The sequence below is a fragment of the Tsukamurella sp. 1534 genome (assembly GCF_000312385.1).
Lineage (GTDB): Bacteria > Actinomycetota > Actinomycetes > Mycobacteriales > Mycobacteriaceae > Tsukamurella.
Genome location: NZ_HE997628.1, coordinates 140,368 through 192,616 on the forward strand (window position 1 = coordinate 140,368; position 52,249 = coordinate 192,616).

Sequence of the window (52,249 nt, forward strand, 5' to 3'; positions counted from 1 at the left end):
CGATGAGGTCTGTCCCGAGCGACTTGGCCTCCTCGACACCCGCGCGGAGCGCGACGGGGCCCTCGGAGGTGCCGGGCACGGCGACGATGATGCTCATGAATGGTCTCCTTGGGGCTCAGCGGAAGTCGCCGGCGGCGAAGGACTCCTCGAGTTCCTCCAGCGAACGGCCGCTCGTATTGGGCAGGGTCTTGTAGATCAGGAACGCGAACAGCGCGCACACCACGAAGAAGAAGCCGTACGTCCCTACGATGCCGCCGACCTTGATCAGCGTGGGGAAGGCCTGGCCCACAGCGGCGTTGGTGAGCCAGAGGATGAGCACGGACAGGCCCATGCCGAAGCCGCGCAGCCGCAGCGGGAACAACTCGGACAGGCATACCCAGACGGGCACGTTGAGGGCCGTCTGCATGGCGAGCACGAACAGGGCGACGAACACGAGGACGGCGTACGCCTGGATCTTGCCCGGGGGGAGGAAGGTCGCGGAGAGCACCGTGAGCCCGTGGCAGACGGTGACCCCGACCATGCCCATCAGGATGAGCTTGCGTCGCGGGATCCGGTCGATGAGGAGGAACAGGCAGATCGAGCTGCCGACCACTGCGGCGACGCCCATGAAGATGTTCGCGATCGGCGCCGCGCTGCTGCTGAACCCCGCGGTCTTGAGCATCTCGGTGCCGTAGTACATGACCGAGTTGATGCCGGTGAGTTGCTGGGCGACCGCCAGGATGATCGCGGCCAGCATGATCCTGCGCACCCACGGGATCGCGAGGTCGGCGAATCCGCCGGTCTGCGACGCCTCCTCCTCCTGGGCCAGTTCTTCGACCTCGGCCATCTCCGCTCGCGCCCGGTCCTCGGTGCGGACCTGCATCAGCACGGCGAGCGCCTCGTCGTCGCGGCCCTTGGAGATGTACCAGCGCGGGGACTCCGGCATCTTCAGCATGCCGAGGAACAGGCAGACCGCGGGGATCGCGCAGATCGCGAGCATGATCCGCCACACGCCGGAATGCCCGTCGGGATTGTCGGCGGTGAGCGGGGGCCACACGGAAGCGATGATCGCGTTGACCACGAAGGCGGCGAGCTGGCCCACCACGATGGCGAGCTCGTTCCGGCCGCCCAGCGTGCCGCGTCGTTCGGTCGGCGCGAGCTCGGAGAGGTAGACGGGGACGACGACCGACGCACCGCCCACCGCGAGGCCGAGCACGAACCGGGCGGGCAACATCATCGTCAGGCCGGGCGCCACCACGGCGCCGAGCGTCCCGACGAAGAAGATGATCGACAGGATGATCATGGTCTTCCGGCGGCCGATCGCATCGGCGAGCCGCCCGCACACGAGCGAGCCGATCGCCGCACCGATCAGCAGCGTGCTGACGACCAGGCCCTCGGTGGTGGTGTTCAGTCCGAGGTCGTGCTTCATCGGCTCCAGCGCGCCGTTGAGCACGCCGGTGTCGTAGCCGAAGAGCAGGCCACCGAACGTCGCCACGACGGCGACGAGGTCCATGCGGCGCTGGTGGGGGCCGGGTCTGAGGGCCGGCAGTCTGGTGCCGCCCTCCGCGGCGCTGGCGTGTGACACGGGTACTCCTTCGAGGCGGATCGGGGGCCGGACCGAGGTTCGGCTAGTGGATAGGATGGCAGTGATCCACGACACAATCAAGAGGTTTCGGCAAGTTTGTTCATACATTAAGACGAGAAGTCACAAATCTCGCGATCGGTTCGTCCGTGACGACCGGTGGATGCGTCTGTACCGGCGTCGATGTCCCGAGGAAGATTTGTATTTACATCAGGTCATGTGATCCGTATCGTCCTCGCCATGACGAATGATCTGCAGCCGGTACGCGTCGCGGTGATCGGGATGGGGTGGATGGGCCGCGTGCACGCGCAGGCCTATGTCCGTGTGCCCCACCACTATCCCGAGGGGCCCGCGCTTCCCGAGCTCGTGGCGGTGGCCGACGACGTGCCCGGCCGCGCCGAGACCTTCGCCGCGCGATTCGGCGCCCGCACCGCCGCGACGGACTGGCGCGCGGTCCTGGACGACCCGTCGGTCGACGCGGTGTCCGTGACGGTGCCGAACTTCCTGCACCGCGAGATCGGCAGCGCCGTGCTCGATGCGGGGAAGCATCTGTGGATCGAGAAGCCCGTGGGCCTCACCGAAGCGGATGCCGTCGCGGTCGCGGAGGCGGCGGCCCGCAACGACCGGCGCACCGCGGTCGGCTTCAACTACCGCAACGCCCCGGCGGTGCAGGCGGCGCGCGCCCTCGTCGCGGACGGCCGGATCGGCGACGTGACCCACGCCCGGTTCCGGTTCTTCAGCGATTACGCCGCGCATCCGGACGGGGCACTCACCTGGCGGTACCGGGCCGACCGGGGTGGCAACGGGGTGCTGGGCGATCTGGGCTCGCACGGTGTGGACCTCATCCGCTACCTGCTCGGTGACATCGACTCCCTCGTCGCCGACACCGCGATCTTCATCCCCGAGCGGTCCGAGCCGGCGGGTGCGACATCGGGACACCAGCTCGCCACCGGCGGCCGGCGCGGCGCGGTGGAGAACGACGACTTCCTCTCCGCGCAGCTGCGCCTCGCGTCGGGCGCCCGGTGCGTACTCGAGGCGAGCAGAGTGGCCGTGGGGGAACAGAACTCGTACGGCTTCGAGATCCACGGCACCGAGGGAATGCTGCGGTGGGACTACCGGCGCATGGGGGAACTGGAGACCTCCCTCGGCGAGTCGTACCAGGATCAGCCCTCCACCACGCTGTTCGTCGGCCCGGGCAGTGGGGACTACGCGGCCTTCCAGCCGGGCGCCGCCAATCCGATGGGTTACGACGACCTCAAGGTGATCGAGGCGCAGCACTTCCTCCGGTCGATCGTGACCGGCGAACCGGAGGGCGCCACCGTGGCCGATGCGGTCTTCAGCGCCCGCGCCCTCGACGCGATGACCACCTCCGTCGCGGACGGACGGTGGGTCCCGCTGCGGTCGTGAACCGGAGGCGCGGGCGCGCAAACCCCTCAGCCCGGTGAGTCGGCGAGCGCGCGGTCGGCGGCCTTGAGCACCTCGGCCGCCGCCGCGACGCCCTCGACGGGGCCGAGCTCGGTGTCCTCGTGCTCGATGTTGACGAGCATCCCGGGATCCACCTCGTGCAGGGCGCGCAGGAACTCGGTCCAATAGGCCGTGTCGTGGCCCTTGCCGAGCGCCACGAAGTCCCACGCCGACTCCTTCGGCCACTCGTTCGCCCACTCGTCGCCGCCCAGGTTGGTGCGCGACTCGTCGGGACGCAGCCGGCGGAAACCGTTGTCCAGCACCCCGTTCAGCGCGGCGTTCGCGGGGTTGATCCGGACGTCCTTCGCGGCGGCGTGGAACACCAGGTCGCCCAGGTGCCGCACTACCGCCACGGGATCCATCTGCTGCCAGAACAGGTGCGAGGCGTCGAGCTCCACGCCCACGTGGGTGGCCCGGGTACGTTCGATCAGCTCGTGCACCGAATCGCAGTTGAACACCACGTTCTGCGGGTGCAGCTCCAGGGCCACCTTCACCCCGTGGTCGCGGGCGAACCGGTCGGTCTCGCGCCAGAACTCGGTGACGATCTCCCACTGGTGGTCGAGCACGTCGAGGGCGGCGGAGTTCCACGCGTTGACGATCCAGTTGGTCCGGCGCGCGCCGGGCTCACCGCCGGGCAGTCCCGACATGGTGACGACCCGGTCCTGGCCCAGGCGTGCGGCGAGGCGGATGGACCGGCGCACGTCCTCCGCGTGCTTCGGTCCGATGGCCGGGTTCGGGTGCAGCGGGTTGCCGTTGCAGTTCAGGCCGGCGATCGCGACGCCGGTGCCCTCGAAGTGGCCCAGGTAGTCGTCGCGGGCGGTATCGCTGGCGAGGATGTCGTCCATGCCGGGGACGTGGACGGGCGGCAGGAATCCGCCGGTGTTGATCTCGATGCCGGTGAGGCCGACTCCGGCGATCACCTCGATGGCCTCGGGGAGCGGGCGGTCGTGCAGGATGGCGTTGTACAGGCCGAGTCTCATGTCGTACTCCGATGGTCCGGTGGGGTCAGATATGGGTGAGCGGGGCGATCAGGTCCACGGGGGCGCCGCCCCGGGCGGCGGAGCGGGCGACCGCGTCGATGAGTTCCATGTTGTGCAGCCCGTCGGCGAAATCGGCGTTGCGGGGGAGGGATTCGTCGGCGGGCAGCCCGGCGACCTCCTCAAGGAAGGCGCGTGCCTGGAACACGAATCCGTCGTTCTGGCCGACGCCGACGCCGGGCGCGTCCATCGCGAGGCCGCCGCGCCAGTACGGGTGCTCCGGGCCCAGGGTGATGGTGCGCGGGCCGGCCAGGTCGTGGTCGTCGTCGGCGAGCACGACCTCCACCTGCCCGGGCCTGCGGAAGTCGAACGAGGCCGATCCGCGCTCGCAGAACACCTCGAACTTCAGGGTGTTCGGGTGGCCGGCCGCCACCCGGGACACCTGGAGGGCGCCGGTGCCGCCGTTCTCGAAGTCCACGAAGAACCCCGCGACGTCGTCGTTCTCGACGGTCTCGCGCCGGTCGCTCACGGCGGCGTGCTCGTGCCCGACGACCCGGCCGAGCGGCGTGGGCCGGGTGCCGAACGCGGTGTGCAGGGTGGCGCCGCGCACGGTCGCGATCCGGCCGCCGAACAGCTCGGCGATGTACGTGAGGTGGCTGCCCACGTCGGCCAGTGCTCCCGAGCCCGCGGGGCCCTTGAATCGCCAGCTGATGGGTCCGTCGGGGTCGCACGCGTAATCGGTCCAGTACGCACCGTCGAAGTTGACGAGCCGCCCGAGCCTGCCGCTGCGCACCAGGTCGCCGAGCAGCGCGATGCCGGGGGAGCGGAGGTACGTCAGGCCGATCCTGCCGAAGACGCCGCGCGCCTGCGCCGAGCCGGCGGCGCCGACCATGGCCCGGGCGTCGTCGAGGCCGGCGGCCAGCGGCTTCTCGCAGAGCACGTGCTTCCCCGCGGCGAGCAGGGCCTCGACCACGGGGCGGTGCAGCGCGTTCGCGACCACGACGCTGACCACGTCGATGTCGTCGGCCGCGGCGATCGCCTCCCAGGAGGTGTCGTGCCGCGCGAAACCGAACCGGCGCGCGGTCTCCACCGCGAGTGGTGCGTGCGCGTCGGCGACCGACACCAGCCGGACGTCGGGGAGTCCGGGGCCGTAGACGGCGGTCGCCGCGCGATACCCGGCCGCGTGCGCCTTGCCCGCCATCCCGGCGCCGATCACGGCGACGCCGATGCTGTTGTGGTTCATGGGCCCTCCTTCGAGGAAAGTGGATGTGCAGCCGGTGACGGCCTAGACTGATGGTTGTTGGAGCGCTCCAACAGAATGATGCTCAATGTTCTTATGTCCTGTCAAGGGGGTACAGCGTGGCGAATCGGCCGACGATCTACGACGTCGCCCAGCGGGCGGGGGTGTCGAAATCGCTCGTGTCCCTGGTCATGCAGGGGTCCCCGCGGGTCGGAGAGTCGTCGCGCGCGGCGGTGCGGGCGGCGATCGCCGAGCTGGGATACCGGCCGAGTCGCGCCGCGGCCAGCCTCGCGGCCTCGCGCACGCGCACTGTGGGCGTGCTCATCGACGACTACACCAACCTCTGGTTCGTCGATCTGGTGCGCGGTCTGCACGCCGCCCTGGGGCCCGCGGGCTATCGCCTCGCGGTGGTCGACGTGGCGAGCGCCGGCCAGGCGGAGGACCCCGTCGAGTCCATGCTCTCGATGCGGGTCGACGGGATGGTGCTCGGCATGGACCCGCCGCAGACCCTCGTCGATCTCGACGGTGCGCCGCACGTGCCGCCGGTCGTCGTGGCGGGGACCCGGGAGGACCGGGACCTGCCGTACGACGCGGTGGCGAACGACGACGCGGAGGGCGCGCGCCTCGCCGCCCGGCACCTCGTCGGGCTGGGGCACCGCCGGCTGGGACAGCTCCCGGTCGCGGGCGGGGCCGGAACGGCCCGGAGCGCGGCCTTCGCGGCCGAGGCGGGGCGCCTCGGCGCGGTCGTGGTCGAGGCCGGACGGGCGGCGCAGGCCACGGACGACGCGGGGTTCCGCGCCGCGGCGGAGGTACTGGAACGGGATCGGTCCGTCACCGCGCTGTTCGCGGCGAACGACGTGATGGCGGTGGGCGCCATGGGGGCCGCCCGCGCGGCGGGGGTCGACGTTCCCCGCGAGCTGTCGGTGGTCGGCTACGACGACACGTCGCTCGCCGCGGCCCGCCTGATCGGGCTGACGACGGTGGACGACCGCAGCTTCGACGTGGGCCGGACGGCGGGCGAACTGCTGCTCCCGCGCATGTCCGAGGAGCGGCGTGGGCGCGCCGCGCCCGTCCGTCGGATGCTCGAACCGCGCCTCGTCGTGCGGTCGACGACGGTGTCGCCTCCGTGACCGACCGTCGCAATGTGCGTATGTCTGAACAAACCCTAGTCATTGGCTGTGATCTGTACTACATTCGGCCCAGCGGGTGAGCAGGCTCATCCGGTGAGGTCGAAGGGACACACAAATGAAGAAGACCGAGCGACGATTCCGGGGTGCGATGGCTGCGGCCGCCGCAGGCACCGCGGTCGTGCTGGCAGTGGCGGGATGCTCGAACACCGGTGGGGCGCCCCGGGACACCGGGGAGGGCGCCGGCGTGGGGTCCGCGGGGACCAAGAAGCTCACGATCGCGATGATCACCCACCAGCAGCCGGGCGACACCTTCTGGGACCTGATCCGCAAGGGCGCTGAGATGGCGGCGAAGAAGGACAACGTCACGCTCCGCTACTCGAACGATCCGCAGGCGCCGAACCAGGCCAACCTGGTGCAGACCGCGATCGACTCGAAGGTCGACGGCATCGCGCTGACGCTGGCCACGCCGAGCGCGATGGCCCCGGCGGTGGCCGCCGCGCAGCGCGCCGGGATCCCGGTCGCCGCGTTCAACGCCGGCTTCAACGAATACCAGGGCATGGGGATCACGCAGTACTTCGGCCAGGACGAGACGACCGCGGGCACCGCCGTCGGCGAGCGCCTCATGAAGGAGGGCGCCAAGAAGGCCGTCTGCATCATCCAGCAGCAGGGGCAGGTGCAGCTCGAATCGCGGTGCGCCGGAGTCAAGGCCGGATTCACGGGCGGCACCGTGGAGAACCTCAACGTCAACGGCGAGGACATGTCCGACGTGCAGTCCAAGGTGACCGCGAAGCTGCAGCAGGACCCGAGCATCGACCGGGTGGTCGCGCTCGGCGCGCCGTACGCGCTGGGCGCGGTCAAGGCGCGGGCAGGCACCTCCAGCAAGGCGGCGGTCGTCTCGTTCGACACGAACGCCGCGATGATCGACGCGATCAAGTCCGGCGACGTGGCGTGGGCCGTCGACCAGCAGCCCTACCTCCAGGGCTACCTCGCCATCGACTCCCTGTGGCTGTACCTCACCAATCGCAACGTGATCGGCGGAGGCCAGGCGGTCTCCACCGGCCCGGCGTTCATCGACAAGTCGAACGTGGACGCCGTCGCCGAGCTCGCGAAGGCGGGGACCCGCTGATGAGCACCGACGAGGCGCTGGACCTCTCCACGCACAAGCCCGTCACGGACGAGCGGGTGAAGGCTCAGAAGCCGATGCAGCGCTTGATCATCCGGCCCGAGGTGGGCGCTCTGATCGGCGCGATCGTGATCTTCGCCTTCTTCCTCGTGGTGGCGCCGCCGTTCCGCACCCCCGAGGCGTTCGCCACGGTGCTCTACGCCAGCTCCACGATCGGCATCATGTCCTGCGGCGTCGCCGTCCTCATGATCGGTGGCGAGTTCGACCTGTCGACCGGTGTCGCGGTGACCTTCGCGTCGCTCTCCGCGTCGATGCTCGCCTACAACCTCCACCTGAACACCTGGGTGGGTTCGCTACTGGCGCTGGGGCTCTCCCTCGCGGTCGGGGTGTTCAACGGGTACATGGTGATGCGCACCAGGATCCCGAGTTTCCTCATCACCCTGTCCACGTTCCTCATGATCACGGGCATCAATCTCGCGGTCACCAAGCTCGTCACGGGGCAGGTGGCGACCCCGTCGATCGCCGACATGCAGGGCTTCGAATCCGCCCGGGCGACCTTCGCATCGACGATCAGCCTCTTCGGCATCAACGTCAAGGTGACGGTGTTCTGGTGGCTGCTGTTCACGGTGGTCGCGACCTACGTCCTCACCCGCAGTCGGGTCGGCAACTGGATCTTCGCCGTCGGTGGCAACCAGGACTCGGCCCGCGCGGTCGGCGTGCCGGTCACCAAGGTCAAGATCGGCATGTTCATGTTCGTCGGCTTCTGCGCGTGGTTCGTGGGCCAGCACCTGCTGTACGCCTTCGACACCGTGCAGTCGGGCCAGGGCGTGGGCAACGAGTTCCTGTACATCATCGGCGCGGTGATCGGCGGATGCCTGCTCACCGGCGGGTACGGTACCGCCGTCGGTGCGGCGATCGGCGCCTTCATCTTCGGCATGGTCAACCAGGGGATCGTCTACGCCGGTTGGGATCCCGATTGGTTCAAGTTCTTCCTCGGCGTGATGCTGCTGTTCGCGGTCATCGCCAACAATTCCTTCCGCAACTTCGCAGCGAAGAGGTGACCGACATGACCAGCGACGACGACGCCACCGCCGCCCCCGATCACGCAACTCCCGAGGCCGCCGCCCCCGACGCTGTGACGCCGGATTCCTCCGCCGATCCCACACCGGAGGACGGCGTCGCCGCACCCCTCATCGAGCTGCGCGACGTGGGCAAGCAGTACGGGAACATCCTCGCGCTCAAGGGGATCGACCTGCGGGTGCACGCCGGTGAGGTCACCTGCGTGCTCGGCGACAACGGCGCGGGCAAGTCCACCCTGATCAAGATCATGGCCGGACTGCACCAGCAGTCCGACGGGGAGCTGCTCATCGACGGCGCCGAGACCCGGCTGGAGTCCCCCAAGGACGCCCTCAAGAAGGGCATCGCCACCGTGTACCAGGACCTCGCCGTCGTGGGACTGATGCCGGTGTGGCGCAACTTCTTCCTCGGCCAGGAGAGGCGGACCGGCCTGCTGCGATCGCTCGACGTGCAGACGATGCGCGCGACGACGAAGGAGGAGCTGTTCAAGATGGGCATCGACCTGCCCGACGTGGACGCTCCGATCAGCTCGCTCTCCGGCGGCCAGCGGCAGTGCGTCGCGATCGCCCGCGCCATCTACTTCGGCGCCCGGGTACTCATCCTCGACGAGCCCACCGCCGCGCTCGGCGTCAAACAGTCGGGCATGGTGTTGCGCTACATCACCGCCGCCAAGGAGCAGGGCTTCGGCGTCGTGTTCATCACCCACAACCCGCACCACGCGTACATGGTGGGTGACCATTTCGTGCTGCTCAACCGGGGCAGGCAGAAGATGGACTGCACGTACGACGAGATCTCGCTCGAGGACCTCACGCAGCAGATGGCGGGCGGCGACGAGCTCGAGACCCTCAGCCACGAGCTCCGCAAGTGAACCCCGGCCGGCCGCTCCCGTCAGGGGGCGGTCGGCGCGGGCCCGGTCGTGCCGCGGACCACCAGTTCCGGATCGAGTTCGACGATGCCCCGCAGCGCACCGTCCGGCGGGTCCGTGCGGAGCCGGTCCCGGACGATCCGCAGGGCCGCCTCGGCGATGGCCGCGGGGTCCTGGCGCACCGTGGTGAGATCGACGTGCGCGAGGCGCGCGATGCGGCTGTCGTCGTACCCGGTCACGCTGACCCTTCCGGGCACGTCCACGCCCGCCTCGCGCAACCCGATCAGCAGTCCCACCGCCGCCTGGTCGTTCACCGCCATCACCGCCGTGGGCAGGGGGGCTCCGGTCGCGAGCAGGGACCGTGCGGCCTCGGTCCCCGCGGCCTCGGTGTTGTCCCCGCGCACGATCACCGGGACGAGTCCGCGGCGCGCCATGGCCTCCTCGAAGCCGGCACGCCGCTCCGCGGCGCCCGACGAGGCGCCGCCGTCCACGTGCACGATGCGGCGATGGCCACGGTCGGCGAGGTGATCCACCAGGAGGGCGAATCCCCTGCGGTCGTCTGTGAACACGGCGTCGGGACCGGGGGCCTCGGGACGGCCGATCCCGATCACCGGCATCTCGGCGGGCACGCCCTCCGGCGGCTCCGTCGCGCCGATGAGGAGAAGGGCCTCGCACCGCGACGCGACGAGGGCGTCCACCGCGCGCCGCTCGTCGCGGGTGGGGACGACGGCGCTGAGCACCAGGTCGTACCCCGCGGCCTCGGCGGCGGGGTAGAGGCGTTCGACGACGTCGGCGTGGAAGGGCGCGTCGGTGCGGAAGGTCACCCCGATCAGTCCGCTCGACTTGCGGCGCAACGACTGCGCCGCGCTGTCCGGCCGGTAGCCGAGCTCCTCGGCGGCGGCGCGGACCCGCTCCCGCGAGGTTGCGCTGGGCCCGGGTGCGTCACGGATCACGAGCGAGGCGGTGGCGCGGGAGACTCCCGCCGCGCGCGCCACGTCCACCAGGGTGGGGCGCCGGGGCGCCCCGGCTGTCGAGTCGGGCATCGGATCCATCGCTTCCGCTTGACGGGGACGTGTCCTGCGTCACATACTCTAACCGTAGAACTTAGAACGTTCTAAGTCGGCCCGGAACTCCTCGGGGAGATCCGGTCGGCGCGTCTCCCGTCCGTCGGATACAGGAACGGAAAACCCATGCGAACAACACTTCTCGAGCGCCACGGGCGCCGCCTGCGGGTCGCGATGGTGGGCGGTGGGATCGGCAGCTTCATCGGCGAGACGCACGCGATCGCGCTGCGCGCCGACGGGCTGTGGGATCTCGTCGCGGGTTCGTTCTCCCGGACCCCGGAGACCAACGCCGCCACGGGCCGGGCGTGGCTGGTCCCGCCGGACCGCGTCTACGCGGACCACCGCGCACTCATCGCGGGGGAGACCGGACGCCCGGACCGGGTGGACGCGGTCGTCGTCGCGACCAGACCGTCGAGCCACGCGGACATCGCGTGCGATCTGCTCGGCGCGGGCTTCCACGTCATCTGCGAGAAGCCGCTCACCGATTCGGTTCCCGCGGCGCGCCGCGTGGCCGCAGCCGTCGCCGCGTCCGGGTGCCGGCTGATGCTCACCCACTGCTACAGCGGCTACCCGATGGTCCGGCAGGCTCGGGAGATGGTTGCGCGCGGCGATCTCGGCCGCGTCACGATGGTCGAGAGCCGGTTCGCGGGTGGGATGTACGCCGCGAGCACCCCGGAGGGGGCGTGGCGGGTGGACGGCACCGAGGGCGGCGTCACCGCCCTCATCGCGGATCTCGGGACCCACGCCCTGCACCTCGCCGAGTTCGTGTGCGGCGCGCCGGTCACCGCGGTCCGCGCGGATCTCGCGCGCATCGATCCCGCGCACGTCGCGTTCGACAACGCCTACCTCGACCTCGCGTTCGAGGGCGGCGCGGTCGGCCGGTGCTGGAGCACCTCGCAGGCCGCGGGCGCGACGCACGGCCTGGCGATCACGGTCCACGGCGACCGCGGATCCCTCTCCTGGGACCACGACAGCGCGGAGACCCTGTGGTGGAGGTCCGACGGTGAGCCCGCCCGGCTGCTCACCAAGGCCGGTCCCGGAGCCACCCCGTCCGCGACGGCGGCATCCCGCTTCACCGCGGGCCACCCCGACGGCTACGCCCTGGCCTTCGCGAATCTCTACCGGGACTTCGCACACGCCCTGCTGGCCGAGGCGCTCGGCGAGGATCCGGAGCCCTTCCTCGCCGACGTGCCGGACGCCGCCGCCGGGGTGCGCACGCTCGCGGTCGTGAACGCCGCCGTCGCGGCGCACGAATCCGGCGGCGCCGTGACCGTCGACGCCTGACCGAGCCCGTACCAGGAGGATTCCCGTGCAACGCATCGCGCTCATCGGCGCCGGATTCATGGGCGGGCAGCACGCCGCCAACCTCGCGGCGCACCCCGACGTCGACCTCGTGGCGGTGTGTGACGCCGACCCTCGCCGCGCGGACGCCGTCGCCGGCCGGTACGGCGCGCGGGCGACGACCGACGCCGCCGAGGTGGTCGCCGCCGCCCGGGTGGACGCCGTGCTCGTCGCCTCGCCGACCGACACGCACGCCGCGCACCTGCGCCGCGCCGCGGACGCCGGCGTCGCCGTGCTCTGCGAGAAGCCGATCGACCCGTCGCTCGACACCGCCGTCGACGCGGCGCGGTACGCGGCCGCCCGGAACGCTCGCGTCATGATCGGCTTCAATCGGCGCTTCGACCGTGACCACGCGGAGCTCAAGGCGATCGTCGACGGCGGGGAGATCGGCGACGTCAGCCTGATGCAGCTCACCTCCCGCGGCCCGTCCGTCCCGCCGCTCGAGTACATCGCCGTCTCCGGTGGGCAGATGCGCGACCAGGCCGTGCACTTCTTCGACCTGGCGCGGTGGATCGCCGGTGCCGAGCCCACCGAGGTGTTCGCCGCGGGCAGCGCGCTCGCCGACCCGCGCATCGCCGACCACGGTGACGTCGACACGTCCGCGATCACCCTCCGGCTGGAGACCGGCGCGCTCGTCCAGGTCGACTGCGCCCGCCGCACCGGGTACGGCTACGACGAGCGGGTGGAGGTTCTCGGCTCACACGGCATGGCCGAGTCCGGGCGGCATCGCACGTCCACCGTCGTGCGCTACGTCGACGGTGCGGGCCGCACCGCGGGGATGCACGCCGGCTGGCTCGAGCGGGTACTGCCCACGTACGCCGCGGAGCTCGATCACTTCGTCCGCGGCCTCGAGACGGAAGAGCCTTTCGGGCCCGGCCTGATCGACGGGCTGCGCGCCCAGGCGATCGCCGAGGCGGCGACCCGATCCCTCGCGAGCGGCCGCAGCGAACCGGTCGACCGCATCGACCCCTGAACTCCGACCGGAAACGAAGGACGACATGACAGAACCTCTCCGAGTGGCGCTCGTCGGCTGCGGCAACATCGCCCTGGGACATCACATCCCGGCGTATCTCGCCGTCCCCGAACGATTCCGCATCGTCGGGATCGCCGATCCGACACCCGAGCGCCTCGAACTCGGGCGCGCCGCGGCTGGCCTCGCCGCGGACCAGGTGCACGCCGACGTCGCGGAGCTGTTGGCGCGTGCCGACGTCGACGCCGTGGACGTCTGCACACCGCAGCACCTGCATCGGGACGTGGCCGTCGCCGCCGCCCGGGCGGGAAAGCACGTCCTGTGCGAGAAGCCGATCGCGGCGGTCCCCGCCGACGCGGAGGCGATGCGCGCCGCCGCCGCAGAGGCTGGCACGGTGCTCGCCGTGGTGGCGAACTACCTGTTCTTCCCGGAGATGGTCGTGCTGCGCCGGATCATCGAATCCGGTGAGCTCGGCGAGATCCGGACGGTGCGCGTGGACATGCTGGGCGTCCACGACCTGCCCGGCGCCGCCGGTTACAAGCCGGCCTGGCGGCACGATCCCGCCCAGTCCGGCGGCGGAGTCCTCGTGGACATGCTGCACGGCGTCTACCTGGCCGAGTCGCTGCTCGGCGAGCGCGCGCGCCAGGTCTCGGCGTTCGTGGACAGCGGCACCGACGGCGACGCCGTCGAGGGACTCGCCCTGTGCCGGCTGGAGGCGGAGCGCCGGGTGGCCCTGGTGAACATCGGCTGGGGCGTGGGACCCGGCGGCGTGATCGTGCACGGCGAGAGCGGCAGAGCGGTCGCTCAGTACCGGGACAACGGAACGATGCCGTGGGCTCCGTTCGAGTCGCTCACCGTCACCACCGAGCACGGGACGCGCACCGTCGATCTGCCGGCCGGCCCGGAACTGGAGCCGCTCGTCCTCGCCTCCATGCGCGACACCGTCGTCGATTTCGCCGACGCGGTCCGGGACGGTCGCGCGCCCGCGGCCGACGCCGCCGCGGCCCTGCACATCCTCGAGGTCACCGTGGCGGCCTACGCCTCCGGCGCCCTGGGGAGGACCGTGCCCCTGCCGTTCCCCGAGGACGGCGCCCTGTTCCGGCGCGGCGCCGTCGGGCTCACGGAGCTCGACGTGCCGGAGGCCGCGCTCGTGCGCCGCCGCGGACTGTTCGGCCTCGGCCCCTCGCCGGCGATCGCGGGAGGGGCCTGACATGCAGATCGGACTCCTCACCGACAGCCTCTCCGAGATGACCCGCGCGGAGGCGCTGGACACCGCGGCCGACCTGGGTGTCGCCACGGTGGAGATCGGCGTCGGCGGCGCGCACGGCGGATGGTCGCCCGCGCCGCACGCCGACCTCGCCCGGCTTCTCGGGGACGCCGGCGAGCGCACCGCGCTCGCGCGGGACGTGGCCGAGCGAGGCCTGCGGCTGGAGGCGATCAACGCCGCCGGTAATCCGCTCCACCCCGTGCACGGGGACCGCGACGCCGCCGTGCTCCGCGGTGCCCTCCGGATCGCCGAGGAGATGGGCGTCGAGACCGTGGTCGCCATGTCCGGCCTGCCGGGGTACCCCGGAGACCGCGTACCCGCGTGGATCACCACCGTCTGGCCGCCGGAGAACCTGGAACTGCTGGAGTACCAATGGGAGCGGGCCCTCGCCTGGTGGGGGCCGGTGGCGGAGGAGGCCCGCGCGCGGGGCGTGCGGATCGCCGTCGAGATGCACGCGAACCAGCTCGTCTACAGCGTGCCCGGCCTGCTGCGGCTCCGCGACGCAGTCGGCGACGTGATCGGGGCGAACTTCGACCCCAGCCACCTCATGTGGATGGGGGCCGACCCCCTTGCGGCGATCGACGCCCTGACCGGGTGCATCCATCACGTGCACGCCAAGGACACCCGCATCGAGGACCGCGTCGCGGTGCGCTCGCGGCTGGAGACGATCGACAACCCGCGCACCGGCGAGCGGGCGTGGAACTACGTCGCCGTCGGCACCGGGCACCCGGGCGGCGTCGACTTCTGGGTACGTTTCGTCGCCGCCCTGCGCCGGGCGGGGTACGACGGTCCGCTGTCCATCGAGAACGAGGACTACACGCTGGGACAGCGTGACTCCGTCGCCCTGGCGGTCGAGACGTTGCGCTCCGCGCGGGAACTGGAGGAGGTCCGTTGATCCGCATCGCCGTCCTGGGCTGTGGCCGCATCGGTCGCGTCCACGCCGAATCGGTGGCCGCGAGCCGCCGGGCCGAGCTCGCCCGGGTCTTCGATCCGATCGAGGCCGTCGCGCGGGAGGTGGGGGAGCGGCACGGCGTCGCCTGGACCACCGACGTCGATCACGCGCTCGCCGACGGGGTGGACGCCGTGATCGTCGCCTCGCCGACGCGGACCCACGTCGACCTGCTCACGCGCGCGGTCCGCTCGGGGCGGACGGTGCTGTGCGAGAAGCCGATCGATCTGGACATCGCCCGTGTGGACGCGTGTCGCGCCGACCTGGGGCCGCTCACCGACAGCGTGATGCTCGGCTTCAACCGCCGGTTCGACCCCTCCTTCGCCGAGATCCGGCGACGGGTGGCCGCCGGCGAGATCGGCGCGCTCGAGCAACTCACCGTGATCAGCCGGGATCCGGCGCCGCCGCCCTCCGAGTACGTCGCCGTCTCCGGAGGGCTCTTCCGCGACATGATGATCCACGACCTGGACATGGCTCGCTTCTTCCTCGGGCGGGTGGTCTCGGTGTCGGCGATGGGATCCAACCTCGTCTCGGAGGAGATCCGCGCGGCCGGTGACATCGACGGCGCCGTCGTCACCCTCCGCGGTGAGGGCGGACAGCTCGCCGCGATCACCAATTCCCGGCGCTGCGCCTACGGCTACGACCAGAGACTGGAGGCGTTCGGCGAGCGGGGCGCGCTCGCCGCCGCCAACCAGCACGCCACATCCGTCGCCTTCTCCGGCGAATCGGCCACCGGCGCAGCGGGCCCGGCGCTCGAGTTCTTCCTCGACCGGTACACGCCGGCGTACCGGGCCGAGCTCGACGCGTTCATCACGATGACCGAGCGGGGCGGCGCGCCGTCGCCCGGGTTCGACGACGGGCGCGCCGCGCTGGTTCTCGCGGACGCCGCCGAGGAGTCCCTCCAGACCGGAGTCGCGGTGGAGGTGGATGCATGACGGTGCGCTGGGGCATGCTCGCGACCTCGGGGATCGGGAGGGTCGCCGCGCGCGCGATCGCGGCCGCCGACGGTGCCGAGCTCGTCGCCGTCGCCGGGCGGGATCCCGCCCGGACCGCCGCCTACGCGCGGGAAGTGGGCGCGCCGTCCGCCTACGGCACCTGCGAGGATCTGCTCGCCGCGGACGACGTGGACGCCGTGTACGTGCCGCTCCCGATCGCGCTGCACACCGGGTGGAGCGTCCGCGCGCTGGAGGCGGGCAAGCACGTCCTCTGCGAGAAGCCGCTCGCCCTGGATCCGGCCGACGTGGTGGCCGCCTTCGACGCGGCGGACCGGGCCGGGCGGCTCCTCGTCGAGGGCTTCATGTGGCGCCTGCACCCGCAGACCCGGCTGGTGCGCCGCCTCCTGAACGACGGTGCGGTCGGCGATCTCGCGACCGTGCGGGCGACGCTCACCGTGAGCGCGCCCGAGGGCGACATCCGCCGCACCACCGACCTCGGCGGCGGCGCCCTCGCCGACCTCGGCAGCTACTGCGTGAGCGCGATCCGGCTGTTCGGCGGCGAACCGTCGAGCGTGCGGGCGGTGCGCGTCCTCGACCCCGCCGGCACCGGGGAGGGGCACGACCTGCGGGCCTCGGCGGTCCTCACGTTGCCCGGTGACGGCATGGGCGTCCTCGATGTGGGCCTCGACCTCGAGCGTCGGGATCAGTTGGAGATCGTCGGCACCGCCGGCCGGATCGTGGTGGACGACCCGTGGCTGTGCCGGACCGGCACCGTCCGGCTGATCCGGGGTGAGGTCGCCGAGACGCTGCCCGTGGATCCGAGCGGGTCCCACCGGCTCGCCGCGGCGGGACCGGACAACGAGGACGCGTACAGGATCGAATTCGAGGCCGCGAGTGCCGCGTTCGCCGGCGTCGTGCCGCCCGCGTTCGGCAGAGCCGACGCCGTCGCGCAGGCCCGAGCCCTCGCCGCCACCCGGCGGGCAGCCGCGTGCGGCGCCCCGGTCGCGCTCTGAGCGCGGGCCGCGTGACGGTGCGCGGTCACCGCCGGGCGGCGTGGGCGCCCGCGTCGGCGGGGAGCCGCAGCGCGCCGAGGAACGGCAGGACCAGGAGGGTCGCGAACGGGAGGAACGCGAGCCGGTACCCGAGCTCCACGTCCCCGGGCCCGGCGATCGTGGCGCCCAGCCACGCCGCTACCGCGGCGGCCGCGATCCCGAGGGCCGTGCCCATTTGCTGCAGTGTCGCCGACAGGCCGTTCGCGGAGCCGAGGAGTCCCTCGGGGACGTCGGCGAACATCACCGTGTTGTAGGCGCTGAACCCGAGGGACCGCACTGCTCCGCTGACCACCAGGAGGGCGGCGATGACGGGCGCGGGCGTGGCCGCGTCGACGCCGGCGAACGCCGCCAGGAGTACGGCGCCCGCGGCGATGGACCACAGCAGCGTGCGTCGGAAGCCGAGCCGCCGGATGATCGGCGTGGTCAGGGGTTTCACACCGAGGTTCCCGGCGAAGACGGCCGTCACCATCGCGCCCGCCGCGGCGGCACTCCACCCGAATCCGGCTTGGAACAGGAGCACCAGGAGGAACGGTGCCCCGGTGATCACGAGGCGGTAGACCGAGCCGCTCACGTTGCCCGCGCGGAACGTCCGGATGCGGAGCACGGCGGGGTCGAACAACGGGTGCGCGCGGCGCGACATGCCTCGTGCCGCGGCCGCACCCAGCAGGAGCGCCGCACCGACGAGCGCGCCGACCACCCACGGCCGGCCACCGCGCACCGCCTCGACGCCGCCCGTCAGGCACACCACCGCTCCCGCGGTGAACAGGTATCCCCAGCGGTCCAACGGGGTTCGCGCCGACTGCCCGCCGCGCGGGACCAGCAGCGCCCCGCCGACGGCCAGGGCGATGCCGAGTGGGACGTTGAGCACGAAGATCCACCGCCAGCCGAGTGCGTCCGTGATGACGCCGCCGAGGAACGGGGCGATCACCGGCGCCAGCAGCGACGGCCAGGTGAGGTACGCCATGGCCGCCAGCAGGTCTGCGGCGCGCACGGTGCGGAGGACGGCGATCCGGCCGACAGGGATCATGAGCGCCCCGGCGACCCCCTGCGCGGCGCGGAAGACGCACAACCACAGCAGGTCCGGGGCGAGTGCGCACGCCAGTGAGGCCGCGGTGAATCCGGTCACCGAGCACAGGAAGGTGCGCCGGGTGCCGAACCTGTCCGCCGCCCATCCCGCGCCCGGGATCGCGACCGCGACCGCGAGCAGATACGCGATGATCGCCGGGCTCACCCCGGCCGGTGCAAGCCCGAAGTCGCGGGCGACGGCGGGCGCGGCCGTCTGGAGCACCGTGCCGTCCAGGTTCTCCAGGAACAGCGAGCCGGCCACCAGCAGGGCGAGGGGCCGGTGGAAGGAGACGGGACCGGGGCGGAGGGCGCGGAGCACGGATCCGATGATTGCACACCCTTTGTCAGGTCAATACGTCTTTATCGGGCGGCTAGTCGTAAGCACCGGGCACCTGCTGATCCCAATCGATCACGGAGCCGGTGACCACGCCGCTGCGGTCGGAGAGCAGGAACACCACCGCGGCGGCCGCGTCGTGCGCCGAGGCCAGGCGCCCCGCCGGGAGCTCGCGGCCGGCGCGCTCCGCCCAGTCGTCGGGAGCGTCGTGGAACCGCTTCTGGATCGCCCCCTCGCCCTCGGTCTCGGTCCACCCGATGTTGAGGCCGTTGATGCGGATCCGGTCGAACCGGTGCGCATGCGCGGCATTACGGGTCAACCCGATCAGGCCGGCCTTCGCCGCGACGTACGGCGCCAGGTACGGCTGCCCGCCGTGCGCCGACATCGAGATCACGTTGACGACGGTGCCGGGCGCGCGCCGCGCCCGCATGTCCCGCACCGCCGCGGCGGTGGTGAAGAACGGCGCGCGCAGGTTCACCGCGATGTGCTGGTCGAACAATTCCGGCGTGGTCTCGGTGAGGGTGCCGCGGGTCGTGAGTCCCGCGGCGTTGCACAACGAGTCGATCCTGCCGAACGCCGCCACCACCGCCTCGACCGACGCGGTCGCCTGCGCCGGATCCGCGACGTCGGCGCGCACGAACAGCGCCTCGACGCCCTCGGCGGCGAGCTCGTCGCGGAGTGCCGTGCCCGCCTCGGCGTCCCTGCCGGAGAACGCGACCCGCGCTCCCTGGCGTGCGGCCTCGCGGACGACGGCCGCGCCGACGCCGCGGCTGCCGCCGGACACCAGGACCACCGAGCCGGCGAGGTCGCCGGTCGCGGCGCTCACGCGCGGTGCCGATCATCCAGCACGGCGAGGCGCCGCGCGAAGCCGTCGGCGTCGAGCCCCTCGGCCAGCGAACGGCGCACCGCCTCGGCCTGGGTCTCGCCGTGCATGCCGGTGAGCGGCTGGTCGAGGTCGAGGTTCGACGGGAAGGCGTACCCCTCCGCGGAGGCGGCGATCACGTTCTCCGCCTCCCGATGCGCGCCCGCGGCGATGAGCTCGCGCAGCCGCGGGTACACGGCGCGCAGGACGGCGGAGCGGTCCACGGCGTCCATCGCCCGGCCGAACGCCGAACTGATCTGCAGCAGGTTCGCCATCCGGCGGATGCCCGCGGAGCGGTTGGACCCGGCGGCGTGGAACAGGGCGGGATTGAAGAACACGGCGTCGCCCGCCCGCAGCGGCAACTGCACGTGGTGCGCCGCGAAGTACTCACGGAACTCCGGCAGGGCGAACGCGAGGTACCCGGGCTCGTAGCGCTGCGAGTACGGGAGGTACAGCGTGGGGCCGGATTCCAGCGGCATGTCGACCTGGGCCACCGCACCCTGCAGGGTGAGGGCGGGGGAGAGGAGGTGCGCGTGCCGCGGGAACCGCTTCGCGGCCTCGGGATCCATGAAGCCGAGGTGGTAGTCGCGGTGCGGCGCCTGCGCCTTCCCTCCGGGGTTCACCACGTTGATCGCTGACGTCACCTGGTACATCGGGCCCAGCCACGCGGACGAGATCAGCGCCAGCACGTCGTTGGCGTAGTACCGGGCGAAGGACGCGGGGTCGCGAAGTGCGTGCTTCTGCAGCGCGTTCCAGATCCGGTCGTTCGACCCCGGTGCGGCGAAGTGGTCGCCGCTCGCGCCGCCCCGCTCGCGCTGCTCCGCGATCATCGCGGTGAACAGGTCGGTGGCCTCGTGCAGGCCGTGCCCGTCGTCGAAGGCGCCCTCGAAGACGACGATCCCGGGCCCCGTCAGGAGTGCGCGTACCAGCTCGTCGGACAGTGCGTCGCGGCCGGCGGGCCCCGCCGCCGCGTCCCGGGCCGCGGCCCCGTAGAACAGGACGCCGCGCTCGCTCCGGGCGGCGTGCGGGTACTCCGCGACGTCGGTCTCCGGTTCGAGCCGGGCGATGAAGTCGTCGAGGCGGCAGTCGCTTTCGCTGAAGCGTGCCGCGGGCGGCGATGCGAGGGGTGACATCGTGAGCTGCTTCCTGAATCGGCGTCGTTACTGCACTCATGCTGCCAAGCTGGAGAGGTCCCCAGTACCCCGTGGATCCATCAAGAATCCCTCAGCGCGCGAGGAGGAGCGTGGCGATGCCGCACCCGTACCCGATCCGCGAGATCGCGCGCCAGGCGGGAGTCAGCGAGGCCACCGTCGACCGCGTTCTGCACGGTAGGCCGGGCGTCCGGGAGGGCACCGTCGCCCAGGTCCGCCAGGCGATCGCGGACCTGGACCGGCAGCGTTCGCAACTGCGCCTGTCGGGTGCGCGGTTCATGCTCGACGTCGTGATGGAGACGCCGAAACGCTTCTCCGGGCTGATGCGCGACGCCCTGGAGGCCGAGCTGCCCACGCTGCGTCCGGCCGTGTTCCGCGCGCGATATCACGTGCGTGAGAGCTGGCAGCTCGACGAGTTGGTCGGCGAGCTGGACCGGATCGGGCGCACGGGGAGCAACGGTGTGATCCTCAAGGCGCCGGACGCGCCGCAGGTGGCGGCGGCCATCGAACGCCTCACCGCGCGCCGGGTGCCCGTGATCACCGCCGTCACGGACGTGCCGCAGAGCACCCGGATCGCATACGTGGGCATGGACAACCACGCGGCCGGCGCGACCGCCGCCTACCTCGTCGGCCAGTGGGCGCGGGACGTCCCTGGGGTGCTCCTGGTGATCACCAGCGGCGAACGGTTCCGGGGCGAGGAGGAGCGGGAGATGGGCTTCCGCAGCGGGATCCGCCGCTACGATCCGGAGCGGCGCATCATCGAGATCACGGACACCGGCGGCATCGACGCCGCGTGCCGCCGGGCGGTGGCCCGCGTGCTGGACCGCGAACCCGAGGTGGCCGCGGTGTACTCGCCGGGCGGCGGGAACCGGGGGATCGTCGCCGCGTTCGACGATGTGGGGCGCAGCTACGGGGCGTACATCGGGCACGACCTGGCGGAGTCGAACCGGGAACTGCTGGTGGAGGGCAGGATCAGCGCGCTACTGCACCACGACCTGCGCGCGGACCTGCGCGGTGCGGCACACGCGGTGATGGCGTATCACGGGGCGATCGACGGTCCGCGGCGCCCGCGCCCGACGGCGATACAGATCGTGACACCGCCCAATCTGGCCGGCGTCGCCGGCGGAGTCAGCGGCTGAACACCGAGACGTCGAAGAAGTAGCGGGAGGCGCGGTACACGTGACGGCCGAGTTCGATCGCGGTGCCGGACTCGTTGACGGCCACGCGTTGCATGGTGAGGACGGCGACGCCGGGCTGCTCGTCGAGCAGGTCGGACTCGTCGCCCTCGGAGATACGCGCGCCGATCCGCTGCTGCGCCTGCGCGATCGTGATCCCGCGGCCGCGCAGGCACTGGTAGAGGCCCTTGCTCTGCAACTCGTCCGGCGCGGGGGCGAGCTCCGCGGGGATGTGGTTGGTGAGGATCGCGAGCGGCACGTCGTCGGCGCTGCGCAGCCGCCGGATGGAGACGACCTGCGCATCGTGCTCGATCCCCAGTTCGTCGGCGATCTCCTCGTCCGGGCGGCCGAGCCGGTAATCGAGGAGCTCGGTGGACGGGACCTGCCCCGCGGCGACGAGATCCTCGTAGAGACTGGTCAGTTCGACGGCCCGGTGCACCTCGTTGCGCACCACCTGGGTGCCGACGCCGCGCTTGCGCACCAGGAGGCCCTTGTCGACGAGCGCCTGGATGGCCTGGCGCGCGGTGGGGCGGGAGAGGTTGAGGCGCTTGGCCAGGTCGATCTCGTTCTCGATCCGGTCCCCGGGGACGAGGCGGCCGTCGAGGATCGACCGCTCCAGTGCCTGGGCCAGCTGGTAGTACAGCGGCACCGGGCTGGTGCGGTCCAATTCGACCGGGACCGGGGCAGGGGACATGCACTGCAGTGTAGGTCATCCGCACTGATATCGCCGCAGATGGCGCGGCTTTGTTCGTACAATCGCGCCTCCGCACTGCTTGTCAGCTTTGTCAGCACAATCTCGTCTCGTTGGTGCGCCCATGCCGGGGCGGTGTACGGCACCGCATGCGGGCGATCGTCGGATAATAGCAGGTAGAAAGCTCTTGATGAAACTTCTCTGGGTCTGTTAGATTGACAGGACAAATGAGCGGAAGTGATCCACGTCTCGCTCACTCGCCGAGCCCAAGGAAGGCACTCGATCATGACCCACGCCGCTCGCGACGGTGCGCCGTTCGACCTGATCACCATCGGTCGGGTGGGCGTCGACATCTACCCCCTGCAGGACGGCGTCGGCCTCGACCGCGTCGAGACCTTCGGGAAGTACCTGGGCGGCAGCGCCACCAACGTCGCGGTCGCCGCCGCACGGCACGGACTGCGCTCCGCCGTCATCACCGCCGCGGGCGCGGATCCCTTCGGCCGCTTCGTTCATCAGGAGCTCACCCGTCTCGGCGTGGACGACCGGTTCGTGGGCGAGGTGCCCGGCCTCAACACCCCGGTGACGTTCTGCGAGATCTTCCCGCCCGACGATTTCCCGCTGTACTTCTACCGCGACCCGATCGCGCCCGACCTCATGATCGACGACGCCGCGCTCGACCTCGACGCCATCCGGGCCGCGCGCATCTACTGGTCCACCGTCACCGGCCTCTCGCGTGAGCCGAGCCGGTCCGCGCACCACACCGCCTGGGCCGCACGCGGACGCGCCCCGCTCACCGTCCTCGACCTGGACTACCGCCCCATGTTCTGGGAGTCCGCCGAGGTGGCGAGCCAGGAGGTCGGGAAGGCCCTCGAACACGTCACCGTCGCGATCGGCAACAAGGAGGAGTGCGAGGTCGCCGTCGGCGAGACGGTTCCCGACCGGGCCGCCGACGCGCTGCTCGAGCGCGGCGTGGAACTGGCGATCGTCAAACAGGGCCCGAAGGGCGTCCTCGCGAAGACCCGGGACGAGCGGGTCGAGGTGGCGCCCTACTTCGTGGACGTGATCAACGGGCTCGGCGCCGGTGACGGATTCGGCGGCGCGGTGTGCAACGGCCTGCTGCAGGGCTGGCCGCTCGAACGGACCCTGCGCTTCGGCAACGTCGCAGGCGCCATCGTCGCCTCCCGCCGCGAATGCTCCACCGCCATGCCCACCACCGACGAGGTGAAGACCGTCATCGAGGAACTGGACAACGCCGATGCCTGATCAGACCGTGACCGCCCCGCTCCTCGGCGAGGCCGACTTCGAGCGCCTGCGCGAGGCGCGGTTGCAGACCCCCGACGCGATCGGCGACGTCCTCGCGGCCCGCACCCGCCGGCCCGTCGTCCGCGGCGACAAGCGGCTGATGATCGTCGCCGCAGATCACCCCGCACGCGGCGCACTGGGCGTCGGCTCGGATCCGATGGCCATGGCGGACCGGTACGACCTGCTGCAGCGTCTGGCCGTGGCCGTCACCCGCCCCGGCGTCGACGGCGTGCTCGGCACCCCCGACGTGATCGAGGACCTCGCGCTGCTCGGTCTTCTCGACGACAAGATCGTGGTGGGCTCGATGAACCGCGGCGGCCTGCGCGGCGCCGCGTTCGAGATGGACGACCGGTACACCGCCTACGACGTGCCGGCCATGCGTCGCGACGGCGTCGACTTCGGCAAGCTCCTGGTGCGCGTCGACCTGGACGACCCGGCCACGGTCGACACCCTCGAATCCACCGCGAGGGCCGTCAACGACGCCGCCGCCGCCCGGCTACCGATCATGTTGGAGCCGTTCATGAGCCGGCGCACCGACGGCCGGATCGGGAACGACCTGTCCACCGATGCCGTGATCAACTCGGTCGCCATCGCCTCGGGGCTCGGCAACACCTCGGCCTACAGCTGGCTCAAGCTGCCGGTCGTCGACGACATGGAGCGCGTCATGGCGGCGACCACGCTGCCCACGTTGCTGCTCGGCGGCGATCCGGGCGGTGATCCGGCGGGCGTCTACGCGTCCTGGTCCAAGGCGCTGGCCCTCCCCGGCGTGCACGGCCTGGTCGTCGGCCGCACTCTGCTCTACCCGCGCGACGGCGACGTGGCCGCCGCCGTCGACACCGCAGCCGGCCTCGTGCACGGCGCCTGAACCACCCACCCGCACTCCGCAGGAGGAGAACCGCATGACCACCACCGAGACCCTCACCGTCGTCCCGCACTGGATCGACGGCGCCGAATCCCCTTCCCACAGCGGCCGGACGGCCGACGTCTACGACCCCGCGCTGGGAACCGTCTCCAAGCGCGTCGCGCTGGCGGACAAGGCGGAGATCGACGCCGCCGTCGCCTCCGCCAAGGCCGCGTCCGAGGCGTGGGGCGAACTGTCCCTGGCCAAGCGCCAGGCCGTCCTGTTCAGGTTCCGCGAGCTGCTGGACGCCCGCAAGGGCGAGCTCGCCGAGATCATCACCGCCGAGCACGGCAAGGTGCTCTCCGACGCGCTCGGTGAGATCAGCCGCGGCCAGGAGGTCGTCGAGTTCGCCTGCGGCATGGCGCATCACCTCAAGGGCGAGTTCTCCGAGCAGGTGTCCACCGGGATCGACGTGTACTCCACCCGGCAGCCCCTCGGCGTGGTCGGAATCATCAGCCCGTTCAACTTCCCGGCCATGGTGCCCGCGTGGTTCTTTCCGATCGCGATCGCCGCCGGTAACGCCGTCGTGCTCAAGCCCTCGGAGAAGGACCCGTCGGCCTCGATCTGGATGGCGCGGCTGTGGGCGGAGGCCGGCCTCCCCGCCGGCGTCTTCACCGTGCTGAACGGCGACAAGGAGGCCGTGGACGGCCTGCTCGAGCACCCCGACGTGGCGGCGATCTCGTTCGTCGGCTCCACGCCGATCGCGCAGTACGTCTACGAACAGGGCGCCAAGCACGGCAAGCGGGTGCAGGCGCTGGGCGGTGCCAAGAACCACATGCTGGTGCTGCCGGACGCAGACCTCGACCTCACCGCCGACGCCGCCATCAACGCCGGCTTCGGCTCCGCGGGGGAGCGCTGCATGGCGATCTCCGTCGTGGTCGCGGTGGAGCCGGTGGCCGACGACCTCATCACGAAGATCACCGACCGGATGGCGGGGCTGCGCGTGGGCGACGGCCGCCGCGGCTGCGACATGGGCCCGCTCGTCACGCGGTCGCATCGCGACAAGGTGGCCTCCTACATCGACGTCGCGATCGAGGACGGCGCCACCGTGGTCGTCGACGGCCGCGGGGTACGGGCGGACGGCGCCGCCGACGGATTCTGGCTCGGCCCCACCCTGATCGACGCCGTGCCCACCACCTCCCGGGTGTACACCGAGGAGATCTTCGGACCCGTGCTCGCGATCGTCCGCGTCGCCTCCTACGAGGAGGGTGTGGAGCTGATCAACAACGGCGCCTTCGGGAACGGCACCGCGATCTTCACCAACGACGGCGGCGCGGCGCGGCGCTTCCAGAAGGACATCAAGGTCGGGATGATCGGCATCAACGTGCCGATCCCCGTGCCGGTGGCCACCTTCAGCTTCGGCGGTTGGAAGGCGTCGATGTTCGGCGACACCAAGGCGCACGGCGCCGAGGGCGTGAAGTTCTACACCCAGCTCAAGGCGATCACGAGCCGCTGGCTGGACCCCAGCCACGGTGGCATCAACCTGGGATTCCCGCAGAACGACTGACGGCGGTCCTCCCGCACAGCAGCATCGGTGATGAAGAGATCGAGGAAGGTACGGCCAATGGCGGCGACACCCAACGAGTGGTTCCACCCGCGCGGGGCCCTCGCGCGCGACGGCTGGCAGACGGTGGTCGACGGCTCCCTGCCCGGATGGGCGCACACCGGAATCCGGGTCGCCGAACTGTCCGGCGACGACGCGCACGAGCTGCCCGCCGGTGACGTGGAGCGCATCGTCGTGCCCCTCTCCGGTTCCTTCGCCGTGGACCACGACGGCGGCGGCACCGAACTCGCCGGTCGCGCATCGGTGTTCGACGGCCCGACCGACGTCCTGTACGTCGGCGCGGGCCGCGGCCTGACGGTGCGCGGCGCCGGCCGGGTGGCGGTGGCGGAAGCGCCGACGACCGTCGCCAAGCCGACGCGGTACGTCGCCGCGTCCGAGGTGCCGGTCGAGGTGCGCGGCGCCGGCCGCGACACCCGACAGGTGCACAACTTCGGCACCCCGGACGCGCTGGACGCCGCCGCGCTCATCGTGTGCGAGGTGATCACGCCGGGCGGCAACTGGAGCAGTCATCCCGCGCACAAGCACGACGAGCGGGTGGAGGGACACGAATCCCGGCTCGAGGAGATCTACTACTTCGAGGCCGCTCCGCGCCGTGGCCTGCCCGCCGGAACCGCTCCCGCCGACGCCGACGCGTTCGGCAGCTTCGTCACGTACTCGTCCGGCGCGGGGGAGATCGACACCAACGCGCTGGTCCGCACGGGCGACGTGGCGCTCGTGCCGTACGGCTACCACGGCCCGGCGATGGCGGCCCCCGAATACGACCTCTACTACCTCAACGTCATGGCCGGCCCGGATCCCGAGCGGGTCTGGCTGATCAGCGACGATCCCCGTCAGGCATGGCTCCGCGACACCTGGGCCGGCACCGACCCCGACCCCCGGCTGCCCTACGCGGCGGCCGGACAGAACGAAGGAGAACCGCGGTGAGCACCCGACGGATGACCGTGGGCCAGGCCCTCATCGAGTTCCTCGCCCATCAGTGGACCGTGGACGAGACGGTCGGAGCGAACGGCGATACCACGACGGTCCGCGAGCGCACCGTACCCGCGACGTTCGGCATCTTCGGCCACGGCAACGTCGCCGGGGTGGGGCAGGCACTGCTGCAGTACGCCGCCACCGACCCGGGCCTGATGCCGTACCACCAGGCGCGCAACGAGCAGGCGATGGTGCACCAGGCCGTCGGATACGCGCGGATGCACCGCCGCCGCGCCACCTACGCGTGCACCGCGTCGGTCGGCCCCGGCGCCGCCAACATGCTCACGGGCGCGGCCCTCGCGACCGCGAACCGCCTGCCTGCGCTCCTGCTCGTCTCGGACACCTTCGCCACCCGCGTCGCCGATCCCGTTCTGCAGCAGCTGGAACACCCGCACGACATCGGGATCCAGGTGTCCGACGCGTTCCGGCCGCTGTCCCGGTTCTTCGACCGCGTGCAGCGGCCGGAACAGCTCTTCTCCGTCGCGCTCGCCGCGATGCGGGTGCTCACCGACCCGTCCGAGACCGGAGCCGTGACCATCGCACTCCCCGAGGACGTGCAGGCCGAGGCGATCGACGTGCCCGAGGAGTTCCTCGCGGACCGTGAGTGGCACATCCGCCGGCCGCCGCCCGAGCGCGGCCCGCTGGCCCGCGCCGCCGAGGCCGTCCGCGGCGCGCGGCGTCCGCTCATCGTCGCAGGCGGCGGCGTCCTGTACTCGGGCGCCGAGCACGAGCTGCGCGCCCTCGCCGAGGCGACGGGGATCCCCGTCGGCACCACCCAGGCGGGCGGCGGCGTGCTCGACTGGGACCACCCCCTGAACCTGGGCGGCATCGGCGCCACCGGTACCGCCGCGGCGAACGCCGTCGCGGCGGAGGCCGACGTGGTGATCGGGATCGGTACCCGGTACAGCGATTTCACCACGGCCTCGCGCACCGCGTTCCAGGACGACGGGGTCACGTTCGTCAACGTCAACGTCGCCCCGTTCGACGCCTACAAGCACGGCTCCCAGCTGCCCGTGGTCGCCGATGCGCGGGAGGCGCTCGCCGCCCTGCGTGCCGAACTGGACGGCCACCGCGTCACCGAGGACGTCGCCCGCCGCGCCGCCGCGGTCAAGGCGGAGTGGGACGCGGCGGTCGACGCCGCACTCGCCCCGACCGGCGCCGACCTCCCCGGCCAGCCCGAGGTGATTGGCGCGGTGCACGCCGCGATGGACCCGCGCGATGTGGTGGTCCAGGCCGCGGGCTCCCTGCCCGGCGACCTGCAGAAGCTGTGGCGCGTCCGGGATCCGCTCGGCTATCACGTCGAATACGCCTTCTCCTGCATGGGGTACGAGATCGCCGGCGGACTCGGCGCCAAGCGCGGCCTGCTCGCGCTGGGCGACGACCGCGACGTGGTGGTCATGGTCGGCGACGGCTCCTACCTCATGCTCAGCAGCGAGCTGGCCACCGCCGTGGCGGAGGGCGTCAAGCTGATCGTGGTCATCGTGGAGAACCAGGGGTACGCGTCGATCGGGCACCTGTCCGAGACGGTGGGCTCCCAGCGCTTCGGCACCCGGTACCGCACCAATCCGGCCGATGTGGGGGTTCCCGCACCGGATCTGGCGCGCGGGGAGTTCCTTCCCGTGGACCTCGCGGCGAACGCGCGCAGCTACGGCGTGGAGGTGATCGACATCGCGCCCGGCCCGGGATCGATCGCCGAGCTCACCGCCGCGGTCCGCACCGCGAAGGCCGCCGACGGCCCCACGGTGATCCACATCCACAACGACCCGTTCGTGTACGCGCCGGAGGGCGACGGCTGGTGGGACGTGCCCGTCGCCGAGGTCTCCGAGGTCGAGAGCACCACCGCCGCCCGGGCCGAATACCTGGCGCAGCAGAAGGCGCAGCGACCCCTGCTGGGCTGATGTCCAGCACCCGAATCCGACCCGTCCAGAAGGGACTTCGATCATGACCGACACCTCCCACGACCGCGGCCTCCGCATCGGCACCGCGCCCGACTCCTGGGGAGTGTGGTTCCCCGACCACCCCCGGCAGACGCCGTGGGAGCGCTTCCTCGACGAGGTCGCGGAGGCCGGCTACCACTACATCGAGCTCGGCCCGTACGGCTACCTCCCCACCGACCCGGTGCGCCTCAAGGACGAGCTGGACAAGCGCGACCTGGAGATCTCCGGCGGCACCATCTTCACCGGCTTCCACAAGGGCCCCGACCAGTGGGACCGCGCCTGGCAGCAGGTCTCCGACGTGGCGACGCTGGTGCGCGCCATGGGCGCCGAGCACATCGTGGTGATCCCCGACCTGTGGCGCAGCGATCTCACCGGCGAGGCGCTGGAGTCGCGCACCCTGGACGACGAGCAGTGGAAGGCGCTGGCCGCCGGCCACGACCGGCTGGGCAGGGCGCTGGCGGAGGATTACGGGATCAAGCAGCAGTTCCACTCCCACGCCGACAGTCACGTGGGAACCACCGGCGAGGTGGAACGCCTTCTGGCTGAGACGGATCCGCGGTACGTGAACCTGTGCCTGGATACCGGGCACTTCGCCTACTACGGCGGCGACAACGTGGCGCTCATGCAGCGGCATCCCGAGCGCATCGGCTACCTGCACCTCAAGCAGATCGACCCCGCACTGATCTGGGAGGTGCTCAAGAACGACACCCCGTTCGCCGACGCCGCGTCCGCGATCATGGTCGAACCGCCGAACGGCATCCCGGATTTCGCTCCCGTCATCGAGGAGGCGCTGCGGATCGACCCGGACCTGTTCGCGATCGTCGAACAGGACATGCCGGGCTGTGACATCGACCTGCCCGCTGGGATCGCCACCCGCACCAGGCAGCACATCTTCGGCTGCCACCCCCTGACCCGTACCCGCTGACCGCCCGCGCACCGGGCACGCACGCACCACCCTCCCGAAGGAGTCCGACCATGAGCACCGACCTCCGCGTCGCCGTCGTGGGCGCCGGCATGATGGGCGCCGACCACATCAAGCGCATCCACACCACCATCGCCGGAGCCTCCGTCTCCGCCGTCGTCGAACCCGATCCCGCGCGCCGCGCCGCCGCGCTCGAACTGGCCCCCGGCGCCTCCGGATTCGGCGATCTCGACGCCGCCCTGGCGTCGGGCCTCGTCGACGCCGTCCTGATCGCGACCCCGGGCCAGTTCCACGAGGAGGCGCTGCTGAGGGTGCTCGCGGCGGGGCTCCCCATCCTCTGCGAGAAGCCGCTCACGCAGGACCCGGAGTCCTCCTGGCGGATCCTCGAGGCCGAGATCGCGGGCGGCAGGCAGCTCATCCAGGTCGGCTTCATGCGCCGCTTCGACCGGGAGTACGAGGAGCTGCGCAGGGTCGTCGAGGCGGGCACCGCCGGCGAGTTGCTCATGCTGCACGCGGTGCACCGCAACGCATCCGTGCCGGACGCCTACGTGCAGAACATGCTCATCACCGACTCTGTGGTGCACGAGTTCGACGTGGTGCCCTGGCTCGCGGGCGGCACCATCACATCGGTGGAGGTGAGGTACCCCAAGCGCAACCCACTCACCCCGGAGCGGCTCAAGGAGCCCATCCTGGTGCTCATCGAGCTCGACAACGGCGTGCTCGTCGACGTGGAGATGAACGTCTCCATCCAGTTCGGCTACCAGGTGGCCACCGAGGCCGTCTTCGCCCGGGGCGTCGCCCGGATCGGTCAGCCCTCGGGGCTGCAGCTGTGGTCCGAGAACGGCTTCGGCGTGGGCGAGCACGCGGACTTCACCACCCGCTTCCGTGAGGCCTACGACCGCCAGGTGCAGGCCTGGGTCGACGCGGCCAAGGCCGGCACGATCGCCGGCCCGTCGGCGTGGGACGGCTACAAGGTGGCGGTGGCCTGTAAAGCCGGTGTCGAGGCACTCGGCGCGCCGGGGCGAGTCGCCCTCGACCTGCCGCCCGTACCCGCCTTCTACGCCGGTACCGCGGCGGCGACGGTCTGAGGGGACGCAGCATGGTCCGCATCGCCCTCGACCCCACGCCGTACCATTCCACGCACGCCTTCGAGGACTTCTTCGACGTCGCCGCCCGGGCCGGATACGACTGGATCCAGCTCACGCCGCACCCGGACTTCATCCCCTTCTTCTCGCATCCGCGGGTCGACCGGGCGCAGATCGCGCGGGTCCGCAAGCGCGCCGCCGACGCGGGCGTCGGCATCACCTCGCTCCTGCCCGTGCAACGGATCTCGTGGCCCGACGAACCGCAGCGCGACGCGGCCGTCCGCAACTTCACGCGCATCATCGCCATCGCCGCGGAGCTCGAGGTGCCGGTGATCAACACCGAGTTCAGCGGTAGGCCCGAGCGCGCCGAGGAGTCGGAGGCGGGTTTCTACCGCTCCATGGAGGAACTGCTGCCCGTTCTCGAACGCGAGGGCGTGACGCTCAACTTCGACCCGCACCCCGACGACTTCGTCGAGGACGGGCTCGAGGCGTGGCGGATCCTGCGCGGGCTCGACAGCCCGTCCGTGGGCTTCGTGTACGTGGCGAGCCACACCTTCCACTACGGGGACCGCGCGCCGTCCCTCATCCCGCAGCTGGGGGACCGGCTGGGCGCGGTGTACGCGGCGGACACGTTCGACCACCACCGCTCGCACGGCCTGCGGTACATCACCAACCCGCCGGGCAACGCCGTGCGCGTGCACCAGCACCTCGCCATCGGCGACGGAGACGTGGACTGGGACGAGCTGTTCGAACATCTCGGCGCTTCGGGCTTCCTCGCGCGCGAGGACGCGATCATCTGCTCCAACGTCTTCGGCGAGGACGAGCGCGCCGACGAGGTCTCCGCTCTCCAGCTGGACAGGATCCGGGCACTGGTCGCGGCGCACTCGTGAGCGGGTGCGCCGCGCGCGGCGACTACCCTGGTCCCCGTGACTGAGCCTTCCACCACCCCGTCGGACACCGCCCCGTCGGCGCGCCCCATCCGGGTGCGCTTCTGCCCGTCGCCCACGGGCACCCCGCACGTGGGCATGGTGCGCACCGCCCTGTTCAACTTCGCGCAGGCGCGGCACACCGGGGGCACGTTCGTGTTCCGTATCGAGGACACCGACGCCGCCCGCGACAGCGAGGAGAGCTACGCCGCCATCCTCGAATCGCTGCGCTGGCTGGGGCTGGACTGGGACGAGGGCCCCGAGGTGGGCGGGCCGTACGGCCCGTACCGCCAGTCCGAGCGTAAGGAGCTGCACCTCGATGTGGTGCGGCGTCTGGTGGAGGCGGGACTGGCGTACGAGGCGTTCTCGACACCGGAGGAGGTCGAGGCACGGCACGTGGCGGCCGGCCGGAATCCGAAGCTGGGCTACGACAACTTCGACCGCGACCTGACGGAGGAGCAGCGGGCGGCGTTCCGCGCGGAGGGCCGCAGCCCCGTCGTGCGCCTGCGCATGCCGGACCGCGATTTCACCTGGGACGACCTGGTGCGCGGCGAGACCACCTTCGCCGCGGGCAGCGTGCCGGATTTCGCGCTCACGCGCGCGAACGGCGACCCGCTGTACACCCTCGTCAACCCCGTCGACGACGCCATGATGAAGATCTCGCACGTGCTCCGCGGCGAGGACCTGCTGAGCTCCACGCCGCGGCAGATCGCGCTGTACGGCGCGCTGCAGGAGATCGGCGTCGCGGAGTTCACCCCCGAGTTCGGCCACCTGCCGTTCGTGATGGGAGAGGGCAACAAGAAGCTCTCCAAGCGTGACCCCGAGTCGAACCTGTTCCACCACCGCGACCGCGGCTTCCTCCCCGAGGGACTGCTCAACTACCTGGCGCTGCTGGGCTGGGGCATCTCGCCCGACAATGACGTGTTCTCCCTCGACGAGATGGTGGCCGCCTTCGACGTGCGGCGGGTGAACTCCAACCCCGCCCGGTTCGACCAGAAGAAGGCCGACGCGATCAACGCCGAGCACATCCGCCTCCTCGCCCCGGAGGACTTCGCAGGACGGCTGCGGGCCTTCCTGGTCGAGCGCGGATACGTCGACGGTGCGCGGCTGGGCGCGGAGTTCGCGACCGCGGCCGATCTGGTGCAGACGCGGATCGTCGTGCTGTCCGACGCCTGGGACCTGCTGAAGTTCCTCTACACGGACGAGGACGGGTTCGCGGTCGACGAGGCCGCCGCTGCCAAGAACATCAAGGCCGATGCGGGCCCCGTCCTCGACGCGGCCTCCGAGGCGCTGGGCGGGCTGTCCGAGTGGACCACCGAGTCCATCGAGGCCGCGCTCAAGGGCCGGCTGATCGACGAGATGGAGCTCAAGCCCCGCAAGGCGTACGCGCCGATCCGCGTGGGCGTCACCGGCTCGCACATCAGCCCGCCGCTGTTCGAATCCCTCGAGCTGCTGGGGCGCGAGCGGACGCTGGGCCGGCTGGCCTCGGCGCGCGCGCTGGTACCGGCCGACGGTGCCGCGCAGCAGTAGGGGATGACCTGCTGATTTGGTGTATCCGGCTGCGCTTGGGTAGTCTGGATCGCGGCTCAAAACGAGGTCGGAGACGATTTCGGGACGTGCCGATGGCCTATGGTGTAATTGGCAACACAGCTGATTCTGGTTCAGCCATTCTAGGTTCGAGTCCTGGTAGGCCAGCGTGACAACGCTTCCGTGTACGCGGAGGCGTGTCCTAGCCCCCGTCGTCTAGCGGCCTAGGACGCCGCCCTCTCACGGCGGTAGCGTGGGTTCGAATCCCATCGGGGGTACGTTCGGTGTCGGTTGTGCTACCTTCATCGACAGTTCTAGCCCCCGTCGTCTAGCGGCCTAGGACGCCGCCCTCTCACGGCGGTAGCGTGGGTTCGAATCCCATCGGGGGTACGCGTGACGAATGCCCGGACATCGTGTCCGGGCATTCGTCGTTTCTCACACCGCGTGGACAGCGGGTAGCGCCGTGGGCTGGAGGGGTGCGCCGGCGGGGACCTCGCCCGCCTGGCCCGACGGGGCGAACGCCCCGGCGAGCCCGATGCCCAGCAGGGCGAGTACCAGGCCGGTGATCGACGCCCACATCGCGTCCGTGCCGATCCCGTACCCCTGCAGGACCGCCTGGAGGGCGCCGGTGGTCAGGTACACGCTGTTGCGCCAGCCGCTTTCGCTGTTCACCACGGCGACCACGAGGGTGATCGCAGCCAGTGTCAGGGACGTCCACGCTGCGGCCTGGTTCCCCGGGATGAGGCCGCCGGCGGCCAGGATCGTGATGAGCGGTGCGGCGGTCGTGTACAGGGCGCGCCGCACCGAGTCGGGGATCCTGCGCCGGAGGATCCGGCTCCGGATGTCGTTCATGATTCTCCTCTGTCGTTCTGTCGTCTCGTCGGTCGTCGCGCCCGCCGTCGTGTTGGGGCCGTGGCCCGGGAGTCATTGTGGGCGGGCGGCGTCCGCCTCGCGGATCACCGTCGTGCCGTCCGGCGACCAGGCCATGCGCCCGTGTTCGAAGTCCTGTTGCACACTGCCGTCCGGCAGCGCGGTCTGCGGCGATACGGGCCACCCCAGAGCGCTCTTCTCGTAGCCACCGCGGGCCCATCGGGCGCCGATCACGCCCGTCACGAAGTAGCCGGCGGCGGCATCGTTGCGGCGGTAGAGCACGCCCCGTTCGAAGGCCTCGACCTGGCCCTCCGGGAGTTCGGTGTGATCCACCACGGGGTATCCGAGCGGACCGAGCTCGCGCTGGTATCCGCCGTAGGACTCCATCAGCCGCGCGGGCACGGGGTGCGCGCCCGTGGTGGCGGTCCAGTACACGCGGCCGTTGTCGAAGTCGGCGAACCTGCCCCGGCCGTCCGGGCACGGCGCGGAGCCCGTGCGACGCCGTCCGATCCACCCGGCCGCGTGGCCCGCGCTCGCGTCGATGGCGGCGTCCGCATCGGCCTCCGGGCCCCCGGGTCCCGCGGGCCCGGCCGGGCCCGCCGCGGCGCCCACCGGTGCGGCGGCGCCCGTGAAGCGCGCGACGTCCGCCGCGAACACGTCCCAGGGGAATCCGTCCCCGACGTCGGTGTGCGAGCCGATCCCGAGTGCGCTGGTCACGTAGCGGTGGTCGCTGATCCCGTCGGCGACGCGGTAGGGCGGCGCGAGCACGTCCGTGGCGAACCCGTACTTGCGGGCGTCCGCGACGGCGAGCCACGCGGCGACGGCGAGATCGTCGCGGCGGCGGAGCCATTCGTCGCGCGACCAGCTCGCGCGGCTCCCGGCGAAGCACAGGTTGATCGTGTACGGATTCGCGTCGAGCACGCTCCACGAGGAGAAGTCGGTGTCGACCACGTCGCACACCGTGCCGTCGCGCAGCGTGTAGTGGTAGCTGGCCCCGTGCGACGGGTCGTTGCAGTAGGCGGCCAGCCGGTCCGCCGTGCTGTTCCCCTCCTCGGTGTGCAGCAGGAAGTTCCGGATGCGGGCGCCGTTGCGCGCCGAGCGCGAATCGCCCATCCGGTCGATCTCGGTGTAGGCCGGTGCGTTCATATCGGTTCCGTTCGGGTGATCGGCGACGGTCGCCGCGGCGGCGGCCGCGGGGGCGGGGGCGGGGGCGAGCCGGTCGTACAGCGCCTGAGCCTGTTCCATTCGTTCGTCGTAGCGGGTGGGGAAGGCCGACCGCTGCACCTGCTGTGCGTACCAGCCGGGCGTGTGGGCGGGGGAGTCGTAGGGCAGGGCCTTGAGCGCCGCGTAGAACAAGCGGGAACTGAGGGTGGGATCCATCCGTTCGTGCGCGCTCGAGCCCCACCAGGGCGCTCGCTGCTGCAGCGGTCCCACGCTGTTCGCGTCGGAACCGACGGCGTCGTGCGGCTCCGCGAGCGAATCCGGATCCGCGTGATTGGCGTACACCGTGAGGTTCGATTCGACGAGTCCCGTCGCGAGGCAGATCACGATCCCCCGCTCGGACACCCCCGATCGGCGCCCCTCGGCGATGAATGCGGCCGCGACCTGGTCGCGGGTGTATGCGGTCATGGTGTTACCTCCGAGATCTTCCAATTGCACACGCGGGCCAACAGATCGATGCCCGAGACCGGCCGGTTCGCGCTGTCCCGCCACATGGGCAGGCCGTACGCCGTGGTGTGTTGACCGGTGGCGAACCCGGCCAGATCCGCGGGCCAGGACCACCATCCGGGGTCGAGCCAGTGGGCGGCGTTCGCCAGGTCGGAGACCACGTCCTCGATGCCTCGGTCCAGCAGCTGCGCCACCAGGGTCTGCGGAGTGGTGAGCCCGAACGCCATGACCGGACCGGCGAAGGCGTGCAGCGGGGACACCCGGGGGCACGAGGTCATCACGTCGCGGGGGTTGGCGATCTCGTACAGCGGAGGGGCCGAGCGCTGATCGTTCGAGACGGTGCCGGTGCCGCCGCTGGAGTGGATTCCGGACAGATCCGTGGCGATCGGCAGACCGTACGAGACACCGGCGCGCCGGCTGGGGCCGGCGATGGTGCCCACGAGCAGGCAGCGCGCGGTGCCCGTGCCGCGGCGCAGCCACCGGATCGCGCCCACCGCGCCGAGCGAATAGCCGAGCACGATGTACCGGTCTCCGGGGCCGAGCGCCGAGATCCGGTCGTCCAGCCAGTGCACGATCTGGTTGGCGCTGTTGTCGCCCGACGGTGCCAGCGGGTCGCCCGCCGCGTTGTCCAGGCTGATCGAGGCGGTGTGCACCACCTGTTCGACGACGGCGCCGTGGATCCGGCGGGTGACGTTGTCGAGCATGTTCCCCGTCGTGGGTTCGCCGGTGCCGCGTGCGCAGAAGACGAAAACGGTCATGCGGTGCTCCCTTCGGCGGACCGGGCGGATCGCCCTGGGGTCGAGCCGATTCGGCGACCCGGTACCGAGTGTGGGCGCGGCACCGACGGCGGGCACGAGTAGCCGGCTACCCGAATCCGGGACCGCGGGCCCGGGGCCGGCGGGTAGGGCTGCCCCGCCGGGGGAGCCGGTGATATCCGGACGAATCCTTTACCGATTCGGGAAGATTAGTAGAGGCAATTCCGAAAGCGAATGAAAAAGGCGGCGACTGGAATTCGCCGATTCTTAATACAGCATTGAAATGCTCCCGGGGGCCTGTCGGGATTAGAATCTGAAGGCATGGCACACGTGCTGCCGGTGATCGAGAGAGACCGCGAATGCGAGTCGATTCGTGCTGCGCTGGGGACGGATTCGGGCGGCAGCGGAGTGATCCTCACGGGGGACGCGGGGGTCGGAAAGACGACGCTCGCGCGCGCCGTGGTCGCCGATATGAACATCCGCGTGCAGTGGGTCGCCGGCACGGAATCGGCCCGGAGCATCCCGCTGGGGGTGTTCGCGCACCTCGTCGGGCCGGCCACGTCGAGCGACCCCGTCACCTATCTCTCGGCCGCTCGGGAGTCGCTGCTGTCCGGCGGGCACATGGTGGTCGGTGTCGACGACGCGCACCTGCTCGACGAACTCTCCGCGACGCTGCTGCACCAGTTGGCGATCGATCGCGCCGTCCACCTCATCGCCACGGTGCGCGCCGGGGAATCGGTACCCGACGCCATCACCAATCTGTGGAAGGACGGGCACGTCCTCCGGATCGCGCTCGAGCCGTTCACGCTCGACCAGAGCGTGCAGCTCATCGAGAAGGCCGTGGGCGGCCGGCTGGAGCGGCTGTCGGCGGGGCTGATGTGGGAGGCCTCGGGCGGGAACGCCCTGTACCTCAAGCATCTCGTGCAGGGCGCGCTGGAATCGGGCGCGCTGCGCGAGCTCGGTGGGGTGTGGCAGATGCGCGGCGAGGCCGCCATCACGTCCGAGCTCGCGTCACTGCTCGAGGGCAGGATCGATCAGCTCGACGACGACGTGCTCCACGGGCTCAGGCTCCTAAGTCTGTGCGAACCGATCGATCTGGACGTGCTCGCCGACCTGTGCGGCGACGACGCGGTGGAGAAGGCGGAAGCCGAGGGGCTGATCAGGATCGCCCGCGAGGGACGCGCGCTCTCGGTGCGCTACGCGCACCCGCTGTTCGGCGATGTGATCAGGCGGCGGCTGGGGTTCGCGTCGTCCCGGCGGCTGCGCGGGCAGCTCGTGAAGGCGCTGGGGGAGCGCGACGTCTCCTCCGCATCGGACCGGATCCGGCTGGCGAGCCTCGCCCTCGACAGCGACGAGGTATTGGACCCGGGCCTCCTCCGGGACGCCGCGCGGGACGCGCTCATGCTCGCCGACGTCCCCAAGGGGGAGCGCTTCGCCCGCGGTGCGCTCGACGGCGGCGCCGGCCTGCCCGCGGCGTGCCTCCTGGCACGGGCACTGATGTGGCAGGGCCGGGCCGCCGAGTCGGACCGGGTGCTGCAGGCGTTCGACCCGGACGGGCTCGATCAGGTACAACTCCTGCTCTGGGGTGCGCAACGGATCGGGAACCTGTTCTGGGCGATGGGTGACGTGGCGGGCGCCACCGCGATCCTCGACCTCCTCGCCGACCGGATCGACGGTGCCGCGCTCACGCCGATCGTGCAGGGCATCGGTTCCGCGTGCGCCGCGCTCGCGAACGACCTGCCCCGCGCGCTGGATCTCGCCGACGGTGTCATCGGTTCGCCGGCCGCCACGCCGTGGGCCGTCGAATGGGCGGTGTTCGGCGGCGGATTCGCCCGCGCCCTGGCCGGGCGGGGCGACGAGGTCGCGGCGCTCGCGGCGCGCGGCCGCGACGCGGAGCAGCACACCGACGGCGTGCTGCGCTTCCCCGCCGGTTACGGCGAGATCCTCGGACTGACACTGACGGGGGCTTTCGACGCCGCCCGCGCCGCCGCCGCGCGCTACGTGCAGTTCCGTTCGGCCGGACAGTTCCTCGCCTGGGCGCTCTCCGGGATCCACGTGAGCGCCGTCGAACTGGCGCAGGGCAATCTGCGCGCCGTCGTGGAGCAGTCCGAGCAGACCCTGGCCACCGTCCGCGACCGGCCCGACGTGTCCTGGGTCTTCCCGGCCCGGTTCCAGCTGGTGCAGGGGTACGCCGGGCTCGGCGACGCCGAGGCCGCCGCGGCGGCGTTGCGGGACGCGGAGAGCCACTTCGCGGAGAACGTCGCGGTGTTCGGCGAGCAGCTGAGGATCGCGCGGGCATGGCAGGAGGCCGCGTCCGGCACCACGTCCCTGGCGATCGCGACCAGCCGGGCCGCGGCGGACTCCGCGGCGGCGGGCGGTCAGTTCGCGATCGAGGCCGAGGCACTGCACACCGCGGTGCGTTTCGGCGACTCCGATCCCGCGATCGCCGAGCGGCTCGAGGAGCTGACGGCGCGCCTGGACGGCGTGCTCATCGGCGTCTACGCCCGGCACGCCCGCGCGGCCGCGGCGCGGGACGGAGCGGGGCTCGATGCGTGCGCGGCCGACTTCGAGCGGATCGGGGCCGCGGTCTCCGCGGCCGACGCGGCGGCCGCCGCGTCCGTGGCGCACGACCGCGCCGGGCGGCGGTCCGCCATGTTCGCCTCGTCGGCCACCGCCTCGCGCCTGTCCGCGGCGTGCGGCGGGCTCGTGACTCCGGCGCTGATCGCCGCATCGCATCCGCTGCCGCTCACCGTGCGGGAGAGGGAGATCGCCAATCTCATCGCGGCGGGGGCGACCAACAAGCAGATCGCCGATCGGCTCTTCGTCTCCGTGCGCACCGTCGAGGGACACATCTACCGCGCGTGCGCGAAGCTGGACGTCACGGACCGGGCGGGACTGGCGGCGGCCCTCGGACGGAGCCGGTGACATGCCCGCGATTCGGGTAGTGCGCTACTCGTGCCCACGGTGTGATCGATTCCTAGCGTGTGATCATGACCGGAATTGAGACGCCCAAGGCGCTGGTCGTCTGCTGCGACGGCACGTGGCAGAAGGCCGACAACGAGTACGTGTCGAACGTCGAGAAGATCGCCCGCGCGGTGGCCCCCGTGGGCCACGCCGGCGAGCCCCAGATCGTGTACTACCAGCGGGGTGTGGGCTCGACCGGGAGCCGCATAGAACGCCTGCTGGCCGGTGCGGTCGGGATCGGCCTGGACGACAAGATCCTCGACTGCTACTACTTCCTCGCACTCAACTACCGCCCCGGGGACAGGATCTCGGTCTTCGGCTTCAGTCGCGGCGCGTACACGGCGCGGAGCCTGATCGGGATGATCTCGTACGTCGGCCTGCTCCGGCACGACGCGCTGGCGGGCGATCACCTGCGGCGCGCGAACACCGTCTATCGCGGGCGCCCTGCGCGCGATGCGAAACCCGACGCGAAGCGCGACGCCGCGCAGGAGGCGGCGCGTGCCGAGGTGCGCACGCACTGCTACGACGCCGGCGTGGTGCGATTCGACATGCTGGGGGTGTTCGACACGGTGGGGGCTCTCGGCGTGCCGGGTGTCACGCTCGCCAAATACCGGTTCCACGACGTGGATCTCAGCGATCAGGTGTCGCGGGCTCGGCAGGCGCTCGCGCTGGGCGAGCGGCGCAGGGTCTTCGAGCCGTGCCTGTGGGGCGGCGAGCACCGGGACATCCGGCAGGTGTGGTTCGACGGCGTCCACCTCGACGTGGGCGGCGGGTACGAGAACTGTTACTACTCCGACCGTTCGCTGCTCTGGATGATCGGCGAGGCCGAGCAGGCGGGGCGGCTCACGGCGTCCGCGGACGCGGCGTCCGCCGGCTCGAGGGCCGGCTTCGACGACTATCCGGGGCTGCGGTTCGACTGGTCGCAGATCGGGCCCGGGCTGTGCACGCTGGGCGTCCCGAAGCACGATTCGCTCAAGTTCGGGTACCGCGTCGCGAACGTCCTGGGACGGATCCGCGGACTGTTCCACCCCGCGCGGAGGGGCGCCGAACCGCCGTTCGTCGGCGGCTGGCGGACGCTCGCGCCCACCGTCGACACCCCGAAGTCCCCGAACGGCAGGGCGTACGACGTCCGGATCGAATCACGCGCGGGTGCTGCGGCGGCCAACCCGAACGTGCAGCGCTGGCTCGACGAGGTGAAGGGCGTGCTGGAGGCCGCGGGCGACCCCGCCGAACTGGAGCATCTCGGCAACCTGTACGTCACCGTGCCCGATGCGGCGGAGCTGTCGGCCGCTGCGAGCGGCTAGCCTCCGAGCATCACATGCGGCGCTGCAGCGCCTCGGCGGCCTGGAGGAGGTCGGCCGCCCAGCGGGCGCCGGGGCGCCGCCCCATCCGGTCGATCGGGCCCGAGACGGAGATGGCGGCGATGACCTCGCCCCGTGGATTCCGCACCGGGGCGGAGACACTGGCGACCCCGGCCTCGCGCTCGCCGGCGCTCTGCGCCCACCCGCGCTTGCGGACCTCGGCGAGAGTCCGCGTGCTGAACGCGGATTCGGGATGGGCCTCGTCCCACGCCGCGAGGACCTTCGCGCCCGATCCCGCCGTCATGGGCAGGCGGGTGCCCACGGGCACCGTGTCCCGCAGTCCCGACGGGGGCTCCGCGGCGGCGATGCAGATCCGGTGGTCGCCCTCGCGGCGGTAGAGCTGCACCGATTCCCCGGTGATCTCGCGGAGCCGGGGCAGTACCATCGCAGCGGTCTCGACGAGCGTGTCGACCGTACTGGCCGCCAGCTCCCGCAGTGCGGAGCCGGGGCGCCACAGCCCGTCACCGTCGCGGCTGAGCAGCCCGTGCACCTCGAGGCCGACCGCCAGTCGGTGCGCCGTGGCCCGCGGCAGCCCGGTGCGACTGCACAGGTCCGCGAGGGTCGCGGGTTCGGCGGAGGCGGCGCGGAGGACCGCGACGGATTTGTCGAGCACGCCGATCCCGCTCACCGGAGCGAGGGTGAGACTTTCGGCGGTCCCGAGCAGTGAGCTATCCTGTCCCATAGTTCGATACTAGGCTCTCGCATGGTGGGAATTCAACGCGCAGCCCGCGCCCACCGGCCGCAGCCCGATGACAGAGCAGATGGACAAGCAGGTGGAACACATGCAACCGCGCACACTGGCCGAGAAGGTCTGGGATCAGCACGTCGTCGTCAAGGGGGAGGGCGAGGGCGCCTCGCGTGAACCCGACCTGATCTACATCGACCTCCATCTCGTGCACGAGGTGACCAGCCCGCAGGCCTTCGACGGGCTGCGGCTCAACGGCCGTCCGGTGCGTCGCCCGGATCTCACCATCGCCACCGAGGATCACAACGTGCCGACGGACACGCTCGTGCAGCCGATCGCCGACGAGGTCTCCCGTACCCAGGTGGAGACCCTGCGCCGCAACTGCGCCGAGTTCGGGGTGCGCCTGCACTCGATGGGCGACGGGGAACAGGGCATCGTGCACGTGATGGGGCCGCAGCTGGGGCTCACGCAGCCCGGTATGACGGTGGTCTGCGGCGACAGCCACACCTCGACGCACGGCGCCTTCGGTGCCATCGCCATGGGGATCGGCACCTCCGAGGTCGAGCACGTGCTCGCGACCCAGACCCTGCCGCTGCGCCCCTTCAAGACCATGGCGATCAACGTCGACGGTGAACTGCAGCCCGGCGTGACCGCCAAGGACCTCGTCCTGGCGATCATCGCGGAGATCGGCACCGGCGGCGGTCAGGGCTACGTCCTGGAGTACCGCGGCAGCGCCATCGAGAAGCTCTCGATGGAGTCGCGGATGACCATCTGCAACATGTCGATCGAGGCCGGTGCCCGCGCGGGCATGATCGCGCCCGACCGGATCACCTACGACTACCTCCAGGGGCGTGAGCACGCCCCGCGGGGCGAGCAGTGGGACGAGGCCGTGGCCGCGTGGGACGCCCTGCGCACCGACGAGGGTGCGGTGTTCGACGCGGAGGTGCACATCGACGGCAGCGCCCTGACGCCGTTCGTCACCTGGGGCACCAACCCGGGGCAGGGGGCCCCGCTGGGCGCCTCGGTCCCGGATCCCGAGTCGTTCGGTTCGGACGGCGAGAAGGAGACCGCGGCGAAGGCGTTGCAGTACATGGACCTGAAGCCCGGTACCCCGCTGCGCGAGATCGCCGTGGACACCGTCTTCGTCGGGTCGTGCACCAACGGCAGGATCGAGGATCTGCGTGCCGTGGCCGAGATCCTGCGCGGGCGTAGGGTCGCCGACGGCGTGCGCATGTTGGTGGTCCCCGGTTCGATGCGCGTGCGCGCACAGGCCGAGGAGGAGGGGCTGGGCCGGGTGTTCGTCGACGCGGGCGCCGAGTGGCGGCAGGCCGGATGCTCGATGTGCCTGGGGATGAACCCCGATCAGCTCGCACCGGGTGAGCGCTCCGCCTCGACGTCGAACCGGAACTTCGAAGGCCGCCAGGGCAAGGGCAGCCGGACCCATCTGGTCTCGCCCGCCGTGGCGGCGGCGACGGCGGTGCGCGGCACCCTGTCCGCCCCGTCGGACCTCGAGCCGGTCGCCGAGCCCGCACCCGCCGGCGCCTGACGCCGCAGTCGTAGAAACACTTTCCGAGCAGGAGATTCCGAGATGGAAGCCATCGTCAAGCACACCGGCATCGGCGTACCGCTGCGCCGCACCAATGTGGACACCGACCAGATCATCCCCGCCGTGTACCTCAAACGCGTGACCCGCACGGGATTCGAGGACGGGCTGTTCTCCGCGTGGCGGACCGACCCGGACTTCATCCTCAACACCGCGCCCTACGACAAGGGGTCCGTCCTCGTCGCCGGTCCCGACTTCGGCACCGGCAGCTCCCGCGAGCACGCGGTCTGGGCCCTCATGGACTACGGCTTCCGCGTGGTGATCTCGTCGCGGTTCGCCGACATCTTCCGCGGCAACTCCGGCAAGGCGGGGCTCGTGGCCGCCCTCGTCGAGCAGGAGAACGTCGAGTTGCTGTGGAAGGCCCTCGAGAACGAGCCCGGCCTGGAGGTGACGGTGGACCTCGAGGACCGCACGGTGACCGCCGGAGACTTGGTAGTTCCCTTTACGATCGATGACTCCGTCAGAAATCGCCTGATGGCCGGTTTGGACGATATCGGGCTCACCCTGCAGCTGGGTGACGAAATCGCCGCCTATGAAAACCGTAGGCCCGCATACAAACCCGTGACTCTCTAGCGATTTCACGGCCTCGCGGCGGCACCGGATCGATCCGGTGCCGCCGCTTGCTTTTCCGACACACCCGGGATCAAATGTGGCGTGGCACTTGGAATGAATGCAATCCTGCGTTTACGGTGTCCATAGTTGGCTCAGCGGTGAGCCACCGACCACAGAGGAAAAGGGTTCATGAACAAGGCAGAACTGATCGAGGAGCTCACCGAGAAGCTGGGCACCGACCGTCGGACCGCCGGCGCCGCCGTCGAGGCGATCGTCGACACCATCGTCCGTGCCGTCCACTCGGGTGACTCCGTGACCATCACCGGGTTCGGCGTCTTCGAGCAGCGCAAGCGCGCGGCTCGCGTCGCCCGCAACCCCCGCACCGGCGAGACCGTCAAGGTCAAGCCCACGTCCGTCCCGGCGTTCCGTCCCGGCGCGCAGTTCAAGGCCGTGATCTCGGGTTCGGCCAAGCTGCCGTCCTCGGGCCCCGCCGTGCGCCGCAGCTCCGCGACGACCACGACCGCGGCCAAGAAGACCGCGGCCAAGAAGACCACCGCCAAGAAGGCTCCGGCCAAGGCCACCAAGGCCGCCGCGGCGAAGAAGACCGCGGCGAAGAAGGCTCCGGCGAAGGCGGCCAAGGCGACTCCGGCGAAGAAGACCGCTGCGAAGAAGGCTCCCGCGAAGGCGACGAAGGCCACCGCGACGAAGGCGACGGCCGCGAAGAAGACCACCGCGAAGAAGGCTCCGGCCAAGGCGACCAAGGCCACGACCGCGAAGAAGGCCCCGGCCAAGGCCACGAAGGCGACCAAGGCCACCAAGGCGGCCCCGGCCAAGAAGACCGTCGCGAAGAAGGCGCCGGCCAAGAAGGCCCCCGCCAAGAAGGCCCCGGCGAAGAAGGCTCCCGCGAAGAAGGCCGGGCGCAAGTAAACCCCGGATCGGCGCCGCTGCCCCTGGAAGCCTCAGTGCTCCAGGGGCAGCGGACTGTCGATGTGGTCCGCACTGAGCAGGCGGCCGTCGCGGGTGGTGAGTACCCAGACGCTGGCTTTGCGGTTCCGGGCCGCCGGTAGCCGCACGCCGTCCGCCGCGGCCCACCACGCCGTCAGATCCGGGATCACCCCGCCCTGGCTGCACACGACCGGCACCACACCGGTTCTCTCGCCCTCCAGGGCGATCTCACGGATCCTGCGGTGCGCGGCGGCGGGATCACGGGCGTAGGCCTTCTCCGAGACCGTGGGTTCCTCCGCGACAGGCAGCAGCGTCTCCTCGGCCAGCGGCGCCAGCGTCTGCAGGCAGCGCTGCGGCGGCGCCGACAGGAGTCGCCCCGGCCCGAAGGCGCTCAGGAGGTCCACCAGGGCCTCCGCCTGCGCTCTGCCGTTGCGGTCCAGGGGGCGCGCCAGATCGTCGCCCTGGTATCCCTGCTTCCGGCCGGCCTTCGCGTGCCGCACGATCACGGTCGTGGCGGTCGAATCCGGCTGCTTCCCGAACTTCCGGAGGATCCCGCGGTCCGCCGAGTAGGTGAGCAGGCGCGAGGCGGGCTTCACCGGCAGCCAGCGCAACTCGTCGGTCTCCTCGTTGGCGACGAACGCCCCGTCGCCGGCGAGCGCGGACCAGTACGTGACGCGTTTGCGTGCGGTCCGCCCTCCCGCGCCGTGCCGGCGCCGGCGGGGCACCTCGTAGGATACGTTCCCCACCGCACGGATCAGCCGCGCGGAGAAGCCGGTCTCCTCGACCACCTCGCGGAGCCCACCCACCACGGGGTGCTCGTGCGGCTCGACGTGTCCCTTCGGCAGCGACCAGTCGTCGTACCGCGGGCGATGCACCAGGGCCACTTCGGGTTCGCCCGCGCCGGGCCGCCACAGCACCCCGCCGGCCGCGTGCACCACCGTGCCCGCGGCCGCGCCGCCACCGCTCATCGCTTCCCCGCGCGGTGCGCGCGCATCAGCTCTCGCTGGTGATCCCGGACCGGATCCCCGGGCTCGGGGGAGGCGTTCCAGTTGCCGTCGGCGTCGAGGGTCCAGCACCGGGTGGCGGGGTCGAGGGCCGACTCGAACATGTCGCCCAGTTGTTGGGTCAGGCGCGGATCCTTGACCTGCGCCATGACTTCGACGCGCCGGTCCAGGTTGCGGTGCATCATGTCGGCGCTGCCGATCCAGTACTCGCCCGCGCCCGCGAAGTGGAGGATCCGCGAATGCTCCAGGAACTGGCCCAGAATCGAACGTACCGAGACGTTCTCGCTGATCCCTTCCATGCCCGGGCGGAGCGCGCAGATGCCGCGCACCACCACCTGCACGGGCACACCGGCCTGGGAGGCTCGGTACAGCGCGTCGATGACCTGCTCGTCCACCACCGCGTTGGCCTTGAGCCGGATCCCGGTCCGCACGCCCTGGTGGTGCAGTTCGATCTCCTGCTCGATCCGATCGATGATGCCCGAGCGCACGCCGTGCGGCGCGACCATCAGGTTCCGGTACTCCTCCTTGCGGGAGTATCCGGTGAGCCGGTTGAACAGGTCCGTGAGATCGGCACCGAGATCCGGGTCCGCCGTGAGCAGCCCGACGTCCTCGTACAGGCGCGCGGTCTTGGGGTTGTAGTTGCCGGTGCCGATGTGGCAGTAGCGCCGGATGTGCGAGCCCTCGCGGCGCACCACGAGACACGTCTTGCAGTGGGTCTTGAGACCGACCAGGCCGTAGACCACGTGCACGCCCGCCTGTTCCAGCTTGCGGGCCCACTTGATGTTGGCCTGCTCGTCGAACCGGGCCTTGATCTCCACCAGCGCCACGACCTGCTTGCCCGCCTCGGCGGCATCGATCAGGGCGTCGACGATCGGGGAGTCGCCGGAAGTGCGGTACAGCGTCTGCTTGATCGCCAGCACCTGCGGATCCGCCGCGGCCTGCTCGATGAACCGCTGCACGCTCGTCGAGAACGAGTCGTACGGGTGGTGCACCAGGACATCGCCCTCGCGGAGCGTCGAGAACACGCTCTTCGGGGTCTCGCGCTCGCCGAACGCGGGATGGGTGACCGGGACGAACGGCGAATCCTTCAGCGCGGGACGGTCGATCCGGTAGAGCTCGAAGATGCAGTTGAGGTCCAAGAGCCCCGGCACCGTGATCACGTCGGCCGGGTCCACGTCGAGCTCGCGCAGCAGCAGCTCCAGCATGTGCTCGGACATGTCCTCCGCCACCTCGAGCCGGACGGGCGAACCGAAACGGCGGCGCGCCAGCTCGCGCTCCAGCGCCTGCAGAAGATCCTCGTCGCGATCCTCCTCGACCTCGAAATCCGCGTTGCGCGTGATCCGGAAGACGTGGTGCTCGGCCACCGTCATCCCGGGGAACAGCACGTCCAGGTGCGCAGAGATGAGGTCCTCCATCGGCAGTACCGCGTGATCCATCCGGTCGGACCGGACCGTGATCAGCCGGTCCACGTTGTCGGGGACCTTGACGCGGGCGAAATGCTCGCCGCCCGTGGTGCTGTCGTGCACCGCGACCGCGAGGTTCAGGGACAGGCCGCTGATGTAGGGGAACGGGTGCGCCGGATCCACCGCGAGGGGAGTGAGCACGGGGAAGACCTGAGTGTGGAAGTACTGGCTGAGGCGCTCCCGCTCGTCCGGCGTCAACTCGTTCCAGCTGAGAACCGAAACCCCTTGCGCCGCCAGCTGGGGCCGGACCGCGTCGCTGAACACGAGCGCGTGCTTGCGGGACAGCTCCTGGGTGCGCTGGGAGATCAGGCGCAGTTGCTCGCGGGGCGAGAGCCCGTCGGCCGAACGGACCGAGAGGCCCATCTGATCGCGCCGCTTGAGCCCCGCCACGCGGACCATGAAGAACTCGTCGAGATTCGACGCGAAGATCGCCAGGAACTTCGCGCGCTCGAGCAGCGGCAGCGAGGCGTCCTCGGCCATCGCGAGGACGCGGGCGTTGAAATCGAGCCAGCTCAGCTCGCGGTTGAGGTACCGGTCCTCGGGCAGATCGCTCGCCGCCTCGACCGGTGCGGCCGGTGGCGCTGTCGGAATCGCGGTGGAGCGCCCGGGCGCCGGCGCGGCGCCCTCGGCCGGCGCAGCCGTGTCCGATGTGGGAGAGGTGGTGGTGGGCTCGGTCGTCACCGCTCCATTCTGGCTCATCACCCGCAGGAGTTCGATGCGATGTCGCTATCGGCCGCGCGAGCCGCGTCGTGATTCGCCCGGCCGAGCGCGGCGGCGGTGTGCCTGCCGAGCGAGCGCGCCGCGCTCAGATCGGCGGGCGTGTCGATGTCGGTCCGGAGCCCGGGCCACGGGCCCGGGTGGGGCCGCGCTCCCGAGGCGCGGTGGGCCGCGGCGGAGTCGATCCCGAACTCGGGCCGCAGTGCTCGTCCCGCGGGCGCCAACAGCGCGGCGGTACCCACGCCCGCATGGTCGGGGACGAAGGCCCGCCGGGGGCCCGCGGCGGCGAGGAACGCCGCGAGCTCGCCGGGCGTGACGCCCGGCAGATCCGGCTGCAGCGCGAGTACGGCGACGGTCCCGTCCTCGGCGAGCGCCGCGGCGGCGCCCGCCTCCAGCGCCGCGTTGAGGCCGCCTCGAACGGGCTCCGCGACCGCGCGGGCACCGGCATCGAGGGCGGCGGCGCGCACCGTCGGATCCGGGGAGACGACGTAGGCCCGGACGACCCCGGGGGTGGCGAACGCCGCGGCGAGGGTGTCCCGCAGCATGGCGAGTACCAGCCCCGGCACGGCGTCGCGGAGGTCGCCGCCGGGAGCCGCGAACCGCGACTTCGCGGCGTCGAGCGACTTCACGGCGGTGACCACGGCGACGGCGGGAGGCGCGTGCGCGCCGCGCGGTGCGGTCATGCTCACCAATCTAGGCGTGCGGAACCGAGCGTGCCGCGCGCGGCCGGGCGATAGGCTCGTCCGAGCCCGCCGAACCGGTGGGGAGTGAACGCGAGCCGAGGGGTGTGGCCGGATGGTCGACGTTGCAGTGATGGGCGCGGGGTCGTTCGGCACCGCGATGGCGAAGGTGTTCGCCGAGGCGACCCGTCCCGAGCCGCACCGCGTCACGATGTGGTGCCGGCGGCAGGAGGTCGCCGACCAGATCAACGAGACCCGGATCAACGCCCAGTACCTCCCCGAGGGCGTGCTGCCCGAGAACCTCTCCGCGACGCACGACGCGGAGGAGGCGATGCGAGGTGCCGGACTCGTGGTGCTGGCCGTGCCGTCGCAGACGCTGCGCACCAATCTCGCGGACTGGGGGCACCTCATCCCGCCGGACATCACCGTGCTCAATCTGGCCAAGGGGATCGAGATCGGGACGCTCAACCGGATGTCCGAGGTGGTCTGCGAGGCCGCGGACATCGACCGGGAGCGGATCGCCGTCCTCACCGGCCCGAACTTCGCCAAGGAGATCGCCAAGCAGCAGCCGACCCTCGCCGTGGTCGGCTCGGACAATCCGAGCCGGGCGTCGCACACCCAGTACCTGGTGCGCACCGACTACTTCCGCCCGTACACGAGCGACGACGTGGTCGGCTGTGAGATCGGCGGCGCCACCAAGAACGTCATCGCGCTGGTGTGCGGCATCGCCTCGGGCATCAACCTCGGTGAGAACTCGCGCGCCGCGATCATCACCCGCGGGCTGGCCGAGACCCTCCGGCTGGGCACCGCGCTGGGCGCGGAGCCGCTGACCCTCGCCGGCCTCGCGGGCGTCGGCGACCTCGTGGCCACGTGCAGCTCCCCGCAGTCCCGCAACTTCAGTTTCGGCGCGCGGCTGGGACAGGGCATGACCGTGGAGCAGGCCCAGGCGGCGGCGCACGGCCAGGTCGCCGAGGGCGCCAAATCGTGTATCTCGATCGCCGACCTGGCGCGCCGCGTCGGCGTGGAAATGCCGCTCACGGAGGCGGTCCGGGCGGTCTGCTACGACGGCGTCCCGGTCGCCCGCGCGATGGACGACCTGCTCAACCGCGACGTCGGCGGCGAGTGGCGCCCGCAGGACGCCTGAACGACCCCGTGGCTGCCCGCGCGGGAGACACGTAAGGTGGTCTGCCGTGACGGACTCGCGAATCAAGGTGGCAGTGGTCTTCGGCGGACGGAGCAGCGAGCACGCGGTGTCCTGCGTCTCCGCGGGCAGCATCCTCGCCCACCTCGATCCCGCGCGCTTCGAGGTGGTCCCGGTCGGCATCACCAAGTCCGGCGCCTGGGTCCTGTCCGACGGTGACGCGCAGGCCCTGCGGTTCACCGAACGGTCGCTGCCCAGCGTCCCCGACAAGCCCAACGACCTGGCGCTCCTGCCGGGCGCCGGAGGGGCGGAGCTGGTCGCGGTGGGCGCGGACGACGCGGGCGCGATGCTCGGCGGCGTCGACGTCGTGTTCCCGGTCCTGCACGGACCGTTCGGCGAGGACGGAACCCTGCAGGGGATGCTCGAGATGGCCGGCGTGCCCTACGTGGGCGCCGGCGTGCTCGCCTCCGCCGCCGGGATGGACAAGGAGTTCGCCAAGAAGCTGCTCGCCGCCGACGGCCTGCCCGTGGGGGATTTCCACGTGCTGCGCCAGCGCGACGACGAGGTGCCGCCGGAGGTGCTGCACCGGCTGGGGCTGCCCCTGTTCGTCAAGCCCGCCCGCGGTGGCTCGTCGATCGGCATCACACGCGTCACCGACCTGACGGCGCTCTCCGACGCCATCGCCGAGGCCCGCAAGTGGGACCCGAAGGTGATCATCGAGGCCGCCGTCATCGGGCGCGAGGTGGAGATCGGCGTGCTCGAGCGCCCCGACGGCACCGTCCGCGCATCGGCGATCGCCGAGATCGAGATGGCCGCCGACGCCGACCACGCGTTCTACGACTTCGAGACCAAGTACCTCGACGACCGCGCGCAGTACACCGTTCCCGCGAACCTCACCGAGGAGGAGGCCGCCGCGATCCGCGACCTCGCGGTACGCGCCTTCCACGCCTTCGACGGGCAGGGGCTCGCCCGGGTCGACTTCTTCCAGACCGCGGAGGGCCCGGTGGTCAACGAGGTCAACACGATGCCGGGGTTCACCTCGACGTCGATGTACCCGCGGATGTGGGCCGAGTCGGGCGTCGAGTACGCGGAGCTGCTCACGCTGCTCATCGACACCGCGATCGCCCGCGGCACCGGGCTGCGCTGAGCGGGGACCTACTTCCCCAGGTCCAGCGATGCGGGCTGCAGCTTCGCGGTGATCGCGTCGGACGCCGCCTGCACGGCGCTCGTGCCGGCACCGTCGGGCACCCAGAGCGTGACGTAGGGCCGGTGGTCGACCGCGGCCCAGTAGGCGCCTCCGTCGGGCGCGGGCGCCCCCGCCGGCGTGGCCTGGATCCACTGCACCCCGTTGACCACCTGCAGCTTCGCGGTCGGCGTGAGCTCGGCCGGTCGGTCGCTCCCGCAGCGCAGTTCGACGGCCCCCGATTTCTCGCTCGCCCAGCGCACGAATCCGGCCGGCTCGCGGGTGTCGTCGCGGCGGAAGTCGCCGAGCTCGGCGGGGAGTGACTCGAGCAGTGCGGAGCACGCCGGATCGGTCGAGGACGGCGCCGCGATCGACTTCAGGTGGCCGGCGTCCGCGGCGGCCCGGGCGTCCTCCTGCTTCTGCTGCGCCATCACCAGGAACACCACGAAGCACACGACCACCGCGACCGGCAGCGCCACCGCCGTGGCGAGGAAGGCCGGGCTCCGGCGGGGGCGGGACGCGCCCGCGGCGCCGGCGGCCTCGTCGTCGCGGGCCTTGTTCTCGTCTGCATCGCTCACGTTCGATACGGTAGCCGCGATGAGATCAGGTGAGCCGGACCGGGCCGTGCGAGGAGACGTGCGCACCGTCGCCGAACTGGGGGAGGACGGCGTGATCGCGCTGGCCACCAGCGCCGTCGAGCCGGACCCGCGGATCGAAATCGGCCCCGGCGACGATGCGGCCGTCGTCGTCGCCGCCGACGGCCGGGTGGTGGTCTCCTCCGACGCCCTCGTCGAGGGGCGGCACTTCCGGTTCGAGCTGACCACGCCGGAGCACGTGGGACGCAGGGCGATCGCGCAGAACGCCGCCGACATCGCGGCGATGGGCGCCGTGTGCACCGCGTTCACCGTGACGCTCGGCTGCCCGCCCGGGACCACCGAGGACGTGGTCGCGGGCATCTCCGCCGGCACGGCGCGGGGCGCACGGGACGCGGGCGGCGCGGTCGCCGGGGGCGACGTGGTGCGCACCGAGCAGGTGCTCCTCGCGGTCACCGTCCTCGGCGACCTGCAGGGCCGGCGCCCGGTGCTCATATCCGGTGCGCGCCCTGGCGATACGGTCGCGGTGTGCGGAACGCTCGGCAGGTCCGCGGCCGGCCTCGCCGCTCTCCTTGCCGGGCGCGGTGCGGACTTCCCCGCGCTCGTCGAGGTGTACCGCTGCCCCGAACCCCCGCT

The 52,249-nt window shown here is 71.4% G+C and carries 46 protein-coding genes and 3 tRNA genes (1 of these 49 cut by a window edge); 32 read left to right on the forward strand and 17 right to left on the reverse strand.

Annotated elements, in window-relative coordinates:
• Positions 1 to 97, reverse strand: the 5' end (the start) of a protein-coding gene (locus BN39_RS18755; protein WP_019203987.1) for a universal stress protein. 257 nt of this gene lie to the left of the window's left edge; the window shows 97 of its 354 coding nt (coding positions 1–97); it begins with the start codon at positions 95 to 97; the stop codon falls past the left edge of the window.
• An 18-nt stretch (positions 98 to 115) separates the two neighbouring features.
• Positions 116 to 1,564 carry a sugar porter family MFS transporter gene (locus BN39_RS18760; RefSeq protein WP_019203988.1) on the reverse strand — a complete coding sequence of 483 codons (1,449 nt, stop codon included), beginning with the start codon at positions 1,562 to 1,564 and terminating at the stop codon, positions 116 to 118.
• A 237-nt stretch (positions 1,565 to 1,801) separates the two neighbouring features.
• Between BN39_RS18760 and BN39_RS18765 the strand changes: the two genes are divergently transcribed.
• Positions 1,802 to 2,968 (forward strand): Gfo/Idh/MocA family protein, encoded by a 1,167-nt coding sequence (locus BN39_RS18765; protein WP_040768858.1) that lies wholly within the window; start codon positions 1,802 to 1,804, stop codon positions 2,966 to 2,968.
• A gap of 26 nt (positions 2,969 to 2,994) precedes the next feature.
• On the opposite strand, the gene BN39_RS18770 is transcribed toward BN39_RS18765, so the two are convergent.
• Both BN39_RS18770 and BN39_RS18775 read right to left on the reverse strand, forming a co-directional pair.
• The gene (locus BN39_RS18770; RefSeq protein WP_019203990.1) at positions 2,995 to 4,005 is read right to left on the reverse strand and encodes a sugar phosphate isomerase/epimerase; all 1,011 of its coding nucleotides are present in this window, start codon (positions 4,003 to 4,005) and stop codon (positions 2,995 to 2,997) included.
• A gap of 25 nt (positions 4,006 to 4,030) precedes the next feature.
• Positions 4,031 to 5,245 carry a Gfo/Idh/MocA family protein gene (locus BN39_RS18775; protein WP_019203991.1) on the reverse strand — a complete coding sequence of 405 codons (1,215 nt, stop codon included), beginning with the start codon at positions 5,243 to 5,245 and terminating at the stop codon, positions 4,031 to 4,033.
• Between the two features lie 116 nt (positions 5,246 to 5,361).
• Between BN39_RS18775 and BN39_RS18780 the strand changes: the two genes are divergently transcribed.
• The 4 genes from BN39_RS18780 to BN39_RS18795 all read left to right on the forward strand — a co-directional run bounded on the left by BN39_RS18780 (position 5,362) and on the right by BN39_RS18795 (position 9,440).
• Entirely contained in the window at positions 5,362 to 6,372 is a 1,011-nt protein-coding gene (locus BN39_RS18780; protein ID WP_019203992.1) for a LacI family DNA-binding transcriptional regulator, read from the forward strand.
• A 115-nt stretch (positions 6,373 to 6,487) separates the two neighbouring features.
• The gene (locus BN39_RS18785; RefSeq protein ID WP_019203993.1) at positions 6,488 to 7,498 is read left to right on the forward strand and encodes a substrate-binding domain-containing protein; all 1,011 of its coding nucleotides are present in this window, start codon (positions 6,488 to 6,490) and stop codon (positions 7,496 to 7,498) included.
• The gene (locus tag BN39_RS18790; RefSeq protein WP_019203994.1) at positions 7,498 to 8,556 is read left to right on the forward strand and encodes an ABC transporter permease; all 1,059 of its coding nucleotides are present in this window, start codon (positions 7,498 to 7,500) and stop codon (positions 8,554 to 8,556) included. The genes BN39_RS18785 and BN39_RS18790 overlap by 1 nt, the downstream gene beginning before the upstream one ends.
• 5 nt (positions 8,557 to 8,561) lie before the next feature.
• Positions 8,562 to 9,440 carry an ATP-binding cassette domain-containing protein gene (locus BN39_RS18795; protein WP_237741733.1) on the forward strand — a complete coding sequence of 293 codons (879 nt, stop codon included), beginning with the start codon at positions 8,562 to 8,564 and terminating at the stop codon, positions 9,438 to 9,440.
• 20 nt (positions 9,441 to 9,460) lie between these two features.
• On the opposite strand, the gene BN39_RS18800 is transcribed toward BN39_RS18795, so the two are convergent.
• A complete protein-coding gene (locus BN39_RS18800) occupies positions 9,461 to 10,480 on the reverse strand; it encodes a LacI family DNA-binding transcriptional regulator (protein WP_040768861.1) in 1,020 nt (339 codons plus the stop codon).
• Between the two features lie 147 nt (positions 10,481 to 10,627).
• On the opposite strand from BN39_RS18800, the gene BN39_RS18805 reads away from it, so the two are divergent.
• The 6 genes from BN39_RS18805 to BN39_RS18830 are packed head-to-tail and all read left to right on the forward strand — an operon-like array spanning position 10,628 to position 16,976.
• Positions 10,628 to 11,785 (forward strand): Gfo/Idh/MocA family protein, encoded by a 1,158-nt coding sequence (locus BN39_RS18805; protein WP_040768708.1) that lies wholly within the window; start codon positions 10,628 to 10,630, stop codon positions 11,783 to 11,785.
• Between the two features lie 25 nt (positions 11,786 to 11,810).
• Complete coding sequence (locus BN39_RS18810; protein ID WP_019203998.1) at positions 11,811 to 12,815, forward strand: Gfo/Idh/MocA family oxidoreductase; 1,005 nt, start codon at positions 11,811 to 11,813, stop codon at positions 12,813 to 12,815.
• Between the two features lie 25 nt (positions 12,816 to 12,840).
• Positions 12,841 to 14,022, forward strand: coding sequence for a Gfo/Idh/MocA family protein (locus BN39_RS18815; protein ID WP_040768710.1), 1,182 nt, complete (start codon positions 12,841 to 12,843; stop codon positions 14,020 to 14,022).
• Position 14,023: 1 nt separating this feature from the next.
• Positions 14,024 to 14,974: a sugar phosphate isomerase/epimerase gene (locus BN39_RS18820; protein WP_019204000.1), complete on the forward strand. Its 951-nt coding sequence runs from the start codon at positions 14,024 to 14,026 to the stop codon at positions 14,972 to 14,974.
• Positions 14,971 to 15,963: an inositol 2-dehydrogenase gene (gene iolG, locus BN39_RS18825; protein WP_019204001.1), complete on the forward strand. Its 993-nt coding sequence runs from the start codon at positions 14,971 to 14,973 to the stop codon at positions 15,961 to 15,963. The genes BN39_RS18820 and iolG overlap by 4 nt, the downstream gene beginning before the upstream one ends.
• A complete protein-coding gene (locus tag BN39_RS18830; protein ID WP_019204002.1) occupies positions 15,960 to 16,976 on the forward strand; it encodes a Gfo/Idh/MocA family protein in 1,017 nt (338 codons plus the stop codon). Before iolG ends, BN39_RS18830 begins: the two co-directional genes overlap by 4 nt.
• A gap of 25 nt (positions 16,977 to 17,001) precedes the next feature.
• Here the strand turns inward: BN39_RS18830 and BN39_RS18835 are convergent, their stop codons facing one another.
• The 3 genes from BN39_RS18835 to BN39_RS18845 are packed head-to-tail and all read right to left on the reverse strand — an operon-like array spanning position 17,002 to position 20,409.
• Entirely contained in the window at positions 17,002 to 18,399 is a 1,398-nt protein-coding gene (locus tag BN39_RS18835) for an MFS transporter (protein WP_019204003.1), read from the reverse strand.
• A gap of 52 nt (positions 18,400 to 18,451) precedes the next feature.
• Positions 18,452 to 19,240 (reverse strand): SDR family oxidoreductase, encoded by a 789-nt coding sequence (locus tag BN39_RS18840; RefSeq protein WP_019204004.1) that lies wholly within the window; start codon positions 19,238 to 19,240, stop codon positions 18,452 to 18,454.
• On the reverse strand, positions 19,237 to 20,409 hold the full coding sequence (locus BN39_RS18845; RefSeq protein WP_019204005.1) for a phytanoyl-CoA dioxygenase family protein: 1,173 nt from the start codon (positions 20,407 to 20,409) through the stop codon (positions 19,237 to 19,239). The genes BN39_RS18840 and BN39_RS18845 overlap by 4 nt, the downstream gene beginning before the upstream one ends.
• A gap of 116 nt (positions 20,410 to 20,525) precedes the next feature.
• Here BN39_RS18845 and BN39_RS18850 point away from each other — a divergent pair, with 116 nt between their 5' ends.
• Positions 20,526 to 21,566 (forward strand): LacI family DNA-binding transcriptional regulator, encoded by a 1,041-nt coding sequence (locus tag BN39_RS18850; RefSeq protein WP_019204006.1) that lies wholly within the window; start codon positions 20,526 to 20,528, stop codon positions 21,564 to 21,566.
• Here the strand turns inward: BN39_RS18850 and BN39_RS18855 are convergent.
• Positions 21,556 to 22,296, reverse strand: a complete 741-nt coding sequence (locus BN39_RS18855) for a GntR family transcriptional regulator (RefSeq protein WP_040768712.1) — start codon at positions 22,294 to 22,296, stop codon at positions 21,556 to 21,558. The two genes, BN39_RS18850 and BN39_RS18855, sit on opposite strands and share 11 nt — an antisense overlap.
• Before the next feature lie 282 nt (positions 22,297 to 22,578).
• Here BN39_RS18855 and iolC point away from each other — a divergent pair, with 282 nt between their 5' ends.
• From iolC to BN39_RS18915, 12 genes are all read left to right on the forward strand, one after another.
• Positions 22,579 to 23,556: a 5-dehydro-2-deoxygluconokinase gene (iolC, locus tag BN39_RS18860; protein WP_019204008.1), complete on the forward strand. Its 978-nt coding sequence runs from the start codon at positions 22,579 to 22,581 to the stop codon at positions 23,554 to 23,556.
• Positions 23,549 to 24,460 carry a hypothetical protein gene (locus BN39_RS18865; protein ID WP_019204009.1) on the forward strand — a complete coding sequence of 304 codons (912 nt, stop codon included), beginning with the start codon at positions 23,549 to 23,551 and terminating at the stop codon, positions 24,458 to 24,460. Before iolC ends, BN39_RS18865 begins: the two co-directional genes overlap by 8 nt.
• 34 nt (positions 24,461 to 24,494) lie before the next feature.
• Positions 24,495 to 26,003: a CoA-acylating methylmalonate-semialdehyde dehydrogenase gene (locus tag BN39_RS18870; RefSeq protein WP_019204010.1), complete on the forward strand. Its 1,509-nt coding sequence runs from the start codon at positions 24,495 to 24,497 to the stop codon at positions 26,001 to 26,003.
• A 57-nt stretch (positions 26,004 to 26,060) separates the two neighbouring features.
• Positions 26,061 to 26,984, forward strand: coding sequence for a 5-deoxy-glucuronate isomerase (gene iolB, locus BN39_RS18875; protein WP_019204011.1), 924 nt, complete (start codon positions 26,061 to 26,063; stop codon positions 26,982 to 26,984).
• 11 nt (positions 26,985 to 26,995) lie between these two features.
• Positions 26,996 to 28,930 carry a 3D-(3,5/4)-trihydroxycyclohexane-1,2-dione acylhydrolase (decyclizing) gene (gene iolD / locus BN39_RS18880; protein WP_019204012.1) on the forward strand — a complete coding sequence of 645 codons (1,935 nt, stop codon included), beginning with the start codon at positions 26,996 to 26,998 and terminating at the stop codon, positions 28,928 to 28,930.
• A 43-nt stretch (positions 28,931 to 28,973) separates the two neighbouring features.
• Positions 28,974 to 29,894, forward strand: a complete 921-nt coding sequence (locus BN39_RS18885; protein ID WP_019204013.1) for a sugar phosphate isomerase/epimerase — start codon at positions 28,974 to 28,976, stop codon at positions 29,892 to 29,894.
• Positions 29,895 to 29,944: 50 nt separating this feature from the next.
• On the forward strand, positions 29,945 to 30,979 hold the full coding sequence (locus BN39_RS18890) for a Gfo/Idh/MocA family protein (RefSeq protein ID WP_019204014.1): 1,035 nt from the start codon (positions 29,945 to 29,947) through the stop codon (positions 30,977 to 30,979).
• A gap of 11 nt (positions 30,980 to 30,990) precedes the next feature.
• Entirely contained in the window at positions 30,991 to 31,866 is an 876-nt protein-coding gene (locus BN39_RS18895) for a sugar phosphate isomerase/epimerase (protein ID WP_019204015.1), read from the forward strand.
• Between the two features lie 36 nt (positions 31,867 to 31,902).
• The gene (gene gltX, locus BN39_RS18900; RefSeq protein WP_256378513.1) at positions 31,903 to 33,432 is read left to right on the forward strand and encodes a glutamate--tRNA ligase; all 1,530 of its coding nucleotides are present in this window, start codon (positions 31,903 to 31,905) and stop codon (positions 33,430 to 33,432) included.
• 93 nt (positions 33,433 to 33,525) lie between these two features.
• Positions 33,526 to 33,597: transfer RNA gene (locus BN39_RS18905), tRNA-Gln, on the forward strand.
• A 37-nt stretch (positions 33,598 to 33,634) separates the two neighbouring features.
• Positions 33,635 to 33,707 (forward strand) — tRNA-Glu (locus BN39_RS18910).
• Between the two features lie 39 nt (positions 33,708 to 33,746).
• Positions 33,747 to 33,819: transfer RNA gene (locus BN39_RS18915), tRNA-Glu, on the forward strand.
• A gap of 45 nt (positions 33,820 to 33,864) precedes the next feature.
• On the opposite strand, the gene BN39_RS18920 is transcribed toward BN39_RS18915, so the two are convergent.
• The 3 genes from BN39_RS18920 to BN39_RS18930 all read right to left on the reverse strand — a co-directional run bounded on the left by BN39_RS18920 (position 33,865) and on the right by BN39_RS18930 (position 36,725).
• The gene (locus BN39_RS18920) at positions 33,865 to 34,281 is read right to left on the reverse strand and encodes a hypothetical protein (protein WP_019204017.1); all 417 of its coding nucleotides are present in this window, start codon (positions 34,279 to 34,281) and stop codon (positions 33,865 to 33,867) included.
• A 72-nt stretch (positions 34,282 to 34,353) separates the two neighbouring features.
• Positions 34,354 to 35,928: an N-acetylmuramoyl-L-alanine amidase gene (locus BN39_RS18925; RefSeq protein WP_019204018.1), complete on the reverse strand. Its 1,575-nt coding sequence runs from the start codon at positions 35,926 to 35,928 to the stop codon at positions 34,354 to 34,356.
• Positions 35,925 to 36,725, reverse strand: a complete 801-nt coding sequence (locus BN39_RS18930) for a hypothetical protein (protein ID WP_019204019.1) — start codon at positions 36,723 to 36,725, stop codon at positions 35,925 to 35,927. The genes BN39_RS18925 and BN39_RS18930 overlap by 4 nt, the downstream gene beginning before the upstream one ends.
• A gap of 318 nt (positions 36,726 to 37,043) precedes the next feature.
• On the opposite strand from BN39_RS18930, the gene BN39_RS18935 reads away from it, so the two are divergent.
• Both BN39_RS18935 and BN39_RS22440 read left to right on the forward strand, forming a co-directional pair.
• The gene (locus BN39_RS18935) at positions 37,044 to 39,647 is read left to right on the forward strand and encodes a LuxR family transcriptional regulator (RefSeq protein WP_019204020.1); all 2,604 of its coding nucleotides are present in this window, start codon (positions 37,044 to 37,046) and stop codon (positions 39,645 to 39,647) included.
• 65 nt (positions 39,648 to 39,712) lie between these two features.
• Positions 39,713 to 40,990 carry a DUF2235 domain-containing protein gene (locus BN39_RS22440; RefSeq protein ID WP_086010337.1) on the forward strand — a complete coding sequence of 426 codons (1,278 nt, stop codon included), beginning with the start codon at positions 39,713 to 39,715 and terminating at the stop codon, positions 40,988 to 40,990.
• A gap of 10 nt (positions 40,991 to 41,000) precedes the next feature.
• Here BN39_RS22440 and BN39_RS18945 read toward each other — a convergent pair whose 3' ends face one another.
• On the reverse strand, positions 41,001 to 41,729 hold the full coding sequence (locus BN39_RS18945) for an IclR family transcriptional regulator (RefSeq protein ID WP_019204022.1): 729 nt from the start codon (positions 41,727 to 41,729) through the stop codon (positions 41,001 to 41,003).
• Positions 41,730 to 41,829: 100 nt separating this feature from the next.
• On the opposite strand from BN39_RS18945, the gene leuC reads away from it, so the two are divergent.
• From leuC to BN39_RS18960, 3 genes are all read left to right on the forward strand, one after another.
• Positions 41,830 to 43,278, forward strand: coding sequence for a 3-isopropylmalate dehydratase large subunit (leuC, locus tag BN39_RS18950; RefSeq protein ID WP_192814883.1), 1,449 nt, complete (start codon positions 41,830 to 41,832; stop codon positions 43,276 to 43,278).
• 42 nt (positions 43,279 to 43,320) lie between these two features.
• Positions 43,321 to 43,908 (forward strand): 3-isopropylmalate dehydratase small subunit, encoded by a 588-nt coding sequence (gene leuD, locus BN39_RS18955; protein ID WP_019204024.1) that lies wholly within the window; start codon positions 43,321 to 43,323, stop codon positions 43,906 to 43,908.
• Between the two features lie 168 nt (positions 43,909 to 44,076).
• On the forward strand, positions 44,077 to 44,814 hold the full coding sequence (locus BN39_RS18960) for an HU family DNA-binding protein (RefSeq protein WP_019204025.1): 738 nt from the start codon (positions 44,077 to 44,079) through the stop codon (positions 44,812 to 44,814).
• Between the two features lie 32 nt (positions 44,815 to 44,846).
• On the opposite strand, the gene BN39_RS18965 is transcribed toward BN39_RS18960, so the two are convergent.
• From BN39_RS18965 to cofC, 3 genes are all read right to left on the reverse strand, one after another.
• Positions 44,847 to 45,800 carry an NUDIX hydrolase gene (locus BN39_RS18965; RefSeq protein ID WP_019204026.1) on the reverse strand — a complete coding sequence of 318 codons (954 nt, stop codon included), beginning with the start codon at positions 45,798 to 45,800 and terminating at the stop codon, positions 44,847 to 44,849.
• Positions 45,797 to 47,890 (reverse strand): RNA degradosome polyphosphate kinase, encoded by a 2,094-nt coding sequence (locus BN39_RS18970; protein ID WP_148281557.1) that lies wholly within the window; start codon positions 47,888 to 47,890, stop codon positions 45,797 to 45,799. Before BN39_RS18970 ends, BN39_RS18965 begins: the two co-directional genes overlap by 4 nt.
• A 107-nt stretch (positions 47,891 to 47,997) precedes the next feature.
• Entirely contained in the window at positions 47,998 to 48,699 is a 702-nt protein-coding gene (gene cofC / locus BN39_RS18975) for a 2-phospho-L-lactate guanylyltransferase (protein WP_019204028.1), read from the reverse strand.
• A 112-nt stretch (positions 48,700 to 48,811) separates the two neighbouring features.
• On the opposite strand from cofC, the gene BN39_RS18980 reads away from it, so the two are divergent.
• Positions 48,812 to 49,840, forward strand: coding sequence for an NAD(P)H-dependent glycerol-3-phosphate dehydrogenase (locus BN39_RS18980; protein WP_040768717.1), 1,029 nt, complete (start codon positions 48,812 to 48,814; stop codon positions 49,838 to 49,840).
• A gap of 46 nt (positions 49,841 to 49,886) precedes the next feature.
• Positions 49,887 to 50,984, forward strand: coding sequence for a D-alanine--D-alanine ligase family protein (locus BN39_RS18985; RefSeq protein ID WP_019204030.1), 1,098 nt, complete (start codon positions 49,887 to 49,889; stop codon positions 50,982 to 50,984).
• Positions 50,985 to 50,992: 8 nt separating this feature from the next.
• Here BN39_RS18985 and BN39_RS18990 read toward each other — a convergent pair whose 3' ends face one another.
• Positions 50,993 to 51,598, reverse strand: coding sequence for a DUF3515 domain-containing protein (locus BN39_RS18990; RefSeq protein WP_019204031.1), 606 nt, complete (start codon positions 51,596 to 51,598; stop codon positions 50,993 to 50,995).
• Between the two features lie 19 nt (positions 51,599 to 51,617).
• Between BN39_RS18990 and BN39_RS18995 the strand changes: the two genes are divergently transcribed.
• The coding region (locus tag BN39_RS18995) for a thiamine-monophosphate kinase (protein WP_237741734.1) at positions 51,618 to 52,249 on the forward strand (632 nt) is incomplete at its 3' end.

Excerpts from the sequence above, each read along its gene's own strand:
- BN39_RS18845 (WP_019204005.1), bottom strand. The coding sequence starts at position 20,409 with ATGTCACCCCTCGCATCGCCGCCCGCGGCACGCTTCAGCGAAAGCGAC.
- BN39_RS18890 (WP_019204014.1), top strand. The coding sequence starts at position 29,945 with ATGAGCACCGACCTCCGCGTCGCCGTCGTGGGCGCCGGCATGATGGGC.
- BN39_RS18820 (WP_019204000.1), top strand. The coding sequence starts at position 14,024 with ATGCAGATCGGACTCCTCACCGACAGCCTCTCCGAGATGACCCGCGCG.
- BN39_RS18980 (WP_040768717.1), top strand. The coding sequence starts at position 48,812 with ATGGTCGACGTTGCAGTGATGGGCGCGGGGTCGTTCGGCACCGCGATG.
- BN39_RS18920 (WP_019204017.1), bottom strand. The coding sequence starts at position 34,281 with ATGAACGACATCCGGAGCCGGATCCTCCGGCGCAGGATCCCCGACTCG.
- BN39_RS18895 (WP_019204015.1), top strand. The coding sequence starts at position 30,991 with ATGGTCCGCATCGCCCTCGACCCCACGCCGTACCATTCCACGCACGCC.
- BN39_RS18805 (WP_040768708.1), top strand. The coding sequence starts at position 10,628 with ATGCGAACAACACTTCTCGAGCGCCACGGGCGCCGCCTGCGGGTCGCG.
- iolB (WP_019204011.1), top strand. The coding sequence starts at position 26,061 with ATGGCGGCGACACCCAACGAGTGGTTCCACCCGCGCGGGGCCCTCGCG.
- BN39_RS18785 (WP_019203993.1), top strand. The coding sequence starts at position 6,488 with ATGAAGAAGACCGAGCGACGATTCCGGGGTGCGATGGCTGCGGCCGCC.
- BN39_RS18965 (WP_019204026.1), bottom strand. The coding sequence starts at position 45,800 with ATGAGCGGTGGCGGCGCGGCCGCGGGCACGGTGGTGCACGCGGCCGGC.
- BN39_RS18930 (WP_019204019.1), bottom strand. The coding sequence starts at position 36,725 with ATGACCGTTTTCGTCTTCTGCGCACGCGGCACCGGCGAACCCACGACG.
- BN39_RS18795 (WP_237741733.1), top strand. The coding sequence starts at position 8,562 with ATGACCAGCGACGACGACGCCACCGCCGCCCCCGATCACGCAACTCCC.
- iolD (WP_019204012.1), top strand. The coding sequence starts at position 26,996 with ATGACCGTGGGCCAGGCCCTCATCGAGTTCCTCGCCCATCAGTGGACC.
- BN39_RS18865 (WP_019204009.1), top strand. The coding sequence starts at position 23,549 with ATGCCTGATCAGACCGTGACCGCCCCGCTCCTCGGCGAGGCCGACTTC.
- BN39_RS18830 (WP_019204002.1), top strand. The coding sequence starts at position 15,960 with ATGACGGTGCGCTGGGGCATGCTCGCGACCTCGGGGATCGGGAGGGTC.
- BN39_RS18885 (WP_019204013.1), top strand. The coding sequence starts at position 28,974 with ATGACCGACACCTCCCACGACCGCGGCCTCCGCATCGGCACCGCGCCC.
- BN39_RS18935 (WP_019204020.1), top strand. The coding sequence starts at position 37,044 with ATGGCACACGTGCTGCCGGTGATCGAGAGAGACCGCGAATGCGAGTCG.
- BN39_RS18945 (WP_019204022.1), bottom strand. The coding sequence starts at position 41,729 with ATGGGACAGGATAGCTCACTGCTCGGGACCGCCGAAAGTCTCACCCTC.
- BN39_RS18775 (WP_019203991.1), bottom strand. The coding sequence starts at position 5,245 with ATGAACCACAACAGCATCGGCGTCGCCGTGATCGGCGCCGGGATGGCG.
- leuC (WP_192814883.1), top strand. The coding sequence starts at position 41,830 with ATGCAACCGCGCACACTGGCCGAGAAGGTCTGGGATCAGCACGTCGTC.
- BN39_RS18925 (WP_019204018.1), bottom strand. The coding sequence starts at position 35,928 with ATGACCGCATACACCCGCGACCAGGTCGCGGCCGCATTCATCGCCGAG.
- leuD (WP_019204024.1), top strand. The coding sequence starts at position 43,321 with ATGGAAGCCATCGTCAAGCACACCGGCATCGGCGTACCGCTGCGCCGC.
- BN39_RS18960 (WP_019204025.1), top strand. The coding sequence starts at position 44,077 with ATGAACAAGGCAGAACTGATCGAGGAGCTCACCGAGAAGCTGGGCACC.
- BN39_RS18770 (WP_019203990.1), bottom strand. The coding sequence starts at position 4,005 with ATGAGACTCGGCCTGTACAACGCCATCCTGCACGACCGCCCGCTCCCC.
- BN39_RS18790 (WP_019203994.1), top strand. The coding sequence starts at position 7,498 with ATGAGCACCGACGAGGCGCTGGACCTCTCCACGCACAAGCCCGTCACG.
- BN39_RS18870 (WP_019204010.1), top strand. The coding sequence starts at position 24,495 with ATGACCACCACCGAGACCCTCACCGTCGTCCCGCACTGGATCGACGGC.
- iolC (WP_019204008.1), top strand. The coding sequence starts at position 22,579 with ATGACCCACGCCGCTCGCGACGGTGCGCCGTTCGACCTGATCACCATC.
- BN39_RS18800 (WP_040768861.1), bottom strand. The coding sequence starts at position 10,480 with ATGCCCGACTCGACAGCCGGGGCGCCCCGGCGCCCCACCCTGGTGGAC.
- BN39_RS18855 (WP_040768712.1), bottom strand. The coding sequence starts at position 22,296 with ATGTCCCCTGCCCCGGTCCCGGTCGAATTGGACCGCACCAGCCCGGTG.
- cofC (WP_019204028.1), bottom strand. The coding sequence starts at position 48,699 with ATGACCGCACCGCGCGGCGCGCACGCGCCTCCCGCCGTCGCCGTGGTC.
- BN39_RS18815 (WP_040768710.1), top strand. The coding sequence starts at position 12,841 with ATGACAGAACCTCTCCGAGTGGCGCTCGTCGGCTGCGGCAACATCGCC.
- BN39_RS18850 (WP_019204006.1), top strand. The coding sequence starts at position 20,526 with ATGCCGCACCCGTACCCGATCCGCGAGATCGCGCGCCAGGCGGGAGTC.
- BN39_RS18765 (WP_040768858.1), top strand. The coding sequence starts at position 1,802 with ATGACGAATGATCTGCAGCCGGTACGCGTCGCGGTGATCGGGATGGGG.
- BN39_RS22440 (WP_086010337.1), top strand. The coding sequence starts at position 39,713 with ATGACCGGAATTGAGACGCCCAAGGCGCTGGTCGTCTGCTGCGACGGC.